General features: G+C 55.1%; 60 protein-coding genes and 1 other annotated feature (2 of these 61 running past the window's edge). Of the genes, 42 read left to right on the top strand and 18 right to left on the bottom strand.

The features are described 5' to 3' along the window. The 17 genes from B0G52_RS29855 to B0G52_RS29785 form a co-directional block, all read left to right on the top strand. Positions 1–99 carry the 3' end of a phage tail assembly chaperone gene (locus tag B0G52_RS29855; RefSeq protein WP_094050080.1) on the top strand. The gene continues 306 nt to the left of window position 1, outside the view, so only the last 99 of its 405 coding nucleotides appear in the window; its start codon lies off the left edge, out of view; its stop codon occupies positions 97–99. A 23-nt stretch (positions 100–122) separates the two neighbouring features. After that, positions 123–266 (top strand): hypothetical protein, encoded by a 144-nt coding sequence (locus B0G52_RS36010; RefSeq protein WP_198960756.1) that lies wholly within the window; start codon positions 123–125, stop codon positions 264–266. A 4-nt stretch (positions 267–270) separates the two neighbouring features. Continuing rightward, positions 271–1,668 (top strand): hypothetical protein, encoded by a 1,398-nt coding sequence (locus tag B0G52_RS29850; RefSeq protein ID WP_094050079.1) that lies wholly within the window; start codon positions 271–273, stop codon positions 1,666–1,668. A 21-nt stretch (positions 1,669–1,689) separates the two neighbouring features. Continuing rightward, the gene (locus tag B0G52_RS29845) at positions 1,690–2,361 is read left to right on the top strand and encodes a LysM peptidoglycan-binding domain-containing protein (RefSeq protein WP_094050078.1); all 672 of its coding nucleotides are present in this window, start codon (positions 1,690–1,692) and stop codon (positions 2,359–2,361) included. Then, positions 2,358–3,323: an XkdQ/YqbQ family protein gene (locus tag B0G52_RS29840; RefSeq protein WP_094050077.1), complete on the top strand. Its 966-nt coding sequence runs from the start codon at positions 2,358–2,360 to the stop codon at positions 3,321–3,323. Before B0G52_RS29845 ends, B0G52_RS29840 begins: the two co-directional genes overlap by 4 nt. Further along, positions 3,316–3,735, top strand: coding sequence for a hypothetical protein (locus B0G52_RS29835; protein ID WP_094050076.1), 420 nt, complete (start codon positions 3,316–3,318; stop codon positions 3,733–3,735). The genes B0G52_RS29840 and B0G52_RS29835 overlap by 8 nt, the downstream gene beginning before the upstream one ends. Then, a complete protein-coding gene (locus tag B0G52_RS29830) occupies positions 3,728–4,177 on the top strand; it encodes a DUF2634 domain-containing protein (protein WP_094050075.1) in 450 nt (149 codons plus the stop codon). The genes B0G52_RS29835 and B0G52_RS29830 overlap by 8 nt, the downstream gene beginning before the upstream one ends. Continuing rightward, positions 4,177–5,289: a baseplate J/gp47 family protein gene (locus B0G52_RS29825; protein ID WP_094050074.1), complete on the top strand. Its 1,113-nt coding sequence runs from the start codon at positions 4,177–4,179 to the stop codon at positions 5,287–5,289. The genes B0G52_RS29830 and B0G52_RS29825 overlap by 1 nt, the downstream gene beginning before the upstream one ends. Before the next feature lie 7 nt (positions 5,290–5,296). Then, complete coding sequence (locus B0G52_RS29820; RefSeq protein ID WP_094050073.1) at positions 5,297–5,851, top strand: YmfQ family protein; 555 nt, start codon at positions 5,297–5,299, stop codon at positions 5,849–5,851. After that, positions 5,851–6,834, top strand: coding sequence for a hypothetical protein (locus B0G52_RS29815; protein WP_094050072.1), 984 nt, complete (start codon positions 5,851–5,853; stop codon positions 6,832–6,834). The genes B0G52_RS29820 and B0G52_RS29815 overlap by 1 nt, the downstream gene beginning before the upstream one ends. Positions 6,835–7,057: 223 nt before the next feature. Beyond that, on the top strand, positions 7,058–9,640 hold the full coding sequence (locus B0G52_RS29810; protein ID WP_094050071.1) for a hypothetical protein: 2,583 nt from the start codon (positions 7,058–7,060) through the stop codon (positions 9,638–9,640). Between the two features lie 12 nt (positions 9,641–9,652). Then, positions 9,653–10,198 carry a hypothetical protein gene (locus B0G52_RS29805; RefSeq protein ID WP_094050070.1) on the top strand — a complete coding sequence of 182 codons (546 nt, stop codon included), beginning with the start codon at positions 9,653–9,655 and terminating at the stop codon, positions 10,196–10,198. Positions 10,199–10,260: 62 nt separating this feature from the next. Then, positions 10,261–10,377 carry a CD1375 family protein gene (locus tag B0G52_RS35420; protein ID WP_143762672.1) on the top strand — a complete coding sequence of 39 codons (117 nt, stop codon included), beginning with the start codon at positions 10,261–10,263 and terminating at the stop codon, positions 10,375–10,377. 93 nt (positions 10,378–10,470) lie between these two features. Beyond that, positions 10,471–10,731 carry a hemolysin XhlA family protein gene (locus B0G52_RS29800; RefSeq protein WP_094050069.1) on the top strand — a complete coding sequence of 87 codons (261 nt, stop codon included), beginning with the start codon at positions 10,471–10,473 and terminating at the stop codon, positions 10,729–10,731. A gap of 7 nt (positions 10,732–10,738) precedes the next feature. Continuing rightward, positions 10,739–11,044, top strand: a complete 306-nt coding sequence (locus tag B0G52_RS29795) for a hypothetical protein (protein ID WP_094050068.1) — start codon at positions 10,739–10,741, stop codon at positions 11,042–11,044. Next, positions 10,983–11,765: a glycoside hydrolase family 73 protein gene (locus B0G52_RS29790; RefSeq protein WP_094050067.1), complete on the top strand. Its 783-nt coding sequence runs from the start codon at positions 10,983–10,985 to the stop codon at positions 11,763–11,765. Before B0G52_RS29795 ends, B0G52_RS29790 begins: the two co-directional genes overlap by 62 nt. Before the next feature lie 929 nt (positions 11,766–12,694). Next, positions 12,695–13,552, top strand: coding sequence for a hypothetical protein (locus tag B0G52_RS29785; protein WP_094050066.1), 858 nt, complete (start codon positions 12,695–12,697; stop codon positions 13,550–13,552). A gap of 48 nt (positions 13,553–13,600) precedes the next feature. Here B0G52_RS29785 and B0G52_RS29780 read toward each other — a convergent pair whose 3' ends face one another. Both B0G52_RS29780 and mscL read right to left on the bottom strand, forming a co-directional pair. After that, positions 13,601–14,245, bottom strand: coding sequence for an NUDIX hydrolase (locus tag B0G52_RS29780; protein WP_094050065.1), 645 nt, complete (start codon positions 14,243–14,245; stop codon positions 13,601–13,603). 6 nt (positions 14,246–14,251) lie between these two features. Next, complete coding sequence (gene mscL, locus B0G52_RS29775) at positions 14,252–14,743, bottom strand: large conductance mechanosensitive channel protein MscL (RefSeq protein WP_094050064.1); 492 nt, start codon at positions 14,741–14,743, stop codon at positions 14,252–14,254. A gap of 183 nt (positions 14,744–14,926) precedes the next feature. Between mscL and B0G52_RS29770 the strand changes: the two genes are divergently transcribed. Next, complete coding sequence (locus B0G52_RS29770; protein WP_158223943.1) at positions 14,927–16,612, top strand: ATP-binding protein; 1,686 nt, start codon at positions 14,927–14,929, stop codon at positions 16,610–16,612. Here B0G52_RS29770 and B0G52_RS29765 read toward each other — a convergent pair. After that, complete coding sequence (locus tag B0G52_RS29765) at positions 16,579–17,532, bottom strand: diacylglycerol/lipid kinase family protein (protein ID WP_233163191.1); 954 nt, start codon at positions 17,530–17,532, stop codon at positions 16,579–16,581. The genes B0G52_RS29770 and B0G52_RS29765 overlap by 34 nt on opposite strands. A 109-nt stretch (positions 17,533–17,641) precedes the next feature. On the opposite strand from B0G52_RS29765, the gene B0G52_RS29760 reads away from it, so the two are divergent. From B0G52_RS29760 to B0G52_RS29740, 5 genes are all read left to right on the top strand, one after another. Beyond that, positions 17,642–18,757 (top strand): DNA alkylation repair protein, encoded by a 1,116-nt coding sequence (locus tag B0G52_RS29760; RefSeq protein WP_094050062.1) that lies wholly within the window; start codon positions 17,642–17,644, stop codon positions 18,755–18,757. Continuing rightward, positions 18,754–19,833, top strand: coding sequence for an FUSC family protein (locus B0G52_RS29755; RefSeq protein WP_094050061.1), 1,080 nt, complete (start codon positions 18,754–18,756; stop codon positions 19,831–19,833). Before B0G52_RS29760 ends, B0G52_RS29755 begins: the two co-directional genes overlap by 4 nt. 308 nt (positions 19,834–20,141) lie before the next feature. Beyond that, the gene (locus tag B0G52_RS29750; RefSeq protein ID WP_233163201.1) at positions 20,142–21,047 is read left to right on the top strand and encodes an ABC transporter permease; all 906 of its coding nucleotides are present in this window, start codon (positions 20,142–20,144) and stop codon (positions 21,045–21,047) included. A 12-nt stretch (positions 21,048–21,059) separates the two neighbouring features. Then, positions 21,060–21,926 carry a carbohydrate ABC transporter permease gene (locus B0G52_RS29745; RefSeq protein ID WP_094050059.1) on the top strand — a complete coding sequence of 289 codons (867 nt, stop codon included), beginning with the start codon at positions 21,060–21,062 and terminating at the stop codon, positions 21,924–21,926. Positions 21,927–22,015: 89 nt separating this feature from the next. Then, positions 22,016–23,590: an extracellular solute-binding protein gene (locus tag B0G52_RS29740; protein ID WP_094050058.1), complete on the top strand. Its 1,575-nt coding sequence runs from the start codon at positions 22,016–22,018 to the stop codon at positions 23,588–23,590. An 80-nt stretch (positions 23,591–23,670) separates the two neighbouring features. Here the strand turns inward: B0G52_RS29740 and B0G52_RS35760 are convergent, their stop codons facing one another. Continuing rightward, complete coding sequence (locus B0G52_RS35760) at positions 23,671–23,904, bottom strand: hypothetical protein (protein ID WP_158223942.1); 234 nt, start codon at positions 23,902–23,904, stop codon at positions 23,671–23,673. 102 nt (positions 23,905–24,006) lie between these two features. Here B0G52_RS35760 and B0G52_RS29735 point away from each other — a divergent pair, with 102 nt between their 5' ends. Together B0G52_RS29735 and B0G52_RS29730 are read left to right on the top strand one after the other, a co-directional pair. Further along, positions 24,007–26,040 carry a helix-turn-helix domain-containing protein gene (locus tag B0G52_RS29735; protein WP_158223941.1) on the top strand — a complete coding sequence of 678 codons (2,034 nt, stop codon included), beginning with the start codon at positions 24,007–24,009 and terminating at the stop codon, positions 26,038–26,040. Between the two features lie 12 nt (positions 26,041–26,052). Next, positions 26,053–28,527 carry a glycosylhydrolase-like jelly roll fold domain-containing protein gene (locus B0G52_RS29730; RefSeq protein WP_369827161.1) on the top strand — a complete coding sequence of 825 codons (2,475 nt, stop codon included), beginning with the start codon at positions 26,053–26,055 and terminating at the stop codon, positions 28,525–28,527. 54 nt (positions 28,528–28,581) lie between these two features. Here B0G52_RS29730 and B0G52_RS29725 read toward each other — a convergent pair whose 3' ends face one another. The 6 genes from B0G52_RS29725 to ilvA all read right to left on the bottom strand — a co-directional run bounded on the left by B0G52_RS29725 (position 28,582) and on the right by ilvA (position 33,710). Then, complete coding sequence (locus B0G52_RS29725) at positions 28,582–28,860, bottom strand: transposase (RefSeq protein WP_094050056.1); 279 nt, start codon at positions 28,858–28,860, stop codon at positions 28,582–28,584. Positions 28,861–28,873: 13 nt separating this feature from the next. Beyond that, positions 28,874–29,017, bottom strand: coding sequence for a hypothetical protein (locus B0G52_RS36005; protein ID WP_198960755.1), 144 nt, complete (start codon positions 29,015–29,017; stop codon positions 28,874–28,876). A gap of 74 nt (positions 29,018–29,091) precedes the next feature. Next, a complete protein-coding gene (locus tag B0G52_RS29720; protein ID WP_094050055.1) occupies positions 29,092–29,667 on the bottom strand; it encodes a TVP38/TMEM64 family protein in 576 nt (191 codons plus the stop codon). Between the two features lie 37 nt (positions 29,668–29,704). After that, entirely contained in the window at positions 29,705–30,910 is a 1,206-nt protein-coding gene (locus B0G52_RS29715) for an MFS transporter (RefSeq protein ID WP_369827160.1), read from the bottom strand. After that, complete coding sequence (locus B0G52_RS29710; RefSeq protein ID WP_158223940.1) at positions 30,891–32,105, bottom strand: MGDG synthase family glycosyltransferase; 1,215 nt, start codon at positions 32,103–32,105, stop codon at positions 30,891–30,893. Before B0G52_RS29710 ends, B0G52_RS29715 begins: the two co-directional genes overlap by 20 nt. 336 nt (positions 32,106–32,441) lie before the next feature. Next, on the bottom strand, positions 32,442–33,710 hold the full coding sequence (gene ilvA, locus B0G52_RS29705) for a threonine ammonia-lyase IlvA (protein ID WP_094050053.1): 1,269 nt from the start codon (positions 33,708–33,710) through the stop codon (positions 32,442–32,444). A gap of 108 nt (positions 33,711–33,818) precedes the next feature. Continuing rightward, positions 33,819–34,081 (bottom strand) — a binding site (T-box leader). A 235-nt stretch (positions 34,082–34,316) separates the two neighbouring features. On the opposite strand from ilvA, the gene B0G52_RS29700 reads away from it, so the two are divergent. From B0G52_RS29700 to map, 9 genes are all read left to right on the top strand, one after another. Beyond that, complete coding sequence (locus tag B0G52_RS29700; RefSeq protein ID WP_094050052.1) at positions 34,317–34,883, top strand: hypothetical protein; 567 nt, start codon at positions 34,317–34,319, stop codon at positions 34,881–34,883. 144 nt (positions 34,884–35,027) lie between these two features. After that, positions 35,028–36,221 carry a stalk domain-containing protein gene (locus B0G52_RS29695; RefSeq protein WP_158223939.1) on the top strand — a complete coding sequence of 398 codons (1,194 nt, stop codon included), beginning with the start codon at positions 35,028–35,030 and terminating at the stop codon, positions 36,219–36,221. A 237-nt stretch (positions 36,222–36,458) separates the two neighbouring features. Then, on the top strand, positions 36,459–38,795 hold the full coding sequence (locus B0G52_RS29690; protein WP_369827164.1) for a 3-hydroxyacyl-CoA dehydrogenase/enoyl-CoA hydratase family protein: 2,337 nt from the start codon (positions 36,459–36,461) through the stop codon (positions 38,793–38,795). An 86-nt stretch (positions 38,796–38,881) separates the two neighbouring features. Then, positions 38,882–40,069, top strand: a complete 1,188-nt coding sequence (locus B0G52_RS29685; protein WP_094050049.1) for a thiolase family protein — start codon at positions 38,882–38,884, stop codon at positions 40,067–40,069. A gap of 45 nt (positions 40,070–40,114) precedes the next feature. Continuing rightward, positions 40,115–41,902, top strand: coding sequence for an acyl-CoA dehydrogenase family protein (locus B0G52_RS29680; protein WP_094050048.1), 1,788 nt, complete (start codon positions 40,115–40,117; stop codon positions 41,900–41,902). A gap of 20 nt (positions 41,903–41,922) precedes the next feature. Next, complete coding sequence (locus B0G52_RS29675) at positions 41,923–43,632, top strand: long-chain-fatty-acid--CoA ligase (protein ID WP_094050047.1); 1,710 nt, start codon at positions 41,923–41,925, stop codon at positions 43,630–43,632. Between the two features lie 130 nt (positions 43,633–43,762). Next, positions 43,763–44,545 carry an FHA domain-containing protein gene (locus tag B0G52_RS29670; protein ID WP_094050046.1) on the top strand — a complete coding sequence of 261 codons (783 nt, stop codon included), beginning with the start codon at positions 43,763–43,765 and terminating at the stop codon, positions 44,543–44,545. Positions 44,546–44,874: 329 nt separating this feature from the next. After that, entirely contained in the window at positions 44,875–45,063 is a 189-nt protein-coding gene (locus B0G52_RS29665) for a hypothetical protein (protein ID WP_094050045.1), read from the top strand. A 128-nt stretch (positions 45,064–45,191) separates the two neighbouring features. Next, the gene (gene map, locus B0G52_RS29660) at positions 45,192–45,956 is read left to right on the top strand and encodes a type I methionyl aminopeptidase (protein WP_198960754.1); all 765 of its coding nucleotides are present in this window, start codon (positions 45,192–45,194) and stop codon (positions 45,954–45,956) included. Between the two features lie 83 nt (positions 45,957–46,039). Here the strand turns inward: map and B0G52_RS29655 are convergent, their stop codons facing one another. Beyond that, positions 46,040–46,759: a YhcN/YlaJ family sporulation lipoprotein gene (locus B0G52_RS29655; RefSeq protein WP_094050044.1), complete on the bottom strand. Its 720-nt coding sequence runs from the start codon at positions 46,757–46,759 to the stop codon at positions 46,040–46,042. A 462-nt stretch (positions 46,760–47,221) separates the two neighbouring features. Between B0G52_RS29655 and coxB the strand changes: the two genes are divergently transcribed. The 6 genes from coxB (at position 47,222) to B0G52_RS29625 (ending at position 52,661) form a co-directional block, all read left to right on the top strand. After that, on the top strand, positions 47,222–48,253 hold the full coding sequence (gene coxB / locus B0G52_RS29650; RefSeq protein ID WP_094050043.1) for a cytochrome c oxidase subunit II: 1,032 nt from the start codon (positions 47,222–47,224) through the stop codon (positions 48,251–48,253). 80 nt (positions 48,254–48,333) lie between these two features. Beyond that, positions 48,334–50,139: a cytochrome c oxidase subunit I gene (ctaD, locus tag B0G52_RS29645; protein ID WP_094050104.1), complete on the top strand. Its 1,806-nt coding sequence runs from the start codon at positions 48,334–48,336 to the stop codon at positions 50,137–50,139. Next, positions 50,136–50,756: a cytochrome (ubi)quinol oxidase subunit III gene (locus tag B0G52_RS29640; protein ID WP_094050042.1), complete on the top strand. Its 621-nt coding sequence runs from the start codon at positions 50,136–50,138 to the stop codon at positions 50,754–50,756. The genes ctaD and B0G52_RS29640 overlap by 4 nt, the downstream gene beginning before the upstream one ends. Before the next feature lies 1 nt (position 50,757). Continuing rightward, positions 50,758–51,081, top strand: a complete 324-nt coding sequence (locus B0G52_RS29635; RefSeq protein WP_094050041.1) for a cytochrome C oxidase subunit IV family protein — start codon at positions 50,758–50,760, stop codon at positions 51,079–51,081. Positions 51,082–51,187: 106 nt separating this feature from the next. Further along, positions 51,188–52,087, top strand: a complete 900-nt coding sequence (gene ctaG, locus B0G52_RS29630; protein ID WP_094050040.1) for a cytochrome c oxidase assembly factor CtaG — start codon at positions 51,188–51,190, stop codon at positions 52,085–52,087. 112 nt (positions 52,088–52,199) lie between these two features. Continuing rightward, positions 52,200–52,661: a DUF420 domain-containing protein gene (locus B0G52_RS29625; RefSeq protein ID WP_094050039.1), complete on the top strand. Its 462-nt coding sequence runs from the start codon at positions 52,200–52,202 to the stop codon at positions 52,659–52,661. 82 nt (positions 52,662–52,743) lie between these two features. On the opposite strand, the gene B0G52_RS29620 is transcribed toward B0G52_RS29625, so the two are convergent. The 7 genes from B0G52_RS29620 to B0G52_RS36770 form a co-directional block, all read right to left on the bottom strand. Further along, positions 52,744–53,115, bottom strand: a complete 372-nt coding sequence (locus B0G52_RS29620; RefSeq protein ID WP_094050038.1) for a LytTR family transcriptional regulator DNA-binding domain-containing protein — start codon at positions 53,113–53,115, stop codon at positions 52,744–52,746. Positions 53,116–53,124: 9 nt separating this feature from the next. Beyond that, on the bottom strand, positions 53,125–53,253 hold the full coding sequence (locus tag B0G52_RS35415; RefSeq protein ID WP_143762671.1) for a cyclic lactone autoinducer peptide: 129 nt from the start codon (positions 53,251–53,253) through the stop codon (positions 53,125–53,127). After that, entirely contained in the window at positions 53,240–53,782 is a 543-nt protein-coding gene (locus B0G52_RS29615; protein WP_094050037.1) for an accessory gene regulator B family protein, read from the bottom strand. Before B0G52_RS29615 ends, B0G52_RS35415 begins: the two co-directional genes overlap by 14 nt. After that, positions 53,779–54,396 (bottom strand): hypothetical protein, encoded by a 618-nt coding sequence (locus B0G52_RS29610; protein WP_143762670.1) that lies wholly within the window; start codon positions 54,394–54,396, stop codon positions 53,779–53,781. The genes B0G52_RS29615 and B0G52_RS29610 overlap by 4 nt, the downstream gene beginning before the upstream one ends. Before the next feature lie 459 nt (positions 54,397–54,855). Continuing rightward, positions 54,856–54,936: a putative holin-like toxin gene (locus B0G52_RS36780; RefSeq protein ID WP_369827163.1), complete on the bottom strand. Its 81-nt coding sequence runs from the start codon at positions 54,934–54,936 to the stop codon at positions 54,856–54,858. A gap of 269 nt (positions 54,937–55,205) precedes the next feature. Further along, complete coding sequence (locus tag B0G52_RS36775) at positions 55,206–55,286, bottom strand: putative holin-like toxin (RefSeq protein ID WP_369827163.1); 81 nt, start codon at positions 55,284–55,286, stop codon at positions 55,206–55,208. 269 nt (positions 55,287–55,555) lie between these two features. Further along, a complete protein-coding gene (locus tag B0G52_RS36770) occupies positions 55,556–55,639 on the bottom strand; it encodes a putative holin-like toxin (protein ID WP_369827162.1) in 84 nt (27 codons plus the stop codon). A 237-nt stretch (positions 55,640–55,876) separates the two neighbouring features. On the opposite strand from B0G52_RS36770, the gene B0G52_RS29605 reads away from it, so the two are divergent. Next, on the top strand, positions 55,877–56,713 hold the full coding sequence (locus tag B0G52_RS29605; RefSeq protein WP_094050035.1) for an electron transfer flavoprotein subunit beta/FixA family protein: 837 nt from the start codon (positions 55,877–55,879) through the stop codon (positions 56,711–56,713). Beyond that, a protein-coding gene (locus tag B0G52_RS29600) for an electron transfer flavoprotein subunit alpha/FixB family protein (RefSeq protein ID WP_094050034.1) crosses the window boundary here: on the top strand, positions 56,710–56,979 show its 5' portion. 765 nt of this gene lie beyond the right edge of the window; only the first 270 of its 1,035 coding nucleotides appear in the window; it begins with the start codon at positions 56,710–56,712; its stop codon lies beyond the right edge, outside the window. Before B0G52_RS29605 ends, B0G52_RS29600 begins: the two co-directional genes overlap by 4 nt.

Raw genomic sequence — 56,979 nt, 5'->3', positions numbered from 1 at the left:
ATCAAGCGTATTTTATTGGCGGGCGAACTTTCCGCTCTGGGCGATGTCGTGCTTGATCTATCCGGCTTTAATACAGAACTGGAAGACGTAAAAAACTAATCCGATCCGGGGCGCTCGCCGGCATGATTCATGCGTTGTGGGTTCGCCACCACCTGCGCCCCGGAGAGTTCTGGAACCTGCCTCGCGGCGAGCAGTTGTTCCTGATGGCTAGTATGGAGCTGGAGTGGGAATCGGAAAGCAAAATGTCGGCGGGGAAAGGAAGGTGAGGATGTGGCTGGAAATCGACAAGAAGTGGCGATTAATGCTGATGGATTAGCTCACACAGAGCAGACATTTAAGACTATCGACAACTATTTGGAGAGGCTTCAAAGGCGGACGGAGAAGTTGGGACGTATACGAGCTAATCCTGTTCCACGATTAACGGAAAGAGTAATACCACAGACCGAGAGGATAGCAAAAAATCTGTATAGATTAAATGGGCAAGTTGCGACTCTTTCTTTAGGTGCAGTGTCGGAGAATGTACTTTCTGAGAATCCTAAGCGATCTGACTTTAATCCTATTGCGATGATTTCAAGTAACGGACTGAAAGACCAGTTCTTTCAAGAGAAAAGCCAATTTTTCGACAATGAACATCCGGATAGTTCCAATTCACTTGATGTTGATTGGGGAAATATCAAGAATTTTTCATCTATGGCTAAAAATGTAATGGATAAATATTTATATGCAGAAGCGATAATTGATGATTTAGAGATCTTGCGTAATTGGCGTAATGTCGGGGGGAGGGAAACTAGGTTTGACTTAGCATTAAATAGTGGGCAATTTAATGGATTATCAAAGTTTATTAAAGGTATCACAAAATTTGCAAAGCCTTTAGAAGTCGGTACGCGGACTATGGAAGTCTTCGATGCACCACCGGAAGACCGGACCGGCAAGCTTTATGAAGAAATAGGAGGACTTGCGGGATATTTATTGTTTGGTTCTGTAGGAGGAATCCTGGGAGCATTGGGAGTACCGCTAGTTGGATCTGCAATTGGGGCGTATTACTTTAGTGGGGTTGGAGATAAACTTGGACGCGAAGCTGGAAGGTATGTCTACTCGGGAGGGATGATAGATGACATTGCGAAAAAAACAGAAATTCAGATCGATATTAACAAGCATTTTTTTAATAGTTTAGGCGATACATTCGGCGATATTCCCAGAGTAACGATTGATGACATTGCGAAGAAAACAGAAATTCAGACTGATATTAACAAGAATTTTTTTAATAATGTAGGCGATAAATTCAATGATGTTTTAAGTGATGTAGGCGGTAAATTCAATAGCATTATGAGCGATATTAAGAAAATTCCTCAAGATGTGACTAATTTTATTGAAGAGTTACCTTATCAACTTTATGGGAATTATTATCCTGGATTTCCAGGATCCAATTTTAAATTGAATTCATACCCCACAGGTGAATCAAAAGCTCAACCATTGTTGAATCAAAAACCTGACATTTCGGGGTCAACTGTTTCAAATGCAATTTATGTGACGGTACCTCCAGGTACCGTGCAACTTTCGTTTCAAGGCACAGAGATTAATTATGATGAATTATCGATCAATGTCGGCCACAAAATTGCACTGGCTGTAAAGCAAGCCATGACAAATAAGTCCGCAGTGTTAGCCTAATTCGAAAGAAGGTGATAAAGCATGGACTTTACTATTCGCGATCCTATCGATGGAGATTTTATTTTTCCGGTGAATCCCGAAGAGGTGCGAATTCGACGGGAAAGACAGTTTGAGACGGCAACGATTTTGTCGTTGGGAGAAATCGATCTTACTCAAGGGGAGAAGGTTAAGGAAATTGCCTTCTCTTCTTTTTTTCCCAAACTGCACGATAGCAGCTATTGCCGATGCCAAATGAATCCTGGAGGCGAAGAAGGGGAGTCGGATCTAAAAAAGCAGTTTGACCCCACAAAGCATCCGAATCCGCAGGTTGCAATGAACCGATTAACCTCGCTCCTGATGAGGAAAACGCCTATTCGATTAATAATTTCTGGGACAATTATTAATACACCAGCCTTTGTTACCGCACACGATTCGACGTTTAAGGGCGGAGAGGATGGCGATGTCTATTTTGACATTACGTTTCGTACCTACCGAGGAATTAAAGTTGGGAATAGATCCAAAATACCTGATCGACCTGACACGAAACCGGTGCCTAAAGTATATGTGGTTAGATCTGGAGACACGTTGACCGCAATCGCTAAGCGAGAACTTGGAAGCAGTTCGAAATGGCTGGACATCTATAATGCCAACAAGAAGGTGATCGGGCGTAACCCTGACTTGATCAGACCTGGTCAGAAGCTGGTGATGCCATGAGTTATGAGGTTGTACTTGCCAATAAGTATGATTTGAGTGAGTTAGTCGAGAGTCTGTCGTTGGAAGAGTCGCTGAATGAGATTGCTTACTGCGTCAACATTAAATTAGTCGTTACACCTGATATGCCGTTTATTACTCCAGGGCAGGAAATTCGTATCGCAGGTATACCTTTTGGTAGAGCGAAAAAAGAAAATCTATTGAATCCTGCCGTTGTATGGGATTGCCACAGTTCCAATACAGGTCGCAAGCACCTTAATATTACCGCTTACGAGAAAACGATCTATCTCGCAAAATCAGAGGACGAGCGTCTCATGCCAGGAAATCAAACGGCGACCGAACGGATTAAGCAATATGCTATGTCATGGGGAATCCCGGTCGGCAATATTGTGGATACCCGGGAGAAACTTGCTCGCAACATCAAGCGCAGCCAGACGATTTTATCGATGATTATGGAAGATTTGAAGGAAACAGTCGATAAGGGTGGCGCAATGTACCGGGTAAGAATGACCAGTCGCGGTCTTGAGTTATTCGAAGTTGGTGGCAACTCAGTAATTTGGGAGCTGGGAGCGCTCGAAGAGGTGACTCAAAACCGCACGCTTGAAGGCGCTATTACAAAGGTCAAAGTAATCGGCCCTCAAGAAAGTGAAAACGCGGTAGCTAAGACGCTGGCTGTAATGGAAAAGGATATCGAAAAGTACGGTACGCTGCAAAAGCTGATCATGGACAGCAAGATCGAGACGGTAGAGCAGGCCAGGAAGGTTGCAGCCAAAACGCTGCTCGGCATGCAGGAGACTATGTCGGTCACAGCGCTGGACATCAATACGGTTCGCGCGGGCGATCGCGTTCGCCTGAACAATTCGGAACTTATTGTAACTAAGGTGAGGCATCAATTGGGCAATCCGGGGCGGATGGAACTGGAACTTGCCGCGGAGAGCAAAGTCAGGAGGGATTTTGGTGGCTGACCCGTACAAGAGTTTAGTATCGACGCTGGAAAGCCGCTTCTCCGGCATTGCGGCCCAAATGCTATCCGGAGTGCCCTCGGAGTTGGGAACGTTTACGGGATCGGGCGTGAAACTGGATTCATTCAAATATGAAATACCGGACTATTATATGGCGGAGTGGATGGCAGAATTAGAGATTCCTGCTTTTGCTCTCATCGGCACGATGATTGCCCCGGTGGATGAAGCTGGTAACCCGATAGGGGGCGGTAATCCTTCTCAGCAAACGCGCTTTGATTTTAATGAGACAAAAATAGGCGAAGTGCGGCTGAATTGGTCTGCCGGGATTAAACCTGGAGACCGCGTGCTGGCCGTTCCGGTGAACGGCGGCAAGGATGCCGTAATTGTTTGTAAGGTGGTGAACTCAAATGGCTAATTTATTTCCGACGGAATTGCCGGTAGAAGAATCGATGGAGCAGGCGAAAGAAGAAGTCTTTTTCGGAAGAAGCTGGCGGTTTGACTTCGATGCTGGAGAGTTCATTATGACACCGACTGGTCAGGTTGCAAGCAGTGAGGGTAAAGAGGCGTGGATCGAATGGTGCCGAAAGGCTCTTCTCACCGAGCGTTATAAGCATCTTGTCTACTCAAGGAATTACGGTCAGGAGTTCGAAGAGTTAATTCGTTCCAGCCTGCCGCGGGCTGTCATTGAGATGGAGATTAAACGTATTGCAGTTGAGACCTTGATGAGTGATCCACGAACAGCAAGGGTTGACCGTTTCTCTTGTGAGTGGAGAGGTGAAAGCTGTTATTTCACTTGTGCGATCTCTAACATCCATGACGAAACAGCGGAAATCGAAGGAATGGCGGTGAATGTGTAATGGCGGCGATACCGGAATTTTTACAGGATCAGACGGAAGAGGACATTATGTCGCGGATGCTCGAGCGTGTGCCGGCCGACCTCGACAAGTCGGAAGGCTCTTATATTTGGGACTCTTTGGCCCCTGCGGCTTATCAGTTGTACCGGGCTTCCGAATGGGCGCGCGAGGTGCTGGATCGGGGCTTTGCGAGGACAACGTTCGGGCCGTATTTGAGGATGCGGTGCGAGGAGCATGGTGTGCTGCCCCGACCGGCCGTTGCGGCGACCGGGGCTGTTGAAATGACGGGAACCGCAGGAGCGGTTGTTCCCCTTGGTTCCAGAGTGGCGACTCCGGCCGATGAGATGACGGAGACATCGTCTATCGAGTATGAAACGGTGGAGGCAACTGTTCTGAATAGCCAAGGCGCGGCGATCATTCCGATTCGAGCGGTCGAGCCGGGTACTCGCGGCAACGTTCCGATTGGCGCGGTCAGCCTGCTCGTCCAGCCGATTACGGGCGTAACGGGAATTACGAATACGGCGGCAATTACCGGGGGAGCGGATGAAGAGTCCGATGAATCTCTGCTTGCGCGGTATCTATTGAAGGTACGTCAGCCGGGTACGAGCGGCAATCGGGCGGACTACCAGCAATGGGCCTTGGAGACGCCGGGGGTAAGCCGGGTTCAGGTCGAACCGCTATGGGACGGTCCGGGAACGGTCAGGATCTATGTGCTTGATGACAATAAGAGAGCTCCTAGCCAGACGATCGTGGATGCAGTTCAGCAGCATATTTCTCCCGCCATCGGCCAAGGAGAAGGCAAAGCTCCGATCGGCGCTGCGGTAACGGTAGAGGCGGCGATCGAAGTGCCGCTTAATATAGAAGCCAAGCTGACGCTGGCAAGCGGATCGACTTTGGAACAGGCTCGAGAGGATTTCGAAGCGGGATTGGCGGAGTATTTGGAACAGCTCGCTTTTGTTGACTCTCTCATTCGTTACAACCGGATTTCGGCGATCTTGCTGGATATTCCGCGAATCGTCGATTTCGAAGATTTGAAAGTGAATGGCGGTATTGAAAATATCGATTTATCGCTTGGCGAAGTCGCGGTAATCGGGACGGTGAGCTTAATTGAGTAACTATGCGATGACGAGCGTCCGGGGGAAGGAGATGTTGTCCTTTCTCCCGGACTATTATGCTACTTCTAGAGTCATGAGCGCCAACATGGAGTCTCAAGGCAAGGAACTGGACGCTCTATGGCAGGCGCTTGACGGCACGCTTGAGCAATATTTTGTCTCGACGGCGACTTGGGGATTGGAGCATTGGGAAAACGAGCTGGGCATTACAGTCGATGCTTCCAAGCCCATCGGGCAAAGACGGAGTGTCATTCTGTCCAAGATGCGCGGTATTGGGACGGTGACGGTCAGCCTGATTAAGTCGGTAGCCGAAGCCTATGACGGCGGAACAGTCGACGTAACGCTTCAGCCGGAAGCCTACACGTTCACGGTCAAGTTCGTGGATACGCGGGGCATTCCGCCCAACCTGGACGATCTCAAAGCTGTCATCGAAGAAATCAAACCGGCGCACCTCGCCGTCGAGTACGCCTTCACCTACACGCAGTGGAGCGAACTCAAGCAGAAGACGTGGGGCGAACTCAGTAACTTCACCTGGGGTGAAGTGATGACAAGGAGCTGGAGCTAATGGCGGAGACGACTCCTAATCTTGGGCTTAATAAGCCTGTAGAGAACGAACATGCGGATGTTGCGGTTATTAATTCGAATATGGACAAGATCGATCAGACGCTAGGAGATATGGCTTCTGTGCCGACGACGGCTAAGGATGCGGCGGGGGCTATATCGGAGCTTTTTACAAATGTCAGTGACGGTAAAGCACTAATCGCGTCCGCGATCACTGACAAAGGTGTTCCGACGGACGCGAATGATAGTTTTGCAGAGATGGCCGGTAACATTGAAGAAATTCATGTAGGTCCGGATACTAGCGATGCTACCGCTACAGCGGGGGATATCTTGGCATCCAAAACGGCTTATGGTGCTGCTGGGACTAAGTTGACGGGAACGATGGTCGACAGGGGAAATATGTCATTTACTCCGGGAGCAGTTGCGCAGGCGATCCCAGCGGGCAAACATGGAGGAGCCGGGCAAGTTGCGGCTGTCGTTGTGCCGGCGGATAAGGTGCTTGCGGGTACTACTATTGCGGGGACAGCGGGGACGATGCCAAATAGAAGTGGAAACGATATTCCCGCTACTGGTTCAGTTGCAGTACAAGGAAGATTAAATCTCCGTCCATCTATTGGCTATTGGAATGGGGTAAACTTCACGTATTTAGATGATCCCAATTTTATCAGCGCTAATATCTTGGCTGGAAAGAGCGTATTCGGACTTGCAGGATCTTTGATACAGGGGAAGGCATTTGCTTCGGGTTCTGCGGTGTCTGTATCTCCTGGCACACTTACTGTTACTAACCTCCCGTTTACACCTAAATTTATTGTTGTTCTTTCTACTAGCGGAACTGACCAATGGATGTGGACCAACTATTTAAGGGCATTTTCGACGAATACGTCAGGAGGTTTTTTGACTTCAGCCCATATGCCTAATGTAACGAGTGATGGATTTAGTTGGCTATTAACAAAAGTAGTAGCTGTGGACTGGATAGCCATCGGGTAAAAGAACATTCGGCATGTAATCGGACAGTGTGTATTTTGATCTGCGACATTGCTGGTGCCCGCGAGTACTGGAGAGCATTAAGCGACACCAAGTAAGTAAGCCTTCGCCTCTTATTTCGTTCTTGCTGAGTAATTTGTCGGCTTCTTTGACGTAGTGTGGATGCTCACAAACACTGATAACATAAGCGTTTTTAACTATTTCTAAGCCATAAGGAGTCGGTCACATGGCGGAATCTACGACTAATATCGGATTAATAAAGCCACTTGAGAGTGAATTTGTCAGTATAAACACTTTGAATGAAAATATGGACAGCGTTGATCATGCTCTCGGCCCATTGAATTCCCTCCCTACGTCATCGACCAATGTGGCTGGAGCAATCTCGGAAATATACGACCATTTGACGGACAAGCCTCTCAATCAATTGACGCTGAAGCAAGGTGTCCAGGTCGTACAAGGTGGGGATGTTCCGGCGATACTACATCCGACCATTAAAGGGCGGACGCTCGTTAATTTGTTGGGTCGGGATGGGAATTGTGAGAGTTTGAACGGTTGGGCGGTATACCAAGGTACACTAAGCCTCGACGCCACAAACAAGGTTTTTGGTAACAACGGGATTAAGATCACTAGCACGGCGGATAGTTCCAGTATGAATAAAACAGCGGCGGCAATCGGGGTGAACCCTGCTAAGCATTATCTTTACTCTGCGTATGTGAAGCTTGGAACGGCATCGTCGGTCGCGATTCGAAAGGACAATAACGGTGGAGGTACTGCGATATATGGGGCGCTGGTGACTTCGACAACGGCCTTTACGCGCGTCAATATGCGGTTGCAACCGTCTGATCTCCACTCCGGAAATTTCTTTACTATCGACTGCAATGGTTCGACAGGACAAACAGCCTATGTTGATGGAGTTTCCCTATATCAGATTACGGCGGAAGAATATGAAGCTATTGGGGGTATGACCGCTGCGCAGATTGAAATGATGTACCCCTACGTAGACGACATGAAGCACGTCAATGCCGTCTATATCGAGAATAAGGGGAAGAATCTGCTTCCTCCGTTTTCGGAGTGGAATTTGAGCGCAAACACTGTAGTTAAAGAACAATACAGAATAGAAATGACAAGCGCCGGAGAGAACGATTTGATAATGATGCTTTCTCCGAACACAACCTATACACTTTCGATTGAGTCGGCGACTTCCGCGAACGCCTTTGTTTTTTTGGATATTCATTATAAAGACGGCTCAACCGGAGGAATTGCGACAAACGACGGAATTAACTCAAAATCGTTCACGACTTTGGACAAGCCTATTGACAGGGTGAGAGTTGGATTTTTAGTTACATCAACCGGACACTTATTCAATCCCATGCTCAACGTCGGCTCCGAACCTCTCTCGTTCGAGCCGCAGAAACCGTCCTATCTCTACCTACCGGATTGCAACCTCCATTCCAACGTAGACGGCAGTGTAGCAGATCGGCTGTATACGGATGGACAAGGCAAACCGAGGGTGACGCGGCGGTTTCGGGAAATGGTACTGGATGGTTCGTTGGCGTGGGCGTATAACACGGACTACACTGGATATAAAGTTGTAAGGGTGACGCGTCCATCTGGAATAAATGAATCACTAGGCAACATGTTTGCCATTAAATATGATGGCAAAATATTAAACATAAATAATGCAGCTTATCCACCAACAGTAGACGCCATCTATACAGATGGCTTGCATTCTTATATTGGTATTGCCGACACCGACAGTGGCTGGGGCGAATCCTACACACCTACAGCAGATGAGATTAAGGCTTATTTTTTGGGATGGAAGATGGGCAACGGCGCAGATACATCGTTTCCGCCTTGGAGCGGCAGCGGCACGAAAATGTGGTTCAAGCTATACAACGGTGTTGGCATTAAGCATCCGTCGGCATTGGGAGCCCCAGTAGTTGACGACGGTAGCGCAACGACAACAGTCCCCACTACTTTTAATAACCAAGGCTTTACTCCCTACCGCCTCATGTACCAACTCGCCCAAAGCGTAGACGAGCCTGTCGCATACGAGGGCGCTCTTATGCTGCATGAGGGTGACAATCAGGTCGAGGTCGGAACGGGGATTGTTGTTCGGGAAGTTGCAAATCCAATGTTTGCGGATAATGCTTACTATATAGCGAGTCAACACAGCAATCCTTTTTACGCACCTGGGAGGATTTCGCATACGGTCGGTAAGTGGCTGGACGTCTTTAGAAATGGAGAGAGAGATAAGTATTGGTGGACTGGAGTTACTCTTTCGGCTTCATTCGTAAAGACTTATTACGACCCATCCGCCGCCTATTCTGTCACCTACTTGGCGCTCGACACCTATGCGATCGGCATCGCCCCGCAGACGATCAGTGCGGAGTATGCACCGAACATCCGGGAGTCGGTAAAATCGCTTGTGCGGGAGGTTGTCGAAGCTCGAACGGAAACGTCCGTCCTGGCGAACACGAAGGTGCAGAGGCAACAACCGCAATGGATCAATGCAACCTTGCTGAGTAATTGGACGGGGACGCTAAGATATTCAAAGTCCGATACCGGAATCGTTACTTTGATCGGAGATATCACGTCGGGCGTAATCACAGCGTTAACGAAAATTGCTGATCTACCAAAGGGGTATATACCGAGCGTGCATATGGGCGCGGTACTTATGCGTACATCCGGAGGCGCGGACGCCGGTTCAATTTTAATTAATTCAGGCGGAGCCGTTCAAATACCGACCGGTGTAACCTTGGCGGCGGCTACTCGTTACATGTTCGCCATATCTTACCGAGTGGATTAAGGGGGAGAAACCATGAAAGCAGCTATACAAATAGACCTCGACGGATACTACGTCGAACCTGTACTCGTCCCACTCTCGCAAACAGGCGTGACGGAAATCCGCGAGCGGCTACCCGCAGAAGACGACGAGGAGCCGGAAGAAATCGTAACTGGATATATCATCGCCGAGAAAGTCCCAAACGGGCTGTTTAAGCCCCGATGGGACTTTAATTTATGGGACAATTATCAGACTGCGCTTGTCACCTCCCGCGAGGCCTATGATGAAGAACTCGCAGGTTGGTACGCCCTACCCGAAGAGGAGCGCGGAGAACGTCCGGCATACGTTGAGCCGATCCGGCCGGAGTGCTGGGGCGAAGGGCTGCCACAGGAGCAAATCGACGAGATCAGGAACGCCCCGGTGCCATTGTCGCCAGAGCAGAGAATTGCTCAGCTCGAAGCGGAGAGCGTAGAGGTGATGCTGGGACTGACGGAAATCTACGAGACGCTGGTGGAGACGAACTCGGGGGCGATGCCTGGGTTGCAGAGGTTGATGAGTGTATTTTCGGGCGGGAAGCGATAGGATTATTGATTTACGAGTTTTAGGTCGTAAGTCTATACCCCCCCAATAAGGAGCTGAAAACCATGGCACAAATCTACGCCAGCCTGATTCGAAAAGGAATCAAAACGATAGACGACGTACCGGAGTCCAAGCGAGCGGAAGTGGAAGCTATTCTGAATGAGGCACTGGAGTCCGAATGAACGGGAAGTAGAAATTTGCCGGGCCGTATTAACCCCACAGATTAATTCAACTAATATCACAAAAAACTATTAAATCCCAGGAGGTGTCGCCACATGTCCAGCGAAGAAGCGCGCGTGCTCTCGGAAATTCGGGAGCGCGTCGTTAGGTTGGAGACGAAGATAGATGCGTTGACCGATGTCCGCGAGACGGCGGAGGCAGCAAGAGATGCGGCGCTTGAAGCGCTGCAGTCTACGAGGTCGGCGCATCTGCGGATAGACGAGATTGCCGACAACCAGCGTTGGCTGTGGCGGACGCTGGTCGGGGCGATCGTCGCCGCCGTGATTGCGGCCGTGACCAACCTGCAAGGAGGTTGAATACACTATGGACAAACTGATTTCGATGACCGATGAGGTGGCGCTTCTTGCCCCTATAGTCGCCGCATATGTAGGCGTCGCGAAGGAGTTTCGCGTGCCGAGCCGCTACTACCACCTCGTCAGCCTGCTCATCGCGACTGTCTTCATACTCGTACCGCAGCAAGTTCAGCAGACACTCACGACGATCTCCGTAATCGGATTGACGGCGTCGGGCGTCTATCATTTTACGAAAAAGAGGGAGGAAAGATCCGATGGTCAAGCTCAGCAGAGCGGAGTTTATCGCCACATTGGCTCCGATAGCGATCCGGGTTAGAAGAGAAGGTTCCCCTCTGTTTCCTTCTGTCAGGTTGGCCCAAAACCTGCTGGAAACGGGGGGAGTGCTGCATCCTTGGAACAATCTCGGAGGGATTAAGGTCGGCAGCGGCCAAACGAACGCTTACTGGAAAGGCCAGTATGTGCGCAAGGGAACGTGGGAAGTCGAGAACGGTGCGAGGGTCGATACGACGGCGCTGTTCCGCGCTTACGACAGCATCTACGATTTCTATAAGGATCAGGATCTGCTGCTTCAGCTCTCTCGCTACGAACGCGTCAGGAAGGCGCCTACTCCCGAGATTCAGGCGGAAGCCCTGCGTCTGAGCGGGTATGCGACCGATCCGCAATACGGCTCGAAAATCATCGCCCTTATTCAGAGCAATCGTCTGACGCAATACGACGAACAGGCTGCTCGTCCAGAACCGGTGAATCCTCCGCAACGGGAGCCGCTGACAATTCCCGTCCGGCTTAACGGCAAACCGCTTGCCGAGGGAAGCCTAATCTCCGGCCAGACTTGGGTCCCCGCAAGAACGGTGGGTGAAGCACTCCAGCTCAAAATCGGCTTCACGAATAAAACCGTTACGGCTAACGGTCAGCCGCTTCCGACTCTATTATTCGGAAACTTTGGGTACGTGCCGGTAAGAGATTTGATCGCAGTCCACGATACGGCGAAAGTAGTTTGGAGCGGAGCGGACACCTCGGTCGACATTAAGACGGGTTAAACGCGGTATCCGCACGGCTGTGAAGCCGTAGGCCAATCCCGCCCATCAGTCTCACCGGCTAATCCGGTCGGCCAATCTCGTCGGTCAAACCCGTCTAGTAGAGCGCCCCCGAAGTAACGTAACCAAAGCGTTGAAGAATCTAGGCTGACTCAGTCTTGCTGAGTCGGGTTGGAGCATCGAATGGGACGTCAGAGTAGCTGCAACCGCGCTGAATCGGGTTGGAGCATCGAATGAGCCGGTAGAGTCGCTGCAACCGCGCTGAGTCGGGTTGGAGCATCGAATAGGACGTCAGAGTAGCTGCAACCGCGCTGAATCGGGTTGGAGCATCGAATGGGACGTCAGAGTAGCTGCAACCGCGCTGAGTCGGGTTGGAGCATCGAATGGGACGTCAGAGTAGCTGCAACCGCGCTGAGTCGGGTTGGAGCATCGAATGGGACGTCAGAGTAGCTGCAACCGTGCTGAGTCGGGTTGGAGCAGCGAATGAGCTGGTAGAGTCGCTGCAACCGTGCTGAGTCGGGTTGGAGCAGCGAATGAGCCGGTAGAGTAGCTGCAACCGCGCTGAGTCGGGTTGGAGCGGCGAATGAGCTGGTAGAGTAGCTGCAACCGTGCTGAGTCGGGTTGGAGCAGCGAATGAGCCGGTAGAGTAGCTGCAACCGTGCTGAGTCGGGTTGGAGCATCGAATGGGCCGGTAGAGTAGCTGCAACCGTGCTGAGTCGGGTTGGAGCATCGAATGGGACGTCAGAGTCGCTGCAACCGCGCTGAGTCGGGTTGGAGAGTAAGATTGCATCGGCTTCGAGCGCAATCGCATTTTACTTCTGGAATGCTCTACTAGGCATCGGTACCCACCTGAGCCCCCTCTGCATATGCTATAGGCAATCATACTGCCCGCAGACCGCGCAGGCGGCATATCTTTGGAGGGGGCTGACCCGATGTCGCGCATTCCGAATTTTCCGCAGAGCCTGCTCGACGAGCACAAGAATTGGCATCATGCCCGGCACAACGTCAACATCAACAACCCGCCGCCCGGCTACGGGCTGGAGTTTTTGCAATTTCACCGCGATTTTATCGGCCGCGCGCAGGCTTGGTATCGCCAGAACGGACTCGATCCGAACTTGATCGAGGCATGGGTTTCCGTTCCCGAAGCGATCCGCAGGACGCCCTGCTACAATCAGGCGGCCGAGGCGAGAGTTCTGTTCCGGCCGGAGTCGTTCGCGAGCGCCGACGAGCTAGGGCGCTTTATCGAATCGTCGAACCTTCATGCTTGCATTCATCAGGAAGGGGCGAGGCTGTTCGGTGAACCGGAGCTGAATGACTTCGATTACGCGCCGAGGCACACGGAATTTTATAACATCCACAATATGATCGACCGTTGGTACCGTAACTGGGAGGGGCTTGGCCGCTTCCGGCCGGACGGAGGGTATTGGTATGGCTCGTTCGAAGGTGACGGGGACGAGATTCTGCTGTACAATTCGTTGTTCGGAGACTGGTGGTTGGGCAAGCTGAGCGAACAAAGCGCCGTCGGAAACGATCCGTCCAACGAGATGAGGGTGGAATGGACGGCGATCGGGGACAGCCGCAAGTTCGGGCCGATGAACGACGGCCGACTGTTCCGCATCTGGGACGCAGACGGCGACGGCAAGCTCGAAGTGCTGTTCAGGCACCCGACTCAGGGAGATTGGATGGAAGGGAAAATAAAGAACGGGCGGATCGGCTGGCAGCCGATTCGGCTTAAGCCGTTCGGTCAGCCAGACGATTCCGCCCATGGCTCCATACTACATTCAGTTTAGTTTAGTTTAGTTCCGCTCCCGGCGACATTAACCACCTTCTCATCCGCTTCATCGCCCCACAAGCCCTTGCAGAAACTTAAATACGGAGACGTAGTACTCCAAATCCCGCCCAACGAAAGAGCTGCAGGCAACCTCGACTTCCGCAGCCTGCAGCTTGCCCTCGCGAAGGGCCGCGCCCCGTGCGCGGACAAGCTCCCGCCGTCCTTCCATCAGATCGATCAGTTCGTCCGCGTCCGCCTCGTACAGACCGGCGACTTCTTCCTCCTGCAGCCGGAAGTCTGTCACCTGCATCGACACTTCCAGGCCGTAGACCCGGCTGACTTCATTGTCGACGTAAGCCGCGCCTCCGACCACTCCTGCCGCTTGCTCGCGAACGATCCCGTACTCGCGCAGCGCCTCGAAGCTCACCTCGACGCCAAGCTCCTCCCGCAATTCGCGAACGATCGCTTCCGGCGTCTCGCCGGCTTCCAGATGCCCGGCCGCCGTAATGTCGAAGCAGCCCGCGCCCGTATCTTTGTTGGCGGAACGCTGCTGGAACAGCACTTTGGCGACCGTACGGCCCTCCCGTTCTTCCCGGCGAACGAGCCAGCAATGGACCGTATGGTGCCAGAAGCCTAGCCGGTGCGCTTCCTTGCGCTCGGCCGTGCCGATCCAGACGTCGTTGTCATCGTAGATGTCGAAGAGTTCGGTCAACGGCGGTTACCCATTGGCCGGGGAGGCTTGTCCGACCGGCGTTACTTCGGATGTGCAGTGGGAGCAGCGGGAAGCCGCCTTCGGAATGTCGGACAGGCAATACGGGCACTCGCGCGTCGTCGGTTCGGCCGGAGCTGCGGCTTCCTCTTCCTTTTTACGGCTGAGCTTGTTGATGAATTTGACCAGGACGAAGACGCACAGGGCAACCAGCAGGAAATCGATCAGAATGTTAATAAACTGTCCGTATGCAATGACTGCGATCCCGGCTTCCCGCGCTTGATCGAGCGATTCCGGCGTCTTGGACGGATCAAGGTTCCAATACAAATCCTTAAAGTTCACGTTGCCCAGAAGCTTACCGATCGGAGGCATGACGATATCGTTGACGAGAGAGGTGACGATCTTGCCGAAGGCCGCCCCGATGATGACGCCCACGGCCAGATCCACGACGTTGCCGCGCATCGCGAAAGCTTTGAATTCGCTGAAAAATGACTTAAACATACTGAAACCTCCAATTTTAGACTTTATCAGAAAAGGAATTTGCTGGTACTCGTCGAATGCTATAAAACAAAAGCAACTGATGTCAGATTATGCGAGGGATAAAAGATGAACGGTACCGTAGCCTCATGGCCCCCTTTTTTTCTGCTGCTGGCACTGTTAATTAGCATACTCGCATCTTATACCATGTTCAACTTCATTAGCAATCTCAAACGTTCGAACGGCACGTTCCGCCAGTTCTGGCTGGCCGGAGGAGCATTCGTGTTCGGACTGGGATTGTGGGCGAAACACTTCGTGGCTCTGCTGGGCAATCATGAGCCGATCATATTCACATGGGTGATGCCGGTTGCGCTGATGTTCATTATTTTCTTCTCGTTAATGGCTTTCGTGATGCTGACCTTCCAAGGGGTGCTGAAGTATCGCTTGGTGTATGGCAGCTCGATTCTCGCCTTCGGCGTCGCCATCATGAATTACTTCAGCGTATTCGGCCCGAAGATCGAGCGTCTGGAAGTCCAGCCGGGCAAGCTGTTCCTGTCTTTGCTGATGCTGTTTTTCGGTACGCTGCTGGCGTTCATGCTGGCGGAATCGACGTTCAAGTTCCGGAAGTTCATGGCGAGCGTATTGCTCGGGACGCTGGTCGTCTGGCTGCAGCTGTTAGGCACGCAGGCGCTCAGAGTCGAATATTCGGCGGGCATCTACAGCACGTCGGACAAGCTTATTCAGGATATCAATCTGCTGGCGTTGATTCTCGGATTGGGCGCGCTGCTCATTCTCGTCTCCACCCTCATTACCTGGTACATAGACAAGCGGCTGAACCAGATGGACGAGCGTTACAGACTGCTGGTAGAGAACTCTCTCGATACGATCGCGATTCTGAAGGGCAGCCGCTGGGGCTTCGTCAACGCCGCCGGCTTGAGGATGTTCGAGGCGGAGGGCGAGAGCGACCTGCTCGGCAAGTCGATCTACTCCTTCCTGCCGGCCAAGGATCACAATACGATCAAGGAGAGACTTCATAACCTGGTATTCGTGGGCAGCAGCAAGCCGATCGAGCAGGAATGGTTTACGTTAAAAGGGAAAGTGCTTCACACCGAGATCGTGGAGACGATGACGACGCTGGACAACGAGCCGGCGATTCAGATCATCATTCGCGACATTTCCGAGCGGAAGAAGAACGAGGAACTGCTCATCAACTCGGAGAAGCTGTACGTGGCGGGCCAACTGGCGGCGGGCATCGCACATGAAATCCGCAACCCGCTCACCTCGCTTAAAGGCTTCCTTCAGTTGATCGTCTCCGGAAGAAGAAACAATAACAGCTACTACGACATTATGAACGCCGAGCTCGACCGGATCGAGGACATCGTCAGCGAGCTGCTGATGCTCTCCAAGCCTCAGGTGTACGAGCTGACTTATCAGGACTTGCGCGTCATGATGCGCGATACGGTGACGCTGCTGGAGACGCAGGCGATCCTTCACAATATCGCGATCGAGGCGGAGTACGGCACGGAGCCGCTCTGGATCTACGGGGTGGAAAATCAGGTCAAGCAGGTGTTCATCAACGTCATCAAGAATGCCATCGAAGCGATGAGCGACGGGGGTTCGATCGGCATCAAGCTGTCGCGCGAGCATGACGGCGTATTCGTTCGCATTCGCGACGAGGGGCCGGGCATCGGGGAAGACCAGCTGGCGAAAATGGGGCAGCCTTTCTATACGACGAAGGAGAAGGGGACGGGACTCGGCCTGATGGTCAGCTACAAGATCGTAGACAACCATCAGGGCAAGATCGACGTCAAGAGCGAGCTTGGCAAAGGCACGTTGTTCGAGATCATGCTGCCTTTCCGTTACCCGGAAGCCGAGATCAAGAAGTCCAGCTGACCGGGGCGAATCTCTGCCCGGAGCGGAGTGTGTCCGACAGGCTCTCCGTCTCCGAAGACGAGCATCGCAATCTCGGATTCTATCTCCGCCGCGCTTCCCGATAGCATAGTTACATAACGAGTCCAACGCACGTGCTTGCCGAAGAGAACGGTCGGGAAAATGGTGAGGAAACGAACAACGCTGCACCCGTGCACGACACATACGTGAAGGAGCCCGTCGTCCGGTTGGGCGGACGGGCTTATTCGCAATCCGCCTCCGTAAGTAGGAACGTTGGTGACGGCGGACAGCCAGCATCTCTCGAAGCGTCGCGTCGTTCCGTCGATGGTGACCTTCACGGTTCGGGGCTTGAACTTGCCAAGGATGCGAAGCAGGCCGATTACATAAGCGAGAGAGCCGAGCCCGAGCTTGTTGCACCATTTCTTGTACGACGAGCCGTTGACGTCCGCCGCTACCGCAGCGTCCAGACCGATGGCGACGGCGGTCAGCGTATGCTGGGATTGCCCGTTCTCTTCGAACGTCTCCAATAGATCTATCTTTCGCGTATGCCCCGCGACAATGAGCTCGAGGGCGCGAAGTGGGTTTCTGGGAATGCCGAGAGCGCGGGCCGTATCGTTGCCCGATCCGGACGGGATGAGGCCAAGCGGAATGCCGGAACCTGCAAGCAAAGGGAGCAGACCGTGCAGGGTACCGTCGCCGCCGACTACAGCAACCGCTTTCAAATCACCGCGATCGATCCGTTCGCGAACGAGAATGCGGGCCTGCTCGGCAGATGAAGTCGAGATGCGGTCGTAGGAGGCACCGAGCCGGACAAGCTCCGCCTCCAAGCGTTTCCATACGGAGCGGCTGCGGCCGTTGCCGGAAGTTTCGTTGACGACGAACAGAATCAAGTTGCCCAATCCTCTCTGAAGTTGGCTGATCATTCCTCCATTATAAGGGGACGCCGGGCGATCGGGAAGCCTGTCCGTGAGGTGGAATTTATTCGCCGGGCGGACATGCTATAATGGATTTATTTAGCTGGAGGAGTTCATAATGCCGGAGCCGCTTAAGGCCATGTATAACGCCCAGTTCTTGAAGGCGTTCGGAGATACAGTCAAGCAAGCGTACGCCAAATTCGAAGTCGACCGATTCCTCAATCTCGTACTCGGGGAGGGATGGGAGGAGCTGGAGCTTAAGCAGAGAATGCGCAGAATTACGGAGAGTCTGGGTCAGACGCTTCCCGCCGATTACGGCCAGGCGCTGGACGTGCTGGAGGCGATCTCGGACGAGTGCCGCGGCTTTCCGTATTTGTTCTTCCCCGACTTCGTCGAGAAGTACGGGCTGGGCGATTGGGAGCGGTCGGTGCGGGCGCTGGAGGAATTCACCTCCGGCTCCAGCGCCGAATTCGCCGTGCGTCCGTTCATCAAGCTCGATCAGGAGCGCATGATGGCGCAGATGCTGGAGTGGAGCGGGAGTCCCGACGAGCACGTCCGCAGATTGGCCAGCGAAGGCTGCCGCCCCCGCTTGCCCTGGGGAGAGGCGCTCGGCGCGCTGAAGCGCGACCCTGCGCCGATCCTGCCGATTCTGGAGCGGCTGAAGGCGGACCCGTCGGAATACGTCAGACGCAGCGTGGCGAACAACCTGAACGACATCTCCAAGGATCACCCGCAGCTGGTGCTCGATATTGCGAAAGCTTGGCAGGGCGGCTCCGGGGAAGGAACGGATTGGATCGTTCGCCATGCCTGCCGCGGCCTGCTGAAAGCCGCCCATCCCGAGGCGATGGCCTTGTTCGGCCTTGCTCCGCAGGAAGGCATCGAGGTGCTGGAGTGGGAAGTGCACCCGGCCGCTCTTGCGATCGGAGAATCGGTGGAGTTTCGGTACGGACTGCAAACCTCCGCCGGAGAAGAGGCGAAGCTGAGGATCGAGCTGGCCGTCTATTTTCCGCGCTCGAACGGCAAGCTGTATCGCAAGCTGTTTAAGCTCAGCGAGAAGATCGTTCCGGGAGAGACGCGCGTTCAAGGGGGAAGAGGCTTCTCGTTCGCGGACCTGTCCACCCGCCGGCACTATCCGGGCGTGCATCGGATGGCGCTCGTCGTGAATGGCCGCGAGGTCGCGGAAGTCGACATTGAACTGCATGCAGCTGCGGATCAAGGAGGCGCGCAAGCATGACGATCGGAGCCCGCGTGCTGAAGACCGGCCTTGCGGTCGCCATCGCGCTGTGGATCGGCCAACTGATCGGTCTCGAATCCCCGCTTATCGCGGCCATCGCTTCGATTTTCACGATTCAGCCCTCCATTTATCGCTCGTGGACGCAGATGCTGGACCAGGTGCAGAGCAACGTGCTCGGCGCGATCATCGCGATCGGCGCCGTCTGGCTGATCGGCAATACGCCGATTCTCGTCGGACTCGTCTGCATCGGCGTCATCCTGATCTGCATTCGCTTGAAGGCTGAGGACACGATCGCGCTGACGCTCGTCACCGTCGTCGTCATTATGGAAGCGCACGGTCAAGGCTGGATGATTGCATGGGACCGGCTGGCGGCTATTCTGACCGGGATGGTATCCGCCTTCGCGGTGAATGTCGCCGTCGCACCGCCCCGTCACCGGACGCGGTTCGTGAAGCAGGTCGAGGATGCCCAGGCCTTGCTGTCCCGGCTGCTGCGCACGGTCATCTCCAACGAGCTGAAGGAGAGCGTGTACCGGAAGGAGCAGACCGAGCTGCGGATGAAAATCCGCAAGCTGGAAGATTACTACGACATGTTCGCGGAAGAGCGGGTATGGAGAAAGCAGCCGCGGCTGAAGCGAGCCCGTCTGCTCGTTGTGTACAAAGGAATGCTCTTTGCCCTGGAGCGGGGCTATGCGCTGATCGAGGCGGTGGAGGAGCAGTACTGGGCCGTGTCCACGCCGAAGTCGTGGAACCGGCTCATCGATCGGGAGATCGAAGCGCTGTGCGCCTATCACGAGCAACTGCTCTGGAAGTGGGACGGGAAAATGAAGCCTGGAGCTTCCTCGGCCGCGCCGCCGCCCGAAGCCTCGATTCTGCTGAGCGAGCTGATCGACGAGCAGATGGAGAAAGATCAGGCGGCCCGTTCCCGGATGCTCGTCATTCTGGGCGCGGTGTACAACTACGAAGAACGGCTGCGGAGACTCGATAAGCTGATGGAGCAGTGGCTTCAGCGCCAATCGGGGACGGACGAAGAGGAGGAGAGCCTTCGGAAGCTGCTGAATGAACGTTTCTCTCCGTGACTTCCCCCAACAATAAGGACAACGACCGCTCTGCGATCAAGATCGCGGGCTTTCGTTGTCCTTTTTGCTGCGCGCGCAAAATAGTATTATCCGTTAAAAAAGTGCAAGCTCCGAATCGGATATGTACGATTGCCGTTGCTTCCTGAAGCGGTTTATAGTTGCGGTGTTGAAACCGTCCGAGCCGGCTCAAATTTCAGGATGAGTCAATCAAGTCAGGAGGAGGAGAAAATTTGAGTCCCAAAGCAACGGACTATCATTCCTTGCAATTGCATCGCGGCAATGCCGGAACCGGCAAACGTGCCGACTCGATCCGCAGATTGCGGAGCGACCTTAAGAGAGACAAGTACTTGTACCTTCTGATCCTGCCGGGGATATTGTTCTTCATCATATTCAAATATTTCCCCATGTACGGCATTTTGATGGCATTTCAGAAGTACTCCCCCTTCGCGGGAATTTTCAATAGCCCGTGGGTAGGACTCGAGCATTTTAACCGCTTCTTCGCCAATCCGGATTTTTTGCAGCTGCTGCGAAATACGATGGCGATCAATTTCATGCAGCTGATTCTGTTCTTTCCGCTTCCGATCGTATTGGCTATTTTGCTGAACGAGCTTCGCAGCGAGAGGTTCAAAAGAATCGTCCAATCGATCGTCTACTTGCCGCACTTCTTATCCTGGGTCATCATCGCGGGACTGACTTTCCTGCTGTTTGCCACGGGCGACGGCTTCATCAACAACGTGCTCGCGGCTCTCGGGCTTCCGAAATGGAACGTGCTGACGAATCCGAATCTCTTCTGGATCATGCTCACCGCGCAATCGATTTGGAAGGAAGCCGGGTGGGGGACGATTATCTTCCTGGCGGCCATCGCTGGCGTGAATATGCAGTTGTACGAGGCGGCGAGAATAGACGGAGCGAATCGGCTGCGGCAAATCTGGCATGTGACGCTTCCGGCGATTCGCACGGTTATCGTGATTCTGCTGATCCTCAGGCTGGGTTCAATCATGGACGTAGGGTTCGAACAAGTCTTCTTGATGGCTAACGGTGCGGTGTCTGAAGTGGCGGACGTGTTCGATACTTATGTATACCGGGTCGGGATTCAGCAAGGACAATTCAGCTACAGTACCGCGGTGGGCCTCTTCAAGTCGATCGTAGGGTTGACGCTGGTGCTGTTCAGCAACTGGCTGGCGAAGCGCTTCGGCGAAGAGGGCGTTTATTAGAGGAGGGATCACGTGAAGCAGTTTGCGGGGGACCGCATATTTAATGGTCTTAATGTCTTGTTGTTGAGTTTGGTAGCTTTGGTTACGTTCTTTCCGATCTACTACGTACTGGTCGTTTCCTTCACGGATCCTTCCGAATATATGAAAAACCAATTTATCGTATTTCCGCAGAAATGGTCAACGATCTCTTATGAATACTTGCTGTCGAGCAAAGCTTTCGTAAACTCGCTTGGCGCAAGCGCGTATCTGGCTGTCGTGGGGACTTTATGCAGCCTGGTTGTGTCTTCCGCTCTCGCCTACGGATTGTCACGGCGAAGGCTGAGGGGACGCAGATTCCTGATGCTGTTCATTCTGATCACGATTCTGTTCCAGCCGGGCATTATTCCCAACTATATGTTGATCCGGCAATTGGATCTCATTAACAGCTATTGGGCGATCATTCTTCCGGCGTTAACGAGCGGTTGGAACGTTCTGCTGATGAAAGGATTTTTCGACAGCCTTCCGGATGAGCTCGAGGAAGCGGCTTCGATCGATGGATGCAACGACATTTCCACCTGGATCAGGATCATTCTCCCGCTGTCTTTGCCGGCGCTTGCGGCGTTCGGATTGTTCTTCGCTGTAGCGTACTGGAATACGTACTTCAATGCGCTTCTGTATATTACGAATTCAGCGAAGTGGCCGATTCAGGTTATTTTGCAAAATATGCTGATTAGCGCTTCCACGGGCGACCTTCTATCGACGGCATACACGGAGAAGCCGCCTTCGCAAACGCTCAAGATGGCCGCGGTGATTATCGCTACCGTTCCGATTCTATTCGTCTATCCTTTCTTGCAGAAACATTTTGCCAAGGGCGCCCTTATAGGGTCCGTCAAGGGATGAACGATGAACCGAAGTAATGCGGCCGCGCAAAAAAATTGCCCATTCGGGCAGCGCTGCCTTATTATAAAATTAATTTAGGGGGAAACGAAATGAAAAGAAGAGCACTCTTTGCAATCGCTTTGGTAACCGCTTTCGCGATGCTGCTCGCCGCATGCGGAGGAAATAAGAGCACTAGCGAACCGCGCGCTTCCGGCGGGGGCGCGGCCACTTCTTCCGCCAGTGCCGGAAACGGCGGAAGCGCCGATGCGAAGCCTCTGAAAGTCAGCGTGATGACCCAGCAGACCGCTCCGATGCCGCCTGCTCCGGACAACGAGATCGAGAGGTTGATCGAACAAGCGACGAATACAGAGCTCGATGTCGAATGGGTTCCCCAAGCCGTCTACACGGACAAATTGAACATTACGCTCGCCTCCGGCGACATCCCGGATCTGATCTTCATCCAGGACCCGTTCAGCCCGGTATTCCGTGGAGCGGTGGAGCAGGGCGCGTTCTGGGACTTGGCGGCGTATTACAAGGATTATCCGAACCTGGTCAATCTGATCGATCAGACCGCCTGGGAATTGACGAAGCAGGTGGACGGCGGAAACTACGGCATCCCGCGTCCGCGTCCTTCGGAGGGAGCAGCTTTCCTGAATATCCGCAAGGATTGGCTGGACGAGTCCGGGCTCGCCATACCTGCGACTACGGATGATTTTTATCAGATGCTCGTGACGGTTAAAGAGAAGAAGAACATCGTTCCTTTTCCTACGGGCGTCGATCAGAACGGTTTGAATATGGGTACTGCCCTGGGAGCAATCGAAAGCGCGTTCACGGGAGCGACTTGGGGAACTAACGGCGGCTGGAAGCTGGCGGACGGCAAGCTGACGAATACGGTTTTCCTGCCGGAACAGCGCAGCGCGATCGAGTACATCAAGAAGCTGTACGACGAGAAATTGATTTCGGAAGATTTCGCTTCCATTAAGGGAGATACCGTCAAAAATCTGTTCAATTCCGGCAAAGCCGCGGTCTATCATGACAAAGCGGGAAATATGCGCATGTACGTAGATGAATTGCTGAAGATCGAACCGGATTTCAAAGAAACGGATTTTTACCCGATACTTGCACTGAATGGATACGCCCCCAAAGATCCGGGCTTCAACGGACTGATTTCGATTCCGAAATCCGTTCCGGAAGACAAAATGAAGGGCATTCTGAAAATGGTGGATACGTGGATGAACGACGATATTTTTGCCCATCAACAGTGGGGAATCGAGGGGATTCACCATACGGTGCAGGACGGTCAAAAAGTGTTGGATACGGCGAAGATGGATCAGGACGGCGTCTCTAACTACAATCAGATCGTGTATGTCTCCAATCCGTACGCAAGCATGTCCAAAGACTTCTTCGCTCAGGAAACGCAGGATTTGTATAAAAAAATTCAAGACGACCGCGCTGCGATGGGAAGCGTGCCGGATTATACGATCGGCCTGAACTCCCCGACGGCCAACCAGTACATGACGGAAATCAACAAGGATATGACTGATTTGAAAGTGAAAATCATTCTGGGCTCGGCTCCGATCACGGCTTGGGACGACTACGCGAACAAGTTAAAAGAGGATTCCAATATGACGAAGATCACGCAAGAGCTGAACGATGCGTATGCGAGCCGATCGGGTTCCAAATAAGGGATAGTTCGATCATGGGGTATCGTTAGCCGTCACTTCTCAGCAGAATCTTGTCGAACTGTCGGCAGGGTTCTGCTATTTTAGGAATGAAAGCTAACGAACAAGCCGATGGCGGTGATGAGGTGTTCAGCAGGATCAGGAGGTTTTCGGCGAACAAGCGGCAAGGGTTCGGGGCTTTTTACAAGAAAAGTCTTATTCTCACTTTGTTCGTTGCGAGCATTCCCGGAATTATTATCGGGGGTTGCGTATATTGGATCGTTGGCGGGCAAATCAACCACGAACTGCAGAGCCACAATCGCCAGCAAATCAATCAAAGCGTCTCCTATTTCAACAACCAGTTTTCCCACTTGGAATTAAATATGGCGCATTGGTCGTTCGATCCGAGCTTCGGCAACGAATTGAGGAGGCTTGATTTCGTGAACGACTATGTTCAAGTGAGAAACATCTTTCAGACGCTGTTGATCATGGAAATGTCCGATCCTCTTATCAATCATGTGGAGCTGTTTCTCAATGAACCGCGTCCCGTGCTGTTTACGCGCAGCGAATATAAGTTTCTGACCGACCGGAAACCACTCGATGAATATCTCTCCCTGATGGAACGGCCCAAATCGATCAACTGGATGATATCGGAGGAAAACGGCGCCGTCGACTTGACCTTATACAACAAATTGCTGGGGGGAAGCTTATCTCCGTTCGGAACGATATTCATTACGCTTAACAAACGCCAATTAACCGATATGCTGCTAACGTTGACCCCTCGCGATCAAGGCTCTTCGTTTCTGATGACGGAACAGGGACAGTGGCTGCTGTCGAGCAACGGCGAGGTCCCGTCCGCCCTGGAAGAGGCCGTCCGATCGCAAGTGTTGACTTACGGCGGCAGCACGAATTCCTTTTTGTACAAATGGGATAAAACAACCTACTCGGTATCCTTCGGCAACATTGAGCGATTGGGGTCGACGTGGACATTCGTATCGGTTGCCCCCTTGTCTGCCATTACGGCGCCCGTTAAAGTCATCTCTCAGGTCATTGTCTGGATCAGTCTGGCCGGAATGCTGGTGGCCGCAACCTTATCCTGGTTCGCGTCCCGCAAACTGTATTCTCCCGTCAACCGGCTGGTACAGATGATCGCAGGGGACAGAAATGACGGGGCGAGAGCGAATCGCGAAGACGAGTTTGCCGTCATAGAGGCGCAATGGAAGCATTTGACCAAGGAACGGCACTCCCTGATGAGCCGTCTCTCCGAACAGCTCCCGTATTTGCGGGAAGGGTATCTACTGCAGTTGGTGCAAGGCTATTTGTATTCTTTTTCAGAGGAAAAAATAAGAGAACGGATGGAGCAGTACGGCTGGCAAGTGGAAAACAAGCAATTTATCGCGCTGATCATTCAGCTTTCCGGCTTTGCGAATTTGCAGGGGAGATTTTATAAAGGCGACGAAGGTCTTGTGACGTTCGTAGCCGCCAACATCGTGGAGGAACTGAAGGACACCGGCATTGGGCAATCCATCGTCATCAATTTTCATGATTTGTCTATCGGGCTGCTGCTCCTGGTTCCGGATCGGACGAGCATGGAGCAGTTCCGGACGGAGTTGTCCGCGTTTTGCGAGAACCTGATCAAAGCGATTCAGAAGGTTCTTTCGCTGAGGGTCACGATTTCCGTCAGCAAGAGTTCGTCGCAGGCGTATCAAATCCCGTATTTGTTCGAAGAGGCCAGGCAGGCGTTAAGCCATAGAGACCTTCTGCACGACATGCAGATCATCGGTTTGAACCCGGACAGGAGCTCGGAACAAAGCCAAAGATACGCTTACCCTTTTGCCGTGGAGAAAGAGATTTTGCATGCGCTTCGAATGGGAATGCGCAACGAATTGCCCGAACTCCTCTTCCAATTCATGAAAGAGCTGACGGCCGGCGGGTCCAAGGAAATGATTATCCGGCATGGCATGCTTCAGCTTCTGGCCAGCGTCCAACATGCGATTATGAAGATGGGAGTGTCCCACGAGACGTTCGCCGGCACCGGCTTAAGCGCCCGGCTGTCCCAACTGGACGACCCCGATGAGATGCTTCGATGGTTCTCGGAGCAGGTGATTCAGCCGTTCCTGAACGTCTGGGACGAACAGCAGGATGCCAAGCTGATGCATCTGGTGGAGAAAGTCATCCAGTATATGCAGAACCATTATATGAAGGATATCTCGCTGGATTCCTGCGCCGAACAGATCAACATTCCGTCGTATACGTTAAGCAAAACGTTTAAGCAGGTCACGGGATTGAATTTCATCGAGTATTTGACGGGAATCCGGATTGAGAAGGCGAAGGAATTTCTGCAGTCGACGGATCTGAGAATCAACGACGTCGCCGAGAGAGTCGGTTATCAGCCTACGTACTTCAATCGGATTTTCAAAAAGCTGGAGGGCATTACGCCGTCCCAATACAGGGAGAAGAACCAATTGGACTGAGGAGTTGAACAAGTGAATCGACTTGAAGCGATGAGAGAGCATTTTGTTAATCCGTCCGCCGAATACAGCCCGTTGCCGTTCTGGTTCTGGAACGACGAATTGTCGCGGGATGAGCTTATCCGGCAAATTCGCGACTTTCATGAGAAAGAGGTCGACGGGTTCGTCCTTCATCCGCGCATGGGTCTGCCGCGTTCGCTTCCCTATCTTTCCGAGCCGTTCATGGAACTGGTGGACTCGGCCGTTGCCGAAGCCGACAAGCTCGGGATGAAAGTGATTCTGTACGACGAGGGGATGTATCCGTCGGGCTCCGCATGCGGAATGGTCGTCAAGACAAACCCCGAATATGCGAGTCGGGGCTTGCAGATTAGAGAATTGTCCTGCAAGGCGGCGGACGGAATTCATGAGTTCCCGATTGCGCTGCTGCCGGGAGAGACGCTGATTTCGGTTCAGGCCGTTCGCAAAGCGTCGCCCGCGACAATCGATCCGGAACGGACCGTCGTCCTCGAACCCGCGAACAATCGCGTCCGGTTTGCTCCTTCCGAGTCCGGGGAGTGGTCGGTTCTTCTGTTCGTCGAAACCTATTCGCGAGGGACGATACGGGGAATTCACGCCGGTCAGGACGATGGAGAGCCGGACGCCCCGCTGGCAGCGGACCTGCTGAATCCGGATGCCGTTCAAGCTTTTATTTCTTTAACGCACGATAGATATTACGAGAAGCTGAGCCGATATTTCGGCACGACGGTGATCGCCTTTTTTACGGATGAGCCGGATTTGCTTGGCCGCGGGCACATAGAGGGACTAAAGCCATGGACAAGGGGTTTCCTTGACGAATTCCTGGCGGGAGGGGGGGCGGAGAAGGACTTGCCGCTGCTCTGGTACGCGGCCGGGGCGCAGAGCGTTCATACCCGGGAGATCTATGATACGGCGGTTCGAAATCGGATGGCGCGTACTTATTATAAGAGGCTGGCGGATTGGTGCGAGAATCACGGAATAGGTCTGACCGGCCATCCGGCCGGCAGCGACGACATCGGACTGCTTCAGCATTTTCACATACCGGGCCAGGATGTCGTCTGGAGATATATCGCTCCGGAGAAGAATAAGGGCGTCACGGGGGTACACAGCACGATGGGCAAGTGCTCGTCCGATTCCGCTCGCCATCGCGGCAAACGGCGCAACATGAACGAAGCGTTCGGCGTCTGCGGAATCGAGGGCGGCTGGTCGTTAACCGCAGACAATATGAAGTGGTATCTCGACTGGTTGTTCGTTAGAGGCGTTAACTTGATTAGTCCCCATGCCTTCTACTATTCCATTCGGGAAGAACGCAGGGACGAGCGGCCGCCGGACGTCGGACCCCATAATATCTGGTGGCCGGAATACGCCCGATTCTCCAGGTACATCAAGCGGATGAGCTGGCTGATGACCGATAGCGCGAACGAGGCGGAAGTTGCCGTGCTTGCGGGAGAGGCTTCCTTGCCATGGAGGTTGGTAAAGCCGCTGTACGAACGTCAAATCGAGTTTAATTACTTGGAAGACGAGCTGTTCCGCGGATCATGCGATTGCAAGGACGGAATGCTGGAGATTGCCGGATACCGATACAGGGCGGTTCTCGTGGATGGTGAGCGTCAGCCGGACCCGGAAAGCTGGAACAGGCTCGAAGCGTTTTGCCGGCAAGGCGGCGTCGTTATCGAACTGGTCAACGAACGCGGAGGCTTGAAGGACATCGGACAGATTCGCGTAAGCCAAGCGGAAGCTGCGGCGGACGCGCTGGCGCGCGAACTGGACGTTCATTCCTGGTTAGAGCCCGCTTCGCCTGCCATTCGGATCAGCTGCGTGAAGAAGGACGATTGCTATTTCTATGTTCTGGTGAATGAAGGAGAAGACGAGTACGAAGGCGCGTTCGGAATGAAGTATGCCGGTTACGCCGAGTTTTGGCGCCCCTGGACGGGACAATGCGAGGCGGTGCGGATCAAGGAACGCCAAGAGGGACAAGCCGCTGCCGTTCGCATCGAACGGAGGGAGTGTCTGATTGTTGCCGTCGATCCGAGCCGCGAGCCTGTTCGCGGAGACGTTGCCCTGAACGAATGGACGATGACGGAAGATTTGTCTTCAGGCTGGCGAGTGGCGGCGGGGCCGCGGACAGGGGATTTGCCGGAGCTTGAATCATGGACGAACTGGGACGGGATGGGGCATTATTCGGGAACGGTTGCGTACGAAAATATATTCGACCTCGATCATCCGGGGAAATGGGAGCAGATCGAGCTCGATCTGGGAGAGGCGCATGAGTTCGTTCGATTGGAAGTTAACGGCCGGGAAGTTGGGTGCCAAATGTGGAAGCCCTATCGTTTCGGAATCGGGCGCGAGCTGAAGCCGGGACTGAACGTATTGCGCGTATCCGTCACGAACAGTCTGGCCAACCGTTACGACGGGAAATCCCTTCCGTCCGGATTGCTTGGACCTGTACGGCTTAGGGGAGCTGGATTAAAATAAAGCGCCAAGCCCCGGACGGAGATCTCTCCGGGGCTTGGCGCTTGCAGGTATAAGCTATTTCTTCCCCGGGGCCACCTGCCGGCGGGGGTGATCGATCTTGCCGATCTTGTCCGTATCGTCTTCCTTCGGTACGAGCCGAGGATCGGTTCGGCCTTCGTGGTGGTTATCGAAGGCGAACTCGGTCAGCGTCCATTCCGTCTCGCCGAGAATGACATCGGAAGGGAAGACGTCCCCCCGTTTCAGCTTCTGGGCTTGTCCGGCCTCGTTCTCGTACACGCCGTCCACTTCGACTTTTTCTCCGGACATCGGGTCCATTCTTTTGGATTCGCTCATCTCGCGCTCCCCCTCACAATCCGTGTTTCGGAACGGCGGCTCTGTCGGCTTCGGATTGCAGCCGCTCGGCCGCTTCCTTGCCTGCTCCGGTCCGATCCGCTATCGACTGGGCCTTGCTGGCCGCCTTCTGCTTGTCGGAAGGCTGTTTGCCGGACATGACCATTCCCTCCTTTGGCGTTCGAATGCCCGCTTAGGATTCCACGGGAGGGAGGGGGTTATGCTTAAGCGCTCCTATTGGTACCTGCTCTCGAGCTTGCGCCCTCCGAGCCACATCAGTCCGATAATCGAGATAGCCATGACGATGCGCCACGGATGATCGACCATCGCCTGCAAATCGTGTCCAAGGAAGCTCAAGATGAAAATCATAACGGCTTTGCCCAAGCCGATGGCGGTCATGAACGTATGGAACGGAATTCGCGACATGCCGGAAGCGATATTCACGAGGGCGGACGGCGAGAAAGGGAAGCAGGCCAGAATGAAAATCGGAGTGAAGCCCTTGCGCTCGATGTACGCGAAGAACTTCTCCGACCTCGGGAATCTCGCGCGAATTCGGGCTCCGTAGCGATTGCCGAATCGTCGCGCAAGGGAGAAGACGAGCAAGGCGCCGAGAGTAACCCCGATCCAGGAGTACAGAAAGCCGAGCCACATGCCGTAAGCGGCCGCGTTGGCGACGACGAAGACGACCAACGGCAGTACGGGAAGAAGCGCTTCGAGAAAAGGTAGTAAAATGCCGGGCAGCGGACCGAATTGCGAATAACGGTGCAGCAGCTCCTTGATCTCTTCGAGATTGAAATCCCCACTAAACATTGAAATTGCTCCATTCGACCCGTCCGGCGGACTTCGATTATTTCGCTCCCTTCGCCAAGGCGGGCGAGGTTTCGCCTCTGAACAGCCTGAAGGGGAAGAAGACGTAAAACACGCTGATTACGATGAACAGCAATCCGGCAATGCCGATGACCGAAGCTTCGGTATACCGGGTCGCGACCAGCCCGCCGATGACCGGTCCGATCATTCCCCCGATGCCCTCCACCGTGGAAAATACGCCCCATCCTAGCCCCTGCTGGCCTTGAGGAACATAGGCGGCCAGCAGGGCGTTCCAGGCCGGCAGCACGGCGGCATAGGAAATGCCGAGCACGAACGCCCAGAACAGGGCCAGTCCGAGCGGAGGATGCAGGGTGAGGGCGAACAGCACCAGGCCGAACGCCAGGAACCCTACGATAAGAAACCACTTTTTGCCGAAGGCGTCGGACAGCTTGCCCATCGGAATAAGGCCGATGACCGTACAGCCTCCGCCGATCATCAGCAGAATGGAATAATGAGTCGCGGTCATGTCGAGCGCGTTGACCGCGAAGCTCGGCAGAATAGGGAGAAGCATGCCCGCGCCGAGCGTCTGCAGCACCATGCCGGGCAGCAGCAGCTTCATCTCGCGCAGCCGGCTGCCGAGTATGGAAAGCTGCTTGCGGAACGGCATAACGTCGATGTGCATGCTTTTCCCCCCTTTAATCAGGAGGGAAAGAAGCCATGCCGCCAGCGAAACGCCGACCATGACCCAGTAGCTGAGCTGCAGATCGTAATCCAGCAGCAGGTTGATGACGACCGGTCCGCTGCCGAGGCCGACCAGCCAGACCGTATACAGAAATCCCATCTGGGTGGCGCGCTGATCTTCCTTGATCTTGGTCAGGCAGACGATCCAAATCGGCGAGATGCCGATCCCGTACAGCGCCGCGGCCGCAATGAACACCCATGGGATATCCGCGAACTGCAGCGCCGCGATGCCCAGCAGGGAGCACAAAGCGCCGACGCCGACGACCATGCGGACGGACAGGCGGTCCAGCAAATATCCGATCGCCAGCTTAAGCCCGGTATCCGTAAAATAGTGTGCGGTAATGGCCGCCCCGATCACGTCGAGATTAAGGCCGAGAGCTTTGTCTCCATAGATCGGCAGGAAACTGATCAGCGCCGCTCCCCTGACGAATTCGATCAAATACAGAATGGTCAGGTAGAGGAGCATATCCGTGCGAAGCAGAGATTTAAGGGATGACTTGCTCACATGCAGCTCTCCTTTGCAACTCCGGTGAAGCCGGAACCAGGGACAAGTCGTCCCGATGCCTGAGCTTTCCGCTGTCGATGGCGGGAACCACTTCCATTATATTCAATTGGCGGGCAATATCCAAGGCGATCGTATCCGAGGCGTCCGGCTTGCGAAGCGAATAGATCGCCTGAAGCATCTGCTCGCGAAGCCGGGGCTTCTCGAGCCGTTCCGCTATAGCTTGCGTTAACTGGCCGATCGTTCTGCATATGACGGCGGCTCCTTTGCTTTCCAAATATCGGGCATTGTTATATTCCTGCCCGGGTACGGGGCGGTAGAGGAAGATCGGCAATCCGGCGGCGATCGCTTCAGACAGAGTCAGCCCGCCGGGCTTCGTGACGATGCCGGAGGCGACGGCCATCCAATCCTGTATTCGCTCCACGTAACCGAGAATCGTAACGTTGGGATTACCCCCGAGCTGAGTCTCGAGCGCTTGACGAAGCGCCCGGTTGCGGCCGCATACGACGACGACGCGAGCGGCGCATCGCTCGGCCAGGCTGCGGCATAGACTTGCTGCATGGACCGGCGCCATTCCCGCGCTGGCCATGACCAGAATGGTCGGTCGCCCGACGGGGAAAGCCGTTCCCGCAGACAGAGTCTGGAACTCGGGACGGATCGGGATGCCCGTCGCGGCAACCCGATGCGGCTCGATCCCCAGCTCGCAGAGCTGACGGCGCATATCGTCCGTCGCGACATAGTACTTGTCGATCGCGGGATGAACCCAGCGCAGATGCAGATCGAAGTCGGTAATGACGTTATACATCGGAATTTTGCGGCGCATCTTGTGCATGACTTGCGGGCAGGCCAGCGTCGGAAACGTATGGACGATGGCGTCAGGACGCTCCTTTTCCACCATCTTCAGCAAGGCCGGCACTCCGAACGAATGCAGCCACGAGGCGAACATCGAATCCGGCTTCATCGTTTTCGTGCGCTGGTACACCCAGCCGTAGGCTTGGGGCAGCACGGAATAGCTTTTACGGTAGACGAATCGGCTTACCCCGTTTAGCACGGGATGCGACTCCTCCAACAGATCGACGAGCTTAACCTCCACGTTGCCGAGTTTGGCGAAGCTCTGCCGCAGCGCGGACGCGGCTTGCCAATGTCCATCTCCGAAACGGGCGTACAGGATGAAAACTTTCAGCGGGTTATACATCATGCTCGCACCTCGCATAGTCTGGTTAGTCGAAACGATCATTCTCCATCCACTGTAACCCTCAAGTGTAAATCCGGGATAAAGCTTAGGAGGCGGCACGTCAATTCCGTTGAAACCCGTACTTATTATTTTTGGCGAATCAGGTGTCGGTTATGCGGCGGCGCGCGAAAAAACGCTTGTAGGAAGAGGGTTTGGGCGAAAAGGGAGAACGGATGGCAACGGGGGAGGAGGAGGAGCTGGACGACAGGCGTGCGTGTGGGGGACGAGCGGTTAACCATATAATAAAAGCCGACGCTTGGACAGCGTCGGCTCTGGAAGAAGTCCCGGCTTGGCGGAACCTCAGATCAGCAGATTAAACAGCAGAGGGTCTTTGTTGAGCTCGATAAATTGGAAGCCTTTGTTCCTCATCCGTTCCAGCAGCCCGTCGCAGTCTTCCGGACTCTTAAGCTCGATGCCGACGAGCGCCGGTCCGTTTTCCTTGTTGTGTTTCTTCGTGTACTCGAACTGGACGATGTCGTCGCCGGGGCCGAGCACGTCGTCCAGAAACTCGCGCAGCGCTCCCGCTCTCTGCGGGAAGTTGATCATGAAGTAATGCTTAAGCCCCTCGTAGATGAGGGAACGCTCCTTGATCTCCTGCATCCGGTCGATGTCGTTGTTGCCGCCGCTAATGACGCAGACAACGTTCTTGCCGCGCAGCGCCTCCGGGTCCATCGCCGACAGCGCGGCGACGGTAAGCGCCCCGGCGGGCTCGGCGACGATCGCGTGCTCGTTGTACAGTTCCAGAATCGTCGTGCAGACCCGCCCTTCCGGCACGACGGCGATGTCGTCCAGCAGCTCGCGGCAGACGGCGTACGTCAGCTCGCCGACCCGTTTGACCGCCGCTCCGTCCACGAACTTGTCGATCTCCGTGAGCGTAACGACCTGCTGCTCCTCGAATGCCTGCCGCATGGAGGGCGCTCCTTCCGGTTCGACCCCGATGATGCGGGTCGCCGGGCTGATCGCTTTGATATATGTCGAGACGCCCGCCGCCAATCCGCCCCCGCCGATCGTCACAAGCAGCACATCGATGGAAGGCGCGCCGCCTTCGATGATTTCTTTGCCGATCGTGGCATTGCCCGCGATGATCCGGGAGTCGTCGAACGGATGGACGAACGGCAAGCCTTCCTGCTCGCTGACGCGCACGGCTTCCGCATAGGCGTCGTCGAACGTGTCGCCGATCAAGCGGATGTCGACTTTGTCTCCCCCGAACAGCTTCACTTGATTGATTTTCTGCCTCGGCGTGGTCGCGGGCATGAAGATCATGCCCGGAATGTCCAGCCTGCGGCAAGAGTAGGCGACGCCTTGGGCATGGTTGCCCGCGCTGGCGCAGACGACGCCCCGGCTTCTCTCTTCCGGGGACAACGAGGCGATCAAGTAGTAAGCCCCCCGTATTTTAAAGGAACGGACGACTTGTTGATCCTCCCGTTTCAAATACACATTGCAGCCGAACTTGGCGGACAATGCGGGATTCAACTGCAGAGGAGTGGGGGCGATCACGTCCTGCAAAACGCGGTGGGCATTCAGAATATCGGCAAGCTGGACGGCATATTGTTCGGAGCGGGCGTTCATTTCGAAATCATCCTTTCTGCCGGCGTCGGCATATAAGCGTATAAGTGTAAGTTCAAAAAGTCCGGTTTTTCAGCAACCGCTATAAGAATACAAAAAAACCGCCCCCTGGAAAGGGACGGATCGTTATCCGTGGTACCACCCTCGTTCCCGATTTTGCATTAGCGAAGTTGCAACGTCGGGCGCTCGCTCGTCGTATAGAGTATATACGACTTCCCGTAACGGGGGAACCGTCGGCGCTTAATGGCAAATCGGATTCGGCGCCGCTTCTCGGGGAGGATATTGCACCGGCTTTCGATCGTCGGCTCTCAGCGTTTCGCCGACTCTCTGGAGATCGAAGGGCCCGGACAACTTGTTCCCGTCGTTGAATTTATTTATTGTTATACGCCTCTCTTCCCCCGAAGTCAACCATAAAGTGAGAGTTCAAAAAGTCCGGTTTTCAGCACCGAGAAGATTGGATGAAGACCGGGTATGAGGAGCGGAGCGTAGTGGAAGCTACGTGAGCACCGGAAGAACCGGCTGAATTCAAGATTCGATGTCGAGTCTTCTTCCCGGAATACTTCGTGATCAAAAGCGGGCTTTTTGAACAACCTCATAAAGGAGATTGCGATGAAAAAATTGTTGATTGGACTGTTCGTGCTCGTCTTCCTCGCCGTCATCGCGGGGGTAGGCGCGCTCTATTATGTGAAGCCGGACCGGTCTCTCGATCTGTCTTATGAGGAGGTGCCGCTCAAGGAACGCGCGATCGACATGGCCAAAAGGATGTCCCTGGAGCTCATCTTGACGGACGAGGACATCGGCAACCTGGCCAAGAAGTCGCTCGCGGACAATCCTCTCGTAGAGAACGACATCGTCGTGACCGGAGCGGAATTTACGCAGGAAGGCGATAGGTTGATCGCGGACTTGAACGTGCTGTGGAAGGATTGGGTTTCCGCCGAACTGCAGATTACGTATCGCTTGCGCTGGCAAGATCCGAACGTGATCGCCGACGTTCTGGAGGCCAGGATGAAGGGTGTGCCGCTGCCGAAGTCGATGCTGTCCAGCCGGGTGATCCCGATCGCCGATGAGCTGCCCAAGCCGCTGAAAATCGAAAGCATGAAGTGGGGACAGACGGAAGTCGGAGTGACTTTCCGCAAGCCGAGCCTCAAAGATTTGCAAGAACTGATTGGCGAATAGCCGCATTGGTCTGGAATTCTGCCGGACTTCCGGGCGCGGGGCGAATAAAATTTCGGCTTTTGTGCCAGACCGTCCAAACTAGCTGTTATAATAGACTAGATTCATAGACGGTTATTCATTACATAGAGAAAGATGGTGCGACAGTTGAAACGTTTGGCAATCGTGTTGTTCTCGGCAGTATTGGCGTTTACGATGGCGGGCACCGCCTCCGCTGCGACCGCAGGCCAGTCTTCGGCCGTCAAGATCAAAGTCAACGGCGAAACCGTCGACGTAGGAAGCGGGCTGCTGATCGAGAAAGGCAAAAGCTACATCGAGTATGCCGCTCTCTTCGATGCGCTCGGTTACGGCACGGAGCTGGACGCTTCTACGGAAATCCTGTACGCGGAATCGGAAGATTACGAGATTCAGGCTTCCGCGGAGGCGGACATCGCCATCGTGAACGGCCGGACGGTGCCGAGCACGGGCGAGATTATCGAACGCGACGGCCGCACGCTGATCGGGGTTCGCTTCGCGGGCGTGTTAACGAACCACAACGTGCTGTGGAACGGCAAGGATAAGACGATCTCGCTCGTGTTCCAAGGCCCGACTTCGGCGGACAAAGCATCCGTGAACGAGCTGTTCAGCAAGATGCTGCTCGTGGAAGCCGCCGGCGACGCGGAAGGAATCGTCGGGCTGATGTCGGACGACACCGTCTTGGATTTGGACGAAGTTCGGGCGAACTTCGAACAGGCCAAAACGAAGACCCAAATCACCGAGTTGAAGATCCAATCTTTCAGCCAGAGAGAAGCTGTCGTTCTCGTTATCGAAGATACGAAGAAGATCAGCGGAGGCTTCTTTCCGGACAACCTCGCGCAAGTTCGCTATACCCTTCACAAGGATTCCGCGAACGCTTGGAAGATCTACAACGTCGAAGTGCTCGGACTCGAGTACACGAACATTCCGGGATTGTTCGAGCAGCAGGCGACGCTGCCTGAAGCCGACAAAGCCGCGATCGGCAAAGTGTTCGAAGACCAAGTGAAGGCGGCCAACGAGAAAAACGCCGAGGCTTACGTCGCGACGCTAGCCGACTTCCCGGAGAAAGAGCTGCTGAAGGAACAGTTGGCGCAAATGTTCGAGACGACAACGCTTAACGTGACGAGCGAGCAAGTGACGATCGTCGATTACGATGCCGAGCAGGGCGCCGCTTCTGTGCTGGTCAAGATGGTATCGGAGACGGTGATGGGCGGACAGACGTTCAAGAGCCGCTCGGTCGTGCTCAACGACGCCGTCAAGGTCGACGGCAAATGGCTTCTGCAAGCGGAAGCGATTATACTTTCCAGCGAAGATTTGCAGCAGTAGGCGCGACATTCGCCGCTCTCCCGATCAGGGGAGGGCGGCTTTTTTGCGTTGGGCAGGTTGAGCGGCCAAGGGATCATCGGGATTGCCCGAGCAATTCTTCCGGGGCAGGCATGAGATAGACGCGGATATGTCCTTTTTTGCCGATGTGGGCATATGCACAGCGGCTTGCGGAATAAATTTACCAATATCAAGTCGATTCAAGGTGCGGCGGGGAGGTGGAGAGGCGGCTTGCGGAACGTGCGAAAAGCGGCGGTCATCGGAGCGGGGGTGATGGGCGCGGCCATTGCCGCGCAGTTGGCGAACGCGGGCATTCCCAGCCTGCTGTTCGATCTGGAGAGCAAGGCGGAAGAAGGGCGGGAGAGGTTGAAAAGGACGAAGCCGTCCCCGCTCTACGATCCGGCATCCATCGGAAGGATCGAAACCTGCGATTGGGAGAGGGAGTACGAACGGCTTGCCGAATGCGATTGGGTGATCGAAGCCGTAACGGAGAGGTTGGACGTTAAGATGGGCGTCTGGGCGCGCATCGATGCGGTATGGAGGCCGGGCATGGTTGTCAGCAGTGGCACGTCGGGGCTGTCCATCGATGAGATCGCCTCCTCGTGCGGAGAAGAGCTGCGGAAGCATGCGATGGTGACGCATTTCTTCTACCCTCCGAGATATAGGAAGCTTCTGGAGGTGGTGCCCGGTAAGGAGACGGATCGGCAGGCGTTGGAGGCGACGGCGTTGTTCTGCCGGGATCGGCTGGGCAGAGGGGTCGTGGAGGCGAAGGACACGCCGAATTTTATCGCCAACCGGATCGGAACGTATGCCCTGCTGGCTGCATTGCAAGCAAGGGAGAAATATGGCCTCACAATCGACGAGGCGGAGGCGGTAACCGGTCCGCTGATCGGGCGTCCCAAGAGTGCGACGTTCGGCATGCTGGACTCGGTCGGCCTCGATACGTTCTTGCAAGCGTGCCGCAATGTGAGGGAGAACGTGCCGGACCCGCTGGAGGCGGCGGCTTTCTCGAATCCGGCGTTGATCGAGCGGATGGCGGAACGGGGGTGGCTGGGAGCAAAGAGCGGCGGCGCCTTTTTCCGCGAGGACGATTCCGCGTCCGGGGAAGATCGCATACGGGTGCTGGACCCGGAGGCGATGGCTTACGTGTCGCGGAGCAAGCCCGTTTCCCGCACGCTCGAAGCGGCGAGACGGGCGGGCGGAGGGACGGCCGGCAAGTTGCGGGTGCTGCTGGAGGCGGCGGATCGGGACCGGCTGGGCGCTTTCGTCCGGGACGTGATCGACGATACGTTGTGCTATGCCGCGGAGAAGCTCGGGGAGATTGCCGACACCCCGATCGAGATCGACCGGGCAATGCGGTGGGGCTTGGACTGGGAGGCGGGACCTTTTGAATTGTGGGACGCGCTGGGCGTGGCGGAAACCGCGGCTCGCCTGGAGGAGAGAGGGAGAGCGGTGCCGGCTCCGGTAGCGGCCATGCTGGGGAAAGGAACGGCCTCGTTCTATGTGAAGAAGGCCGGAAGTCAGTTCTATTATTCGCAAGGGTATTACAAGTACGTCGAGGAGAGGCCGGGGGAAATCTCGTTAAGCGCGCAGCGGGACCGGGGACGGACGATCCTCTCGGAGGGCGGAGCGGATCTGATCGATCTGGGTGACGACGTCGCTTGTCTCGAATTCCGTTCTTCGAATAACGCGCTTGGTCCCGGCGCACTGGCTGCCGTTCGCCGCTCCGCGGAGGAGGTGGAGCGCAACTGGCGCGGACTGGTATTGGCGAACGAGGGGCGCAACTTCTGCGTCGGAGCGGATTTGATGCTGCTGCTGATGGAAGCGGAGAACGGCGAGTGGGAAGAGATCGACCTGATGGTTCGGGAGCTTCAAGAGAGCGTGCGGACGCTGCGCAGGCTGCCGCGTCCGGTCGTTGCCGCTCCGCACGGGAAGGCGTTCGGAGGCGGGGCGGAGATCTGTCTATCGGCGGATCGGACGCTGTATGCGGCGGAGACGTATTTCGGCCTCGTCGAGACGGGAGCGGGGCTGATTCCGGCCGGGGGAGGCTGTCTGGCTTCGGCCGTCCTGGCGAGGGAGCGGGCCGATGAAGCAGGGCTGGACGATGCGACGCAGCCGTTGATGCGGCTGTTCGAGTCGATCGCGCGGTCCAAGGTATCGGAGAGCGGTTGCGACGTGAAGCGCCTCGGCTATTGGAGGGGAGGCGATACGGTCGTCCTGCGCGACGAGACGCGAATCTACGAGGCGAAGAACGCGGTGCTGGAGCTGGAGCGCAGAGGTTGCGCCGTTCCGGAGCGGGATCGGCGCGTTGCGGTCGGAGGCCGGGAGACGGCGGCGGTTCTGAAGACGGCTGTCTCCACGATGCGGCGAGGCGGCTATATCTCCGAGCACGACGCGCGCATTGCCGGCAAGCTGGCTGACGTGCTGACCGGCGGCAGCGTGCCGGCGGGGATGGAGGTGAGCGAGCAGCGGCTGCTCGACCTGGAGCGGGAGGCGTTCCTTAGCCTGTGCGGAGAGCCGCTGACGCAGGCGCGGATGCGGCATTGGCTGGCGACGGGAAAGCCGCTTCGCAACTGAGGCGGGTCGGACGAGGCGAGCGGGAGTCCGAAGGCATGGGGAGCGCCTTCGAGCGGAATAGGCGGAGCGGCGAGGAGGAGAGAGGGATGAAGGGCAGGGAAGCCGTCATCGTGTCGGCGGTTCGCACGGCGGTCGGGCGCGGGAAGAAGGGCGGCTTCGCGCAGACGCGTCCGGAGGATTTGGGAGCGGCGGTGCTGCGGGAGGCGGTAAGCCGAGTGCCGGGTCTGCGGCCGGAGGACGTCGAAGACGTGGTGCTGGGCTGCGCGATGCCGGAAGGCGAGCAGGGGATGAACGTCGCGCGGCTTATCACGCTGCTTGCCGGCTTTCCCGTCGAGGTGCCCGCGGTTACGGTTAATCGCTTCTGCGCATCCGGCCTGCAGGCGATCGCGCAAGCGGCCGCGGCAATCCGGAGCGGGCTCGCGGATACGGTGGTCGCCGGCGGCGTGGAATGCATGAGCCGGGTGCCGATGATGGGGTTCAGACCGTCTCCGCATCCCGGCCTATGCGAAGCGATGCCCGCGGCGTACATGGCGATGGGCCATACGGCGGAGCTGGTCGCCAAGAGGTGCGGCGTGACGAGGGAGATGCAGGATCGCTTCGCCGCGGACAGCCATCGCAAAGCGGCGCAAGCGGCCGCATCCGGCAGATTTGACGACGAACTGATGCCTATCGCGACCGCCGTCGTCGAGCCGCGCCCGGCAACGGGCGAGCCGATTGAGCGGCCGATCACCGTCGCTCAGGACGAGTGCGTGCGCCCCGATACGACGATGGAGAAGCTCGCGGCGCTCAAGCCGGCCTTCTCTGTGAACGGGACGGTGACCGCGGGCAACTCGTCGCCGTACAGCGACGGAGCGGCAGCGCTCGTCCTGATGAGCCGGGAGAAGGCCGACAGCCTCGGCGTTCGGCCGCTGGCCGCGTTCCGGGCGTACGCAGTCGCGGGATTGCCGCCGGAGATTATGGGCCTCGGTCCGGTCGAAGCCGTGCCGCTGGCGCTGAGGCAGGCGAGGCTGACGCCGGAGCAAATCTCGCTCTGGGAGATCAACGAGGCGTTCGCGGCTCAATGCGTCCCCGTTATCGACCGGCTGGAGATCGATCCGGAGCTCGTAAACGCGAACGGCGGAGCGATCGCGCTTGGCCATCCGCTCGGCTGCACAGGCGCCAAGCTGACCGTGACGCTGCTGCACGAGCTGCTCAGGCTGGGCGGCGGTTACGGCGTTGTGACGATGTGCGTAGGGGGCGGAATGGGAGCGGCCGGCGTTTTCGAAGCTATGTGAGCCTGCGGCTTCGGCGAATCGAAGCGAGGAAAGGAGGCGACGGCGGTGGCAGAGCCGGTCCGTGGAGGAGGAAGGTTCGTCGTCGACGATGCGGAGCCGCGGCATATCGCGACTCCCGAAGATATTACGGAAGAGCAGCGACAGCTCGCGGATGCGGCGACGGCGTTCGTGGAGCGGGACGTTCTGCCCTTCGACGCCGACATTGAGAAGGCGGATTACGGGCTGACGGTTCGGCTAATTCGCCAAGCGGGGGAGAACGGCCTGCTCGGAGCCGTCGTGCCCCAAGCCTGCGGAGGCCTGGGGCCGAACAATACCGGCGCCGCGCTGCTCGCGGAGAAGCTGGCTCCCGCCCCGTCGTTCGCATTGTCCTTCGCGGCGCATGCAGGCAACGGCACGCTGCCGATCGCGCTCTTCGGCACGCCGGCGCAGAAAGCGCGCTGGCTTCCGAGACTCGTCGCCGGGGAGCTGATTGCCGCCTCCTGTCTGACCGAACCCGAATCCGGTTCGGACGCGCTCGGCGTTCGAACGTCCGCGACGCTGAGCCTGGACGGAACGCATTACGTGCTGAGCGGTTCCAAGCTGTACATTACGAACGCCGGCTTCGCCGATCTGTTCGTCGTCTACGCGAAGGTGGACGGCTTGCAGTTCAGCGCTTTCGTCGTCGAACGGGGGACTCCGGGTTTTACGATCGGCCCCGAGGCAGACAAGATGGGGATTAGCGGAACTTCGACCTGTCCGCTCTTCTTCGAAGATGCGCGCGTTCCGGCGGACCATCTGCTGGGCGAGGTCGGCAAAGGCCATCTGATCGCCTTCAACATTCTGAATCTCGGCCGCTTCAAGCTGGCGGCCAGTTGTCTCGGCGGCATGAAGGAAGCAATCGCGCTTGCCTCCGCCCACGCGAACCGGAGAAAGCAGTTCGGCAAGGCGATCTCTTCGTTTCCGCTCATCGGAGCCAAGCTGGCGGAGATGAACGCGCGCGCCTTCGTCGCTGAAAGCATGGTGTACCGAACGGCGGGGTTGCTCGACGAGGCGTTGTCCGGAGCCGATCTCGACAGTCCGGATGGCGGGAAAATAACGGCGATGGCGATCGGGGAATACGCGCTGGAATGTTCCGTCAACAAAGTATTCGCTTCCGAAGCGCTCGACTTCGTCGCCGACGAGGCCTTCCAGATCTATGGCGGCCGCGGCTACGTCCGGGAATACAAGGTCGAGAGAATCTACCGCGACGCGCGCGTTAACCGCATTATCGAAGGGACGAACGAGATCAACCGGCTGCTCATCCCCGCCGCCCTGCTGAAACGGGCGCTCAGAGGAGACCTGCCCTTGATCGAGGCGGCCCAGTCGCTTCAGGAGGAGCTGCTGAACCCGTCCCCTCTTCCGCTAACCCCTTCTTCCGCGGCCGATCCTTTGGCGAAGCCGACGGCCGTTCTATCGGCGCTCAAGAAAACGTTCCTCATGGTCGGAGGACTCGCGGTGCAGAAGCACGGCTTGAGATTGGAGAGGGAGCAGACGATCGTAGCCTCGCTCGCGGACGCGATGATCGACATCTATGCGCTGGAGAGCGCCCTCCTTCGCACTCGCAAGCTGGGACTGTCAAGGAGTTCCGAGGCTGCCAATCCGGCCGATATGACGGCTCTGTTCGCGGAACAAGCGGCCGAGCGGGCGGGAGCGCGTTCGCGCGAGGTGCTGGCGTCGCTGGAGCGGGGCGATCCGCTTCGTCTGCAGCTGTCGGTGCTCAAGCGCCTGCTTCGTCTCGTCCCCGGGGATACGGCGGTCTTGCGCAAACGAATAGCCGCGCGCGTCGTCGCGGCGGAAGCCTATGTTAGCCTATAAAAAACGAGGAGGAGCGCAGCATGAGCGAAGAATCCGATGTTCGTTCGGCCGCAAGGCCCTGGCATCAGAAATATCCGCTTCAGGTAAAGCCCTCTTACGAGTACCCGAAGCGCAATATCGCCAAGCTTCTGATCGACGCCGCGGGGGCTTATCCCGACAACGAGGCGCTCGATTTTCTCGGGAGGAGATATACGTATAAGGAACTGCTGCGGCAAAGCCGCAAAATGGCGAACGCTCTGAAGGCGCTCCCCCTGGCCAAAGGGGACCGCGTCGCCATCATGCTGCCGAACTGTCCGCAGGCCGTCATCGCTTATTACGGCGCATTGATGGCGGGGGCGATTATCGTTCAGACGAATCCGACCTATACGGAGAGGGAGCTTCATCACCAGTTGGCCGACAGCGGCGCGACCGTGCTTGTCGTCCTCGACCTGCTCATGCCCCGCGTCGCCAAAGCCCGGGAGAACACCGACTTGCGTCATGTCATTGTCACTTCCCTGTCGGACGGACTGCCTTTTCCCAAAAACCTGCTCTATCCGATTAAACGGCGCAAGGAGTACCCGAATCTGAAGGTCGACTACAAGGGAGAAGGGGTGAAGCGCTGGTCGGCGTTCGTCGGTCAGGGCAAAGCTCTGGAGATCTGCGAGGAGGTGAATGCCGACGAGGATTTGGCGATGCTCCAATACACCGGGGGGACGACGGGCAGGCCGAAGGGCGTCATGCTGACGCACGCCAATCTGCTGGCGAATACGCAGCAGGTGAACGCGTGGTGTTACCGGCTCGAAGTCGGCAAGGAGAGGTATCTGGCCGCGCTTCCGATGTTTCACGTATTCGGTCTGACCGTGCTGCTCAACCAGGCCGTCGGCCAGGCGGGAACGCTGCTGCTCATTCCCCGGTTCGAGCCGAAGATGGTGCTGGAGACGATCCGTCGCCGCAAGCCGACGGTATTTCCCGGAGCGCCGACGATGTACATTGCGCTGCTCAACCATCCGATGACGAAGGAAGGAGAATTCGCGTCAGTCCGGCTCTGCGTCAGCGGAGCGGCTCCGTTGCCGCGTGAAGTGCAGGAGAAATTCGAACGGTCGACGGTAGGCAAGCTGATCGAAGGCTACGGCTTGACGGAAGCTTCGCCGGTAACGCACTGCAATCCGGTCTGGGGTTTCCGCAAAAACGGTACGATCGGCCTTCCTCTTCCCGACACGGACGCACGGATCGTCGGAGAGAACGACCTGGAGCCGCTGGAGCCCGGGGAGATCGGAGAGGTGGTCGTTCGAGGCCCGCAGGTGATGAAAGGGTATTGGAACCGGCCGGACGAGACGGCGGAAGTGCTGAAGGACGGATGGCTGCGCACGGGGGATATCGGAACGATGGATGAGGAAGGCTATTTTACGATCATCGATCGGAAAAAGGACATCATTCTGGCGGGAGGGTACAACGTCTATCCGAGGGAGGTCGAAGAGGTGCTGTTCGAGCATCCGGCCGTCAAGGAGGCTTCGGTGCTCGGAGTGCCGGACGCTTATCGCGGAGAGACGGTCAAAGCGTTCGTCGTCGTGAAGGACGGCTGGCAGGTGTCGGAGATGCAGCTTGACCGGTGGTGCAGAGAACGGCTCGCGGCCTACAAGATACCCAGAAGCTACGAGTTCAGGGACAGCCTGCCGCTGTCGCTGATCGGCAAAGTCATCCGGCGCAAGCTCCGGGAGGAGGGGGAGGAAAAGAATTTAAATTTGACCTAAAAATTGGTTGCCCGCAATTGAAGGCTCGTTCTTTTTTCGATATAATATTTGCATATGCGTCCTGTATCATTTTCCTTTCTGATCATTGAGGAAAGCGTTTACAATATGAGGGCGGCCGGAGGTGAGCAGGTTGGCGGAACAAAACAGATCGCAAAGAGAGAGGGGGCCTTTGAAGTTCCGCGAAGGACGACGGTCCTGTGAGCCTTTCCTTGCCGCAATCGCGGGAGCGGGGGCGCTCTTGCTGCCCGGCAGGGCGTTCGCGTCCGAGATGCGGGCCGTCAACGCGGCCGCGCAGATAGGCACTCTGCCGCTGCTCGCGGCGCTCGGAATCGGAATTGCCGTCGCGGTGTTCGCGGTCGTTGCCTTTTTGCAACTGACGGTGAAGGGCAGGGAAACGATCGAAGCGGCCGAGGCCGCCATGAAGGAGTCCGAGCTGGCGGACGATCAAAGACTGCCGGACTGGAACGACGAGGAAGCGACCGCGAACGAAGAAGACGCCGAGGAGCACGCGCTGACCGATTACACGATTCCGATGACCCAACTGCTTACGCTTTCCGGCGCGGCGGAAGCCGCCGCAATCGGGGAGCCGATGCTGTGCGGCGTGGAAGGAGAGCATGAGGGAAGCTGCTACCGCGTCCTGAACCGCAGGCTGACGTTCGGAAGGGATCCGGCTCGCTGCGGGATCTTGTTCCCTTACGAGGCGACGGACATCAGCAGGGTTCACTGCACGCTCAGATACGTGGAGGACTCGCGCGTGTTCGTTCTCGAAGACAACGGCTCTTCTAACGGCACGTTCCTGCAAGGCGGAGAGCGACTGAAGCCGGGGCATAAATACGAGCTGCGTTCGGGAGATCGCTTCTCCTTGTCGGGCGAACGGCACTGGTTCGAAGTGAGGGACGCAGAGCGGAATTAGCCGCGGGCGGAATTCCCGTATCTTGGGCAACTGTCAAGGGCTGTGCGTTTTGTGCTTTATCCCCCAACTGATAAATGGTATAATCAGAAAATGCAGGAACGTTTTCTTATACGGCAACTAGCGGTGGAACATCGAGTTTGAAGGAAGAACCCTTGCAAGAGATTCAGGGAAGCACCTAATCTCCATTCTTCTCCGAATCGTCTCGAACGTAAGCCCAAGTCGCCGTATGTGGCGACTGCCGTTTATGCTTTGGGTTCTCCGGGTGGCGTAATACCGCCTCCGTTCCGGGTAATGCGGGAACGGAATCCATTCCACTGGGAGGGAATTGCATGGCCAAACGCAGCCACAACGAGGTTCAAGAAAGTTTGCGAGAACTTACTAGAATTTTCCGGCCCAAGGATCCACGCAAGTTTGTTAAAGATTACATCCGCAAATACCGGATCACCGGTGGATACGAAGACGAATTGACGGTGCTCGTGGAACGCGAGTTGACTAAATTGAACACTCCCGCCTCGTAGGCGCGAGCGGACAATCGGCCTGGAGGGCGCAAGACGCGTCTCTCCGGGCCGTTTTTTGCATCGGCGGAATCCCGCGTCGCTTCGCTCTTGAATATAAATAAGGAAACGCGATCAGGGGAGGCGGAGGGGTGAGCGGGAACGGAAAAAGGCCGAAGGGAATCGCGATTCGCAGCCGCGAGGAACTGGCCGGCATCGCCAAGGCCGGTCGTCTGGCGGGCAGGCTTAGGCGCAGATTGGGCAATCTTGCGAAGCCGGGCATATCGACGCTGGATCTGAACAGGTTCGCCGAGAGGTACATGCGGGAGCACGGCGCGCTCCCGGCGCAGAAGGGGTATCACGGCTATCCGTATGCGATCTGCACGGCGGTCAACGATTGCGTCTGTCACGGGATGCCGGACGGAAGAAGGCTGAGGGAAGGGGATCTGGTCACGCTCGATTTCGTCGTCGAGCTGGACGGCTGGATGGCGGATACGGCATGGACGTATTCGGTCGGCTCGGTGTCGGAAGCGGCCGATCGGTTGAGGCGAGCCGCCTACCGGGCAACGATGAACGGAATCGCCGCCGCCGCTCCCGGCAAGCGAATAGGCGACATCGCCGCGGCGGTGCGGGATGCGGCGGGAGCATACGGCGTCGTATCGCAGTTCGGGGGGCACGGCATCGGCAGGGCGATGCACGAGCCTCCGGAAGTGCCGCATGTCGGCGAAGCCGGCACGGGGACGCCTCTGAAAGCAGGCATGGTCATCACGATCGAACCGATGCTGACGGAGAAGGAGTCCGAAGTCTATATCGCGGAGGACGGCTGGTCGGTTATGACGATGGACGGCGGATGGGCAGCCCAGTTCGAGCACACGGTGGCAATCGCGCCCGAAGGGCCGCTCATTCTGACGCTGTAATAACCTCGCCCCCCCGGGACGCCGTCTTAGAAAGGCGGCGATTCTCGGGGACGAGGCTGCGGGATGAAGAACCTTGCCGAGCGTTAAGGATTCGGCTTCATTTTTAAATAGAGAGGAAGCGGAATTTCGTCGCCGGTCCCGAACGTATACTGGACAAGCGTATTGAAGTCCTTCGTCAGCGGAGCTAGCGGCTTTTTCAGCCAAGCCTGTTTGGCGAATTCGAGCGACTGGTTGACGAATTCGCGGTTCGCGGAGATGTGCACTTCCTGGGCCCGCGGGAACTGCTCGCGGACGGTCGTTCCGATCACTTGGCGCAGCTCGGTGGACAGATCGCTCGTATCCTTGTGCGTGAAGTACGAATTGTAAGGCGTGGCGACCTGGCGATTGTCCCATTTCGGACTGCCGTTGCTGACGTTATAGACGCCTTCGGTCGTTCCCGTGTTGTCCTGCTCGTGGGAGCGCGGGCCTCCGGTCGCTTCGGTTCCGGTCGCCGACCAATCGGTCATGATGGCCACGTACGCGTTTTTATCCGTCAGGAACACGAGAGCGGTGTTGATGCCGGGCAGAGAAGCCACTTTGTTCGAAAGCGCGGAACTGAATTCGAAATAGCGGTTTTCATGCTGCTTCGGGTTCGCGGTTCGCGCTCCGAAGGAGCGGGCTTGAGACATCTTCGGATCGTCCGCGGTTCGGCTCGCGTAATCCTGCGTGCTCTTCTGGAAATAGGATTTGTAATTGCAGGCGGGGAGCAGCGCGACCAGCATAGCGATCCCGGCGAGCAAGCATAAACGTTTTGCGAATGTCATTGACAACCCTCCTTGACAAATCGTTATCGAATAGGCTTCGATCGAAGCGGGCAAAGTATGCGCGCGGAACCGCACATAAAAATCGGGGGAAATGGCAAAAAGAAGGGAGAGGACGAAATACGGCCGTGTCCTTGGCCCAGGCGATCCGATGCCAAGAGCGAATGCGGTTCCGAAGATCGCACGAAAGTACGAAATCCTTAGAACGACGGCCTTTTTGACAGTTTTGAGAACAATTTGTGAACTGTTCTGTGAACATTGACAAGAAGGCGGAACAATCTTTATATTTATTAGAGTGCTTGTAGGTAGGAGTTTGGAAAATCGCCGAATTGCGGACTTTTTCGGAGTTTTTTCGGACTCGAGGCTTGAAATGCGTTTGTTGCTTGGTCCAACAGCGTGTACATAGGGGGAGCGTCTGCCGGACAGGCAAACGGTTTTCTATGAAAATGTCAAAATGGGGTTGATATGATGAAACGGTGGCCTGTAATGAAGCGGTTGCTGCCGCTGCTGACGGGGCTCGTGCTGTTGCTGACGGCATGTGGAAGAGAAGACCTCTCAACTCTGAATCCGCAAGGACCTGTAGCTGAGAAACAATTCGAATTGATGAAACTGTCCATTGGCATCATGGCATTGGTCGTTGTCGTCGTGTTCGCTATTTGTATTTACGTTCTGATCCGGTTTCGCCGCAAGCAAGGCGATAAAGCGATTCCAGAACAAGTGGAAGGAAACCACAAGCTGGAAGTTATCTGGACGGTTATTCCGATCGTCCTGCTTCTGATCTTGGGCGTTCCGACCATTCAGCACGTTTTCGGCTTGGCCAAAGATTACAGCAAAGACAAGGACGCCGTTCAGGTCAAGGTTACGGCTCACCAGTACTGGTGGGAGTTCGAGTACACCGACTACGGCATTACGACCGCCCAGGACTTGATCGTTCCGACGGGCAAGAAGATTTCGTTCGAGCTGGCCGCGGCCGACGTTAAGCACTCGTTCTGGATTCCTTCGATCGGCGGTAAAATGGACACCAACCCCGGCTCCACGAACAGAATGTTCCTGGAATTTCCTAAGGAAGGCGTGTTCCGCGGCAAGTGCGCGGAGCTGTGCGGACCTTCCCACGCTCTGATGGACTTCAAGGCGAAAGCAGTCAGCCAGGAATCCTTCGACCGCTGGGTGGCGGCAATGAAGGCTCCTGCGGTTATGCCTGCCGACGCGGAACTCGCGGAGAAATTCACTTCGCAATGCCTCAGCTGCCACGCTGTAGGAGAGAACGGCGGCAACAGCGCTCCGAACCTGACCGGCATCGGCGGTCGCGAGACGGTTGGCGGCTTCCTGTTCAACGATGAAGGCGGCGGTGTCGAGCAGCATCTGAAAGACTGGATCACGGACCCTCAAGGCATCAAGAAAGGCGCGATGATGCCGGGAGCGGAAGACACCGGTCTGACCGAAGAAGAGATTGCCGGTATTGCCAAGTATTTGGCTGAATATAAGCTTGACTATTAATCAGCGGGAACTGAAGGAGGTACGTGGCCTTGGCAGCAGCACATGCACATGGACACAAGGTCAAGCGCTATAGCGGCTTGATGGATTGGCTAACGACCGTTGACCACAAGAAGATCGGCATCCTGTACTTTATCGCGGGATTCTTCTTCTTCCTGATCGGCGGATTGGAGGCGATCATCATTCGGATTCAGCTGCTTAAGCCGATGAATGATGTCGTCGCCGGAGATACTTTTAACGAATTGATTACGATGCACGGAACAACGATGATCTTCCTTGCGGCAATGCCGCTGTTGTTCGCGCTGATGAACGCGGTTATCCCGCTGCAGATCGGTGCGCGCGACGTTGCGTTCCCGTTCTTGAACTCGCTTGGCTTCTGGACGTTCTTCTTCGGAGGAGTGCTGCTTAACCTGAGCTGGTTCGCAGGAGCGGTTCCCGATGCGGGGTGGACGTCCTACGTTCCGCTCGCCGGTTCGATCTACAGCTCAGGACACGGAGTCGATTACTACGTTCTAGGTTTGCAGATCGCCGGGATCGGTACACTGCTCGGCGGTATCAACTTCATGGCAACGATCATCAACATGCGGGCTCCGGGCCTGACGTTCATGAGACTGCCGATGTTCACTTGGGCGATCTTCATCACGTCCGCGCTGATCGTATTCGCTTTCCCTGCCTTGACGGTAGGTCTGGTCGCGCTCATGTTCGACCGGTTGTTCAACGCGAATTTCTTCGATGTCGCCAATGGCGGTAACGGCGTACTCTGGGAGCATATTTTCTGGGTGTTCGGTCACCCGGAGGTTTACATCCTTATTCTTCCGGCGTTCGGAATCATTTCCGAAGTCGTCAGCACGTTCTCCCGCAAGCGTCTGTTCGGTTACAGCTCCATGGTGTTCGCGACCGTCTTGATCGCGTTCCTCGGATTCATGGTGTGGGCTCACCACATGTTCACTACGGGCCTTGGTCCGGTAGCTAACGGTCTGTTCTCGATCGCGACGATGTTGATCGCAGTTCCGACCGGGGTTAAAATTTTCAACTGGCTGTTCACGCTCTGGGGCGGTTCGATTCGGTTCACAACGGCGAACCTGTTCGCGATCGGATTTATTCCGACCTTCGTTATGGGCGGCGTAACGGGTGTCATGCTCGCTTCCGCGCCGGCTGATTACCAGTACCATGATACGTACTTCGTCGTCGCTCACTTCCACTACGTTATCGTCGGCGGTCTGATCCTCGGTATTTTCGCGGGTCTGCACTACTGGTGGCCGAAAATGTTCGGACGCATTCTGAACGAGACGCTCGGCAAGATTACGTTCTGGACGTTCTTCATCGGCTTCCACTTGACGTTCTTCGTTCAGCACTTCCTTGGCTTGCTGGGCATGCCTCGCCGCGTATACACGTACCTGGGCGGGCAAGGCTACGACGATATGAACTTCATCAGTACGATCGGCGCGATCTTGATGGGAATCGGAACGATCGTGTTCCTGATCAACATCTTCGTTACTTGGGCGAAGCCGCGCAATGCTTCTAACGATCCGTGGGAAGACGGACGTTCGCTCGAGTGGACGATTCCTTCGCCTCCGCCGGAATATAACTTTAAGCAAACTCCGCTCGTTCGCGGATACGATGCATGGTGGAAGGAAAAGATGGAAGGGAAGACTGCAATGACGCCAGCCGAACCGGTCGGATCGATTCATATGCCGTCTCCGTCGATCTTGCCGTTCATTATGAGTGTCGGATTGTTTATCGCGGGATTCGGATTTATGTATGACCAACTGATTGTTGCAGGCGTTGGCTTGGCGATTACGCTCGGCTGCATGGTTGTCCGTTCCTTGGTCGACGATCACGGCTTCCACATCGAACCGGAAGAGCAAGATAAGGGGGTGCAAGCATGAGTGCACATGACCACGCAGAAGGGCACTTGCCTCATGAGCCGGAGAAGGCGACTCTGGACGCCCGCAATAAAATCTTGGGCTTCTGGCTGTTCCTCGGAGCGGAAGTCGTCTTGTTCGGTACGCTGTTCGCGGCGTTCCTGGCTTTGCGTCACAGCGTCGGCGACGGCCCTACGGCCGGGGAGCTGTTCCAGCTTCCGATGGTATTCGGGGCGACCATGATCCTGCTTACGTCCAGCTTGACGAGCGTATTCGCGGTTCAAGCGATGCATCACCACAACAAGAAGTCGATGGTCACTTGGCTGATCGTTACCATTCTTCTTGGTCTCGCCTTCCTTGGCCTTGAAATTTACGAGTTCGTCGAGTACGTGCATGAAGGCCACAAGTTTACGACGAGCGCATTCAGCTCCTCGTTCTACACGCTTGTCGGTTTCCACGGCGCTCACGTAGCGTTCGGGGTTGTCTGGATCGCGCTTGTCATCGGGCAAGTGTTCAAAAAAGGGCTTACGGTCGTTACCGCGCCCAAAGTGTACATCTCCGCCATGTATTGGCACTTTATCGACGTTGTCTGGGTCTTCATCTTCACCGTTGTTTATTTGATGGGAAAGGTGGCTGGTTAACTTGTCGAGCAATCACAACGAGACGGCATCCGGTGAGCTTCCCAAGCGCCATAAGGTAGAAGGGCCGCAGAAGCACATCGTCGGCTTTATTCTCTCCCTCGCTCTGACGATTATCGCGTTCGCTGCGGTAGCCGCGGGTGAAATCAACGAAACGTTCACGTACATCATTCTGGTGGCGATGGCGGTCGTTCAAGTCATCATTCAGATGGCTTACTGGATGCACATGAAGGATCGCGGACATTTGTTCCCGATTATCGGAATCATTTCAGGCGTCGTCGTCGTGTTCACGATGGTGATCATGGCTCTGTACTGGGTTTGGTGGTAATCCCCGGACGGAACCGAATTTCAGAGAGGCGGGCCGAAATCCGTCCTCTCTTTTTTCATGGATCTGACAGTTGCATTCACTCGTATTCGAAAGGAGGTCGGCGGCAATGATGGGATTGGAATATTTCTCGTTCGGTGATTTGTGGAGTCCGGCGTTTATGATCTTCATGATGGTGATTGTTGTCCTGTACACATTCGTGGTGGGGCCTTGGAGGCATCATTTCGCAGGCAGCGCGCCCGTATCGGCTTCTCGCCAGCTCACGTTCGCCTTGGCGATCGCGCTGCTGTATTTGACGCAAGGCGGACCGCTGAGCTTATTGGGGCACCTGATGTTTACCTTCCATATGACGAATATGGCGCTCGCTTACATGCTGGTTCCGCCTATGCTCATCTACGGCATACCGGATTGGCTGTGGCGCGCCGCGTTCGGAGGGGATTTCTGGAAGAAGAAAATATTCCGCGTTCTGATGAATCCGATCATCGGCCTGCTGGCCTTCGTCATGTTGTTCTCTCTGTATCACATGCCGAGCAACCACGATTGGATCATGACTCACTTCACGATTCACCGCATCTATTACGCTCTGCTGTTCCTAAGCGCGATGGCTATGTGGTGGCATGTGTATTGCCCGATTCCGGAATGGCGGCGTATGTCGCACATGCTGACCCTTGGTTACATTTTCATGAGCGGTCTGCTGCTTACTCCGGCTTGCGTCATGATCATCTTCGCCGGCAAGCCTCTATTCGGGGTCTACAATGATCCAGAAGTATGGGCTAATGCGATGGGTTACTGCGTGTCGGGAGATCCTGCTCAATTGTTAAGCCAGTTCGAAGGGCCGAAGTTCTTCAATATGATGAGCGCGACGGACGATCAGCAGCTCGGAGGCATCGTGATGAAGCTGCTGCAGGAAGGTATCAACGTTGCGGCGTTGTATACGGTGTTTATGCAATGGTATCGGCGGGATCGTTCCCGGGACAGCGACAGCGTGCTTGAGCCTGCAGCGGAATGAGTAGTTATTAACAATGTGTGACGATCCGGCCAAACGTTTGAACTGAGCCGTTCGGACAGGTACAATAAAGGGAGAAGCTTGGAAGATCCGACGATAGAACAGGTGGATGCGTATGTCGTGGTATGAGATTTTTCCGCTCGTCAGCACGAGCTTTATTTTAATCAGCGGGATCTTGGTCGCTATCGGCTGGCGGTTGATCGTCCTGAAGAAACGGGAAGCGCACGAGAAGGTGATGATCGCGGCGGCGGTCGCGGCGACTTTGTTTTTCATCATCTACGTGTCTCGCACGATCTTCATCGGCAATACGATGTTTAACGGACCCGACAACTTAAAGACGATCTACTTGATCTTTCTGTTGTTTCATATCGTGCTTGCGACCGTGGCCGCGGTATTCGGCATCACGACGTTGACGCTGGCGTTTCGCAAGAAGTTCGCCAAGCATCGCAAGATCGGGCGGACGACCTCGGTCATCTGGTTCGCTACCGTGATCACGGGCGTTACCGTCTACGTCCTGCTGTACCTGATGTATCCGGGCGGCCATACGAAGCCGGTCATTCAGGCGATATTTGGATAAACGGACAATCGAGAGGCTGCTTTTCGAGTCGTTCCCTTGGGGAGCGTTCGGAAGGCAGCCTCTTTCATGTTAAAGGATCGCTCTATTCAGAGCGATCCTTTAACATTTTTAAAGCCCTTTTGAAATTGCTCTCCGAGAAAATGACGTATTTGTTGGTCCCCTCGAAGTAGCCCTTGTACTGAAAAAACTCGGTTTTCTCGATGCGGCTTATACGTCGATAATCCGCGACCTGAGCGCGGTCGGTCTTCTCGAACTGATATCCTGAGTTGTTCAGGTTATCGACAAGCACGCTCAGATTGCTCCCTAGCGTAAAGTAAAACATTTCAGTTGCGGTGTGGACTTGAATCGTTGCTTCGTAGAAGTGGATGTATAGAATGGAGTCCATTGGCAACGACACGATGCCAGTTGCACCTTTAGGGTCTCTACTTACAGGGAGCTCCTTGATCCACTCCATAAGCTCCTCCTACTGCAGTTCTTCCGGCATTTCGGGGTCGTACATTCCGTATTGGCATGCAAAGGAAGCTTGTGCAAAGGCAACCACACCTAAAATAGTCGAGATAGCGAAAAAGGCCATCAATTTAATTTTTTTCATGCGCTTCACCTCCTTTGCTAAAGTGTATAAGCGTCAAAGTTTGCAGGAAAAATGCTATAGCGAGAACGGGCGATTCTACCAGAAGATTCACTGCTATTATCGCCCCTCCAGCCAGCTTGATAATGTGGTGCTGCTTTACGATGGATCGCTTTCCCTGTGGTGCGAATACGATACACAAAAGCAAGCTCACAAGAGTTATTGCAAAGGTAGCAAGCGAAGAATGCAAATAGTTAGCTAATATTGGAATTGTATTGAAACCTATTATTGTAGTAACGATACAGGCAGTAGGGGAAGCGAAATGACGTCCGCCGGTAATTAATCGCAAGAGAGAGAAACCTACGATTACGATAAGTACTTGTAGAGCCTGTCCAAGTATCAGGCCTATACCAAGTGATATAGAATTGATAATTGAATATGAAATGATCGTCTCAATTGCATATCTTTGCACAGGAAGACTGACAGGGTGCTGAGGGTTAGCAGAGTGAATTTTGACTGCAAGGTGATTTGCGAGTCTATAGCTCCAGTTCAAGCAGTTCCCTCCTTCTCCATCTTTCTACTTAGAATAAGGAGTGCAACCAGCGTTAATATTGCTGCAATCATTAAGGCCAAAATCGTATTTATATATACAAATCTTAATAGCAAGGCAATTAACAAGAGTTCTAGAAGGACGAGCCACAGATGCTTCCATCGCCAGGGAGGAAACTCATAAGTAAAACCGTAACCATGGTAGTAGTAGATGAAGGAGAAGGGAAGTACAATGGCTGCGGTTAGGAGTTGACCTAACACTAAGTAACCAAGATTTCCTTGAACCATTTCAATGCTAATCCCAAAAGCTCCAAGTATTAGGAATACGAGCATTTGTACTACGCCTACGACTGCATAACCAGTTGTCATCATCACTGATGCCCATAAAAATCTGATTTTACTGATATTATTAATAAAAAGAGTATAAGTAAGAAGATAGGTTAAAGGAACGATAATCGTAAATTCGTTGACGACCGTTATATCTCTTAACGAATAGGAAAATATAGCCAAAAGAACACTAAGAATTAGCTTTTTCCAAATAAACTCTTTGAAAGGGAATCGAAACAGCATGTAGCTAGCGGATATGGTACAGAACGCTTCTAGAGTATAGATCGTCACGTAGATAGGAGTCTCCAACCAACTACGCTCCTTTCAGCAGCTTGTGACTAAATTATACAGAAATTTCTTATTTATTGGAATATCTGAAAGCAATAATTCTTATTTACCAGAAGGTCGTAGAGATGTAGTGCGTTGGTAGGAATCCGGAATCCAATATATATCGAAAAGGAAGTGATGCATACAGATGGTTATTTGTGGTAAATTTTATCTGCGAAATAAGGAGGGACAGCCGATGAGGATATTTGTTGTTCTTCCGTTTTGTAGTCTGTTATTGCTCGGGTGCAGCAGCATTTGATTTCTGCAAATGTATTTCGCATTGCATAACATCGTATCTCGATATAGAATATAGATAAGAAAAGGAGCCGTGCTACCAACACGACTCCTTACAACAGCCGCTTTTAAGGGCGGTAGGCTTGGAAAATAGTCAGGAAATAGACCGATTCCTTGGTGAGGGGCGGTCTATTTTCGTTTAAAGGACAGTACCGATACGATCAGCGAACCGAACGTTATCATAAGTATAAGTCCCTCGAATACTGTCATGGGCATCACCTCCCTTCGGGGAGATTAGCCGACCGCCCTTGCAAGCCTATACTGTTGTAGGTGGATTATACCATAATTTGTATGGTTTGCATCCAGGGAAATGGATTAACAGACATTTTTTGATTGCGCGACAATATGTATACGGTATAGAATATAGATAAGAAAAGGAGCCGTGCTACCAACACGACTCCTTACAACAGCCGCTTTTAAGGGCGGTAGGCTTATAGGAAATGCGGCAGAAATAGACCGATTCCTTCGCGAGGGGCGGTCTATTTCCGTTTAAAGGACAGTACCGATACGATCAGCGAACCGAACGTTATCATAAGTATAAGTCCCTCGAATACTGTCATGGGCATCACCTCCCTTCCGGGAGATTAGCCGACCGCCCTTGCAAGCCTATACTGTTGTAGGTAGATTATACCATAATTTGTATGGTGTGCATCCAGGGAAATGGATTAACAGACATTTTTTGATTGCGCGACAATATGTATACGGTATAGAATATAGATAAGAAAAGGAGCCGTGCTACCAACACGACTCCTTACAACAGCCGCTTTTAAGGGCGGTAGGCTATCCGGTAAGCGATGGGAAATAAACCGCGACCTTTGGCGAGGGCGGTTTATTTCTTTTTAAGGAATGAAAGAATAAGTACGATTAGAGTCGCGAATGAAATCATTAGCGCCAATGCGTCCTTAACCTCCACGGCATCACCTCCCTTCCGGGAGATTAGCCGACCGCCCTTGCAAGCCTATACTGTTGTAAGTGGATTATACCATAATTTGTATGAAGAGCAGCCTCGGTTGCTCTTTTTTTTCGTCTCGTAAAGTATCGCGCGAAGCAGGACAAACCCAGGCATGATCTTTGCTCCAAGCTAATATAAATAAAGTGGAAAGGTTTGAACCGGGAACCGACCGGACAGAGCGGAAAGGGTGAGGGCCTCATGCTGCATATCGTCGCCTGTATCAAGCAGGTGCCGGACACGAAGATCATCAAGATGAATCCGAAGACGAACACGATGGATCGTTCCAGCGCGCCGGCGATCCTGAATCCGTACGACGCCCATGCGGTGGAGGAGGCGGTGAGGCTGCGCAATCGTTACGGGGGCGTCGTCTCGGTGCTGACGATGGGACCTCCTCCTGCCGTGAAGGCGATCCGCAAGTGCATCGAGATCGGCGCCGACGAAGGCTACATGATTACCGACAGGGCGTTCGCCGGAGCGGATACGCTGGCGACCAGCTATGCGCTGACGAAGGCGCTGGAGAAGATTGCGCAGACTCGGCCGATCGATCTGATCATCTGCGGCAAAATGACGATAGACGGAGACACTGGCCAAGTCGGCCCCGGCATCGCCCGCAGGCTCGATATGCCGCCGCTCACGTCCGTCAACAAGGTTGTCGAGATCGACTCGGAGAAAAGGCATGCGATCGTTCACCGGAAGCTGGAGGACGGCTACGAGGTCGTTCGTTCCACGCTGCCGTGTCTGCTCTCTGTGGAGAAAGAGATTAACGAAGTGCCGTACTCTTCGCTGCCGAACATGCTGCGGGCCGCACGGTACCAGCCGCATATCTGGTCGGTCGCCGATCTGCCGGACATCGACAAGACGCAGCTGGGGCTGAAGGGCTCTCCGACCATCGTCAGCTCCGTATGGGCGCCTCCTAAGCCTCAGGGAGGCACGATGCTGGAGGGGACGCAGAGCGATCAAGTCTCTCAATTGCTGGATATTCTAATGGCGCGTCAAGAGCTGTTCGCTGCCGCTTCAGGAGGTGAAGCTCCTTGAATTTCGAGGACTATCGGGGCGTATGGGTGTTTATCGAGGAGAAGGACGGAGCGATCGCTCCCGTCTCTCTGGAGCTGCTTGGAGCCGGAAGGCAGCTTGCGGACAAGAGGAAGACGGAGCTGGCTGGCGTGCTGATCGGGGAGAATATCAGCGCGTTGGCCGAGACGGCGTTCGAATACGGGGCGGACAAAGTGTACGTGTACGACGCTCCGATCTATCGTTTCTATCGGACTGAGACTTATATGAGGGCGATGCTGGCATGCGTG

It is taken from the genome of Cohnella sp. SGD-V74, from assembly GCF_003001675.1.
GTDB lineage: Bacteria > Bacillota > Bacilli > Paenibacillales > Paenibacillaceae > Cohnella.
The sequence above is the reverse complement of the archived record's forward strand: the minus strand, read 5'-3'. Positions and strand labels throughout refer to the sequence as shown.

Bases quoted from the DNA above. Each gene is read 5' to 3' on its own strand.
- B0G52_RS29640 (WP_094050042.1), top strand. From the start codon at position 50,136: ATGAGTGCACATGACCACGCAGAAGGGCACTTGCCTCATGAGCCGGAG.
- B0G52_RS29685 (WP_094050049.1), top strand. From the start codon at position 38,882: ATGAAGGGCAGGGAAGCCGTCATCGTGTCGGCGGTTCGCACGGCGGTC.
- B0G52_RS29820 (WP_094050073.1), top strand. From the start codon at position 5,297: ATGACGAGCGTCCGGGGGAAGGAGATGTTGTCCTTTCTCCCGGACTAT.
- B0G52_RS29720 (WP_094050055.1), bottom strand. From the start codon at position 29,667: ATGTTTAGTGGGGATTTCAATCTCGAAGAGATCAAGGAGCTGCTGCAC.
- mscL (WP_094050064.1), bottom strand. From the start codon at position 14,743: ATGTTTAAGTCATTTTTCAGCGAATTCAAAGCTTTCGCGATGCGCGGC.
- B0G52_RS29605 (WP_094050035.1), top strand. From the start codon at position 55,877: ATGCTGCATATCGTCGCCTGTATCAAGCAGGTGCCGGACACGAAGATC.
- ctaG (WP_094050040.1), top strand. From the start codon at position 51,188: ATGATGGGATTGGAATATTTCTCGTTCGGTGATTTGTGGAGTCCGGCG.
- B0G52_RS29760 (WP_094050062.1), top strand. From the start codon at position 17,642: ATGCCGGAGCCGCTTAAGGCCATGTATAACGCCCAGTTCTTGAAGGCG.
- B0G52_RS29665 (WP_094050045.1), top strand. From the start codon at position 44,875: ATGGCCAAACGCAGCCACAACGAGGTTCAAGAAAGTTTGCGAGAACTT.
- B0G52_RS29620 (WP_094050038.1), bottom strand. From the start codon at position 53,115: ATGGAGTGGATCAAGGAGCTCCCTGTAAGTAGAGACCCTAAAGGTGCA.
- B0G52_RS29800 (WP_094050069.1), top strand. From the start codon at position 10,471: ATGTCCAGCGAAGAAGCGCGCGTGCTCTCGGAAATTCGGGAGCGCGTC.
- ctaD (WP_094050104.1), top strand. From the start codon at position 48,334: ATGGATTGGCTAACGACCGTTGACCACAAGAAGATCGGCATCCTGTAC.
- B0G52_RS29755 (WP_094050061.1), top strand. From the start codon at position 18,754: ATGACGATCGGAGCCCGCGTGCTGAAGACCGGCCTTGCGGTCGCCATC.
- B0G52_RS29840 (WP_094050077.1), top strand. From the start codon at position 2,358: ATGAGTTATGAGGTTGTACTTGCCAATAAGTATGATTTGAGTGAGTTA.
- B0G52_RS29675 (WP_094050047.1), top strand. From the start codon at position 41,923: ATGAGCGAAGAATCCGATGTTCGTTCGGCCGCAAGGCCCTGGCATCAG.
- B0G52_RS29825 (WP_094050074.1), top strand. From the start codon at position 4,177: ATGGCGGCGATACCGGAATTTTTACAGGATCAGACGGAAGAGGACATT.
- B0G52_RS36005 (WP_198960755.1), bottom strand. From the start codon at position 29,017: ATGTCCGGCAAACAGCCTTCCGACAAGCAGAAGGCGGCCAGCAAGGCC.
- B0G52_RS29830 (WP_094050075.1), top strand. From the start codon at position 3,728: ATGGCTAATTTATTTCCGACGGAATTGCCGGTAGAAGAATCGATGGAG.
- B0G52_RS29655 (WP_094050044.1), bottom strand. From the start codon at position 46,759: ATGACATTCGCAAAACGTTTATGCTTGCTCGCCGGGATCGCTATGCTG.
- B0G52_RS29625 (WP_094050039.1), top strand. From the start codon at position 52,200: ATGTCGTGGTATGAGATTTTTCCGCTCGTCAGCACGAGCTTTATTTTA.
- B0G52_RS36780 (WP_369827163.1), bottom strand. From the start codon at position 54,936: ATGACAGTATTCGAGGGACTTATACTTATGATAACGTTCGGTTCGCTG.
- B0G52_RS36010 (WP_198960756.1), top strand. From the start codon at position 123: ATGATTCATGCGTTGTGGGTTCGCCACCACCTGCGCCCCGGAGAGTTC.
- B0G52_RS29845 (WP_094050078.1), top strand. From the start codon at position 1,690: ATGGACTTTACTATTCGCGATCCTATCGATGGAGATTTTATTTTTCCG.
- B0G52_RS29770 (WP_158223943.1), top strand. From the start codon at position 14,927: ATGTTCAACTTCATTAGCAATCTCAAACGTTCGAACGGCACGTTCCGC.
- B0G52_RS29785 (WP_094050066.1), top strand. From the start codon at position 12,695: ATGTCGCGCATTCCGAATTTTCCGCAGAGCCTGCTCGACGAGCACAAG.
- B0G52_RS29815 (WP_094050072.1), top strand. From the start codon at position 5,851: ATGGCGGAGACGACTCCTAATCTTGGGCTTAATAAGCCTGTAGAGAAC.
- B0G52_RS29765 (WP_233163191.1), bottom strand. From the start codon at position 17,532: ATGATCAGCCAACTTCAGAGAGGATTGGGCAACTTGATTCTGTTCGTC.
- B0G52_RS29710 (WP_158223940.1), bottom strand. From the start codon at position 32,105: ATGATGTATAACCCGCTGAAAGTTTTCATCCTGTACGCCCGTTTCGGA.
- B0G52_RS29740 (WP_094050058.1), top strand. From the start codon at position 22,016: ATGAAAAGAAGAGCACTCTTTGCAATCGCTTTGGTAACCGCTTTCGCG.
- B0G52_RS35420 (WP_143762672.1), top strand. From the start codon at position 10,261: ATGGCACAAATCTACGCCAGCCTGATTCGAAAAGGAATCAAAACGATA.
- ilvA (WP_094050053.1), bottom strand. From the start codon at position 33,710: ATGAACGCCCGCTCCGAACAATATGCCGTCCAGCTTGCCGATATTCTG.
- B0G52_RS36775 (WP_369827163.1), bottom strand. From the start codon at position 55,286: ATGACAGTATTCGAGGGACTTATACTTATGATAACGTTCGGTTCGCTG.
- B0G52_RS29700 (WP_094050052.1), top strand. From the start codon at position 34,317: ATGAAAAAATTGTTGATTGGACTGTTCGTGCTCGTCTTCCTCGCCGTC.
- B0G52_RS29810 (WP_094050071.1), top strand. From the start codon at position 7,058: ATGGCGGAATCTACGACTAATATCGGATTAATAAAGCCACTTGAGAGT.
- B0G52_RS29725 (WP_094050056.1), bottom strand. From the start codon at position 28,860: ATGAGCGAATCCAAAAGAATGGACCCGATGTCCGGAGAAAAAGTCGAA.
- B0G52_RS29805 (WP_094050070.1), top strand. From the start codon at position 9,653: ATGAAAGCAGCTATACAAATAGACCTCGACGGATACTACGTCGAACCT.
- B0G52_RS29790 (WP_094050067.1), top strand. From the start codon at position 10,983: ATGGTCAAGCTCAGCAGAGCGGAGTTTATCGCCACATTGGCTCCGATA.
- B0G52_RS29795 (WP_094050068.1), top strand. From the start codon at position 10,739: ATGGACAAACTGATTTCGATGACCGATGAGGTGGCGCTTCTTGCCCCT.
- coxB (WP_094050043.1), top strand. From the start codon at position 47,222: ATGATGAAACGGTGGCCTGTAATGAAGCGGTTGCTGCCGCTGCTGACG.
- B0G52_RS35415 (WP_143762671.1), bottom strand. From the start codon at position 53,253: ATGAAAAAAATTAAATTGATGGCCTTTTTCGCTATCTCGACTATTTTA.